The organism is Ferruginibacter sp. SUN106 (assembly GCF_050611765.1).
In the GTDB taxonomy this organism is placed as follows: domain Bacteria; phylum Bacteroidota; class Bacteroidia; order Chitinophagales; family Chitinophagaceae; genus Ferruginibacter.
Genome location: NZ_JBODJC010000001.1, coordinates 1,095,761 through 1,153,431 on the forward strand (window position 1 = coordinate 1,095,761; position 57,671 = coordinate 1,153,431).

The window sequence follows — 57,671 nt, forward strand, 5'->3', positions numbered from 1 at the left end:
TCTAACCAAATAAAAACAGATTATTTAAAAGCGGCTGCAAAAAATAAAAAAGCAGGTACAGTTTTATATGCAGGCATTTCTTCCAATGTATTGGAAGAATCGGTGGAGTTTACAAAATTATGTGCCAATAATGCAGTTGATGCGGTGGCAGCAACATTACCCTCTTACTATGCACTGAATAACGGGCAGATGCAAAAATATTTTGAAGACCTTGCTGATGCCATTCCATTGCCATTGATCATTTACAATATTCCGGCAACAACGCACATGAGTATTCCGCTGGAAGTGATCGATGAGTTAAGTATGCACCCCAATATTGTGGCGGTAAAAGATTCTGAACGCAGCGAGGAAAGATTGATGAAATCATTAGAGTTGTGGAAAGACAGGAGAGACTTCGGCCATTTTTTAGGATGGGCTGCAAAATCTGCATTAGCATTAATTGGTGGCAGTAATGGATTAATTCCAAGCACAGGAAACCTGGCACCAGAAATTTATTCTGCCATGTGGAATGCATTTACTGAAAATAATTTTAAAGAAGTATATGCCATGCAGCAACTGAGCGATAAATATGGCAATGTATACCAGGCAGATAAAACATTGGGCGAAAGTTTATGGGCATTAAAACTGTTGATGAAAGAAAAAGGTTTGTGCGAAGCAGTAGTAATGCCGCCATTGCAACCAATGAATTCAGCAGAAGAAAATAAATTAATTCAATCATTAAAAGATATTACTAATTAAGATGGCTTCATTACCAATCATCGGTATTACCATGGGCGACCCGGCCAGTATCGGCCCTGAGATTGCCGTTAAAGCATTGCTCGATAAAAAGATCTACGATATCTGCAGGCCATTAATTGTGGGTGATGCCGCAGTGTTTAATAATATCATCAGCAAATTAAAATTAAATGCTGCCATCAATACTATCCATACAGTTGCTGATGCAAAATTTGAATTTGGTGTGATTGATGTTTTTGACCTGGAAAATGTTGACATTGATCAATTGGTCTTCGGAGAAATTGCTGCCATGTGTGGCGAAGCGGCTTTTCAATCTGTAAAAAAAGTAATTGAACTGGCATTGGCAAAAGAAGTGGATGCCACCGTAACCGGGCCCATCAATAAAAAATCTATCAACTTAGCCGGCCATCATTTTGCAGGGCATACAGAAATTTATGCTCATTTCACCAACACTAAAAAATACGCCATGTTATTGGTGGAAGATAAAATGAAAGTGATCCATGTATCTACGCATGTATCATTAAGGCAAGCCTGCGACTTGGTAAAGAAAGACCGTATTTTACAGGTGACAGAATTATTATACAATGGCATGATTAGCCTGGGAGAAAAAAATTTAAAGATCGGTATTGCAGGATTAAATCCGCATGCAGGTGATAGTGGCTTGTTTGGTACAGAAGATGACGAGGAAATTTTACCGGCAGTAGAAGAGGCTAAGCGTTTGGGTTATGATGTGGAAGGCCCGGTACCAGCGGATACGATGTTTGCCAAAGCAGCAACAGGATATTACGGCGGCGTGGTGGCTATGTACCACGACCAGGGGCATATTCCTTTCAAGCTGACCGGCTTTAAATGGAACAGTGAAAAAAATCAGATGGATAGTGTGAAGGGGGTAAACATTACAATGGGCTTACCCATCATCCGCACATCAGTTGATCATGGAACTGCGTTTGAAATTGCAGGTAAAGGTATTGCCAGTGCAGATGCCATGGTGTTGGCTATTGAAAGTGCGGTGCAGTTAAGTAAATATAGAACGTCAGTCGTGAATAGTGAGTCGTGAATAACGATTGCTCCTAACTCACGACTCACCACTCACAACTCACGAATATGATCGCAGTTATTGCAGATGATTTTACCGGTGCCGCTGAATTGGCGGGCATAAGTTTGCGGTATGGGTTATCGGTAACCGTGTGCCTGGATAATGAAATTGATACTAATGCTGATGCTGATGTGGTGATTGTATGTACTGATAGCCGCTCCATGCAAAAAGCAGCAGCCATTTATTGTACTGCTGATGCTGTGGAAGCACTGTTAAAATACGAGCCTTCATTATGGTATAAAAAAATTGATTCTGTTTTGCGTGGCTATGTGATTGATGAAGCAAAAGTGCAGATGGAACTGAGTGAAAAAAATAAGGCCTTCATTTGTCCTGCTAATCCATCCTTACAAAGAACCATCAGCAAAGGCGAATATTTTATCAGCGGAAAAAAAATAACAGCAACTGATTTTATCAATGACCCGGAATTTCCAATAGGCAGTGCGAAAGTTACGGCAATGGTTAATGATGAAACAGTGCAGGTATTACAACATGATGACTGGTTGCCTGTTGAAGGAATAGTAATAGGTGAGGCTGAAAGTACAGAAGACATAAAAGCATGGGCTGCCGCAACCGACGATTCATGGATGTTGATTGGAGCAGGAGATTTTTATACCGCCTTGCTGGAAAAAAATTACCAGGCACAGCCGCAACAAAAATGTCAATTGCAATCACCACACTTGTATGTATGCGGTACCGCTTTTGAAGAAAGAAAAGCGTTCATAAAAAAAACAGGTTGCTGTGCATACCTGCCCGAAACAATTGACGAACATTGGTTACAACATACTTGCAGCGTTATTAAAGAAAAAGGCAAGGCAGTAATCGCCATTGATGAATCAAATCAATCTGCTTTGGCATTAAGAACAGCCATGGCAAAAGCGGTGAGGGAAATTGTGGTAAGAGAAAATGTAAAAGAAATTTTTATTGAAGGCGGTTCAACAGCCGCAGCTGTGCTGGAAGAACTGAACATTAAAAAGCTTACACCGGTAAATGAATTAAGCAGGGGCGTAGTGCGAATGAAAGCGGGTGATGTATTCATCACAGTGAAACCCGGTAGCTATAAACTACCTGGTGAAATAGTGAAATTATACCAATAAACTTAGTGCTGCTTTGCGCCCTGGTGCCTTAGTGGTTCAAAACAACGATTGCATGAACCATCTTCATTTTATAGATTACGCTATCATCATCTTTGTGCTTGGCATTACCCTATACCTGGGTTTTCGTTTTGCCAATAAACAAACCACTACCGAAAATTATTTTCTCTCCAAAGGAAATTTTCCTTCCTGGGCATTGGGCTTATCATTATTATCCACGTTAATAAGCAGCAATACTTTTTTAGGCTATCCCGAACAAGGTTTTCAATCCAACTGGATCTATTTGTTGCAAGGCTACATGGTACCCATAGTATTGTTGGGAACGATATGGTTTATTGTGCCACTGTTTCGTAAAGTGATCGGCTTAAGCACCTACGAATATTTTGAAAAACGTTTTGGAAAATTTGCCCGCTATTATTCCTCCTCCTCATTTATCATCAGGCAGTTTGCAGGCATGGGTTCTGTATTAACGTTGGTGGCATTGGCTATTTATAAATTAACCAATATTGACCCGGTGATTATTTTATTATGCGTGGGCCTGGTATTGATCGTGTTAAATTTAAAAGGTGGTATGCAGGCCGTAATATGGCTGGACGTATTCCAGGGATTTATGTTATTTGCCAGTGGATTTATTTGTTTAGGTATATTATTATTCTCCATCAAAGGCGGTGTGCCCGAAGCAATAAAAGTTGCTACAGAAAATAACCGCACCGGTTTTGGTCCCTACGATCTTAAATTTGATAGATTAACTTTTTGGGTACTGGTGATCAATGGAGCATTTTATGCCATTCAAAAATATGCCACCGATCAAACAGTAGTGCAACGTTATCTTACTGCCAAGTCAGATAAGTCGGCCATCAAAGCATCTTTAATGGGTATTTTTTTAACTGTTCCCATCTGGACGATCTTTATGTTTATCGGCACTGCCTTGTTTGTGTACTATAAGCAAAATGCGCTGCCCGCCGATGTTACCGCCAAAACAGTGTTCCCTTATTTTATGATGACCAATTTGCCAACAGGTGTCATTGGTTTTATTGTGGCTGCTTTAATCAGTGCGGCTATCTGCAGTTTAAGTGCCGATATCAATTCCAATGCTGCCGTGGGTATGGAAGATTATTATAAAAAATTCCGTCCCGGAAAAACAGATAAGGAAAATTTATACGCCAGTAAAATGATGGTATTGTTATCCTGCTTCTTCGCAATAGGCATGGGCTATTTTTATTTAAAGTTCAGTAGTGGCGGAATAATAGATTTAATTTTTACCGTGTATGCTATTTTTTCCGGCGGCATTGTAGGTATATTTTTATTAGGCGTATTTAGTGCCAGGGCAAACCGGCAAGGCATGAACATTGCCATTGTTGCCTGCATTTTATTTACCACCTGGGCTTTTTTAACCAGCACACCTATCGGATTAAAAAATCCCAGACTACTGCTGGATTTAGGTAATTTTAATTTTACACACCATAAATTAATGCTGGGTGTGTACAGTCATTTGGTGGTGATTGTAGTGGGCTATATCGCCAGCTTATTTTTTCCTAAACCTGTATTGCCCGATAATTTATTATACAGTAGCTGGAAAGCAAACAGAAATAAATAGAAATTATGAAGAAGGAAATATTCCACGGAGTTGCACAAAGAAGCACAGAGTTTCACAGAGGAGTAAAAAAAATCTTTGTGTATCTCTGTGCCTTCCTCTGCGTATCTCAGTGGCAGAGTTTTTTATTCCACAGAGATTCTCAAAGAAACACAGAGTTACACGGAGGCCTGAAAAAAATCTTTGTGTATCTCAGTGTTATCCTCTGCGTATCTCTGTGTCACAACTCTCTCAAAGCGCAACCCAATACCGATAACCAATATACCAAACCCCTCAAAGATGTTCTCAACGACGTACAAAAAAAATACGGTGTTACCATAAAATTTGCCGACAGTATGGTAGCCAATAAAAAAGTTACCTATGCCGATTGGAAATACCGTCCCGATCTGGAAGTAACTTTAGAAAGCATCTTAACACCACTGGAATTAAAAGTAAAAAAAGAAGGCGATAAAAAATACAAACTCAGTGTGTATGAATATTACCGCTGGGTACCCACAGAAGGCTGGGCCGAGTTAGACCGTATTGCAGCGCAATACAACACAGTAGCAGAATGGGAAAAGCGCAAAGCTGAATTGATCCCCTGCATGAAAGAAGCTTTGCAGTTAACGCATCTTCCTGCATTACCCAATAGTAAACCCATCATTACACCAAAAAGAAATTATGACGGCTACACCGTAGAAAATATCGCCATAGAAATTTTACCTGGTTTATGGATCAATGGTTCTTTATACAAACCTGCAAAATACAAAGGCAAAATTCCGGTGATATTAAACCCTGATGGCCATTGGGAAAAACAACGCTACCGTGCCGATTGCCAGTACCGTTGCGCTGCTTTTGCAAAAATGGGCGCCATGGCATTCAGTTATGATCTTTTTGCCTGGGGCGAATCTTTATTACAATTTAAGATAGAAGATCATCGCCGCAGTTTATCCATGACGATACAGGCCTTGGGCAGCATCCGCATCCTTGATTATTTGCTGGCACAAAAAGATGCCGACACTAATCGTGTAGCCATGACTGGTGGCAGTGGTGCCGGAAGCCATACCGTTTTAATGACAGCACTCGATAATCGAATAAAAGTTTCTGCACCTGTGGTGGCCATCAGTTCTTATTTCTACGGTGGTTGCCCCTGCGAAAGTGGCATGGATATACACAGCTGCGGTGGCAGGACAGATAACGTGGAAATAGCTGCCATGGCGGCTCCCAGGCCACAGCTATTGATCAGTGATGGCGGCGACTGGACAGATAAAATGCCCGAACATGATTTTCCTTACCTGCAAAAAATGTACAGCTGGTATGGCAAAAAAGACGATGTGCAGAATGAGCACCTGCCCAATGATAAACATGATTTTAGTATTACCAAACGTGTACCCTTGTATAATTTCATGGCAAAATACTTAAACTTAAATATCAAAGCCATACAAAATGATTCGGGCAAAATTGATGAATCTAAAATTACTATTGAACCGGAGCAGGCCATGTATGTGTTTGGCGACAAAGGAGAAAAACTACCGGCCCATGCCATACACGGGTTTGAAAATTTAGAAAAGGTATTTAGTGAAGAAATACAAAAAGCCAAAAACAATCAACGCTATAAAATCGGGTTGATAGACCTGATGTTATTAAAAAGACAAAAGCTGGGCGCCATTACTTTAACCGCACAATTAAAAGCGGATGGTGTAGAAGTGGATATGGGCGGCTTAGGCACAAGACCAACATTCGATAATCAGTTGCTTATTGATTCGGTACGCAATCAATTTATAAAAACCGCTAAAGAAAATAATGTAGAAATTTTTTCTTTAGCCATGACGGGTTATTATGCACAATCCTTTTGCGGAAGAGATGAATACAAACGCAGCATTGAAGACTGCATTACCACCATGAAGCTGATGAACGTAAAAACTGCTTTTCTTCCGCTGGGTGTGCAATGCGACCTGAAGAAAACACCTGCCGTAAGAGATTCCGTTGTAGCAAGATTAAAAGTAGCCGGTAAAATGGCGCAGGATGCAGGCGTAGTAATCGGTATCGAAACCGCTTTATCTGCAAAAGAAGAAGTGCAGCTATTAAAAGACATCAATTCTCCTGCAATAAAAATTTATTTCAATTTTTCCAACCCTTTAAAAGAAGGCAGGGACCTGATAAGTGAATTAAAGATTTTAGGCAAGGATCGTATCTGTATGATTCATGCCACTAACAAAGACAGTGTATGGTTGCAGAACGATCCGCAGATAGATATGCACAAAGTAAAAAAGTGTTTGGATGAAATGGGCTATACGGGATGGCTGGTTATTGAACGCAGCAGGGATGCTAAAAAGGCTTCTGATACAAAATATAATTATGGAGCAAATACGGCGTATTTAAAGAAAGTGTTTCAGTAACGCTATTTTGGTAATCCGGCTATGGCAAGAATTTTTTCTCCTTTTTCCATTTTCTTTTTAAAAAAAAGAGCCTCTTCCATCGCACTGGTTTTATCTAATTTGCGATTGATCTTAATTTTATTTACTTGTTTTGCAAGTTTGGATATTGCGGGTGTTTTTTTTGCCTGTTTCATATTTTTTCAAAATTACTATTTTTTTCAGAAATTAATTTTGCTAAGAAAGCCTCATAGTCTTTATTCTTTTCAAATTTTTCCCAATTTTGATTTATATACCCATAAAGCTCAAAAGATTTATTCATTTCCTGTAGGTTATTGGTAATTCCAATTCTGTATAATCTTGTCCTGCTTTTGGTACTGCCAGTTGCAAAAATATATGCATTAGGATATTTTTCAAAGAATTTAAAAACTGTTGCCACTACTGTTGCTAATACTTTTTTACTGTCTTTATTTCCTGTAATTATCAAATCGTTAACCTCACCATTTTTGCCTACATCGCCAAAGGCTAAATTAAATACCTCTGGATTTTCTTTAAATGCTTTGAAAATCACCTGTTTTTTTATTTTCCCTTTTGGACCGATACTGTAAAATTCAAATCGTAAGAATGATGAAGAAGTTCTTATTTCATATTTTTCAAATTGCATTTTTGCAATAAATTTTGCTGAACAGGTAATTGAATTCTGTGCTTTTCATTTTGTTTATGAGGTGAAGATGAGCTACCTGTTGTTTTGGTTGCATTTTATATTGGCCAAATAGTAATTTCTTATCCGTTCCGGTTAATAGTCGTTAGTCGAAATGCGCAAAGTAAAAAATGTTTGTATGAAATGGGCTATATGGGATGGCTGGTTATTGAACGCAGCAGGGATGCTAAAAAAGCTTCTGATACAAAATATAATTATGGGGCTAATACGGCGTATTTGAAGAAAGTGTTTCAGTAAGTGTAAACAACAGAACAGCCAGGGCCAATTAGTTGCTGTTTGTTTTTTTTGCTGCACCATGCTGCGGTTGAAAACCGCCAGGACTAATAGACACCAGTGACCAACCTTCGGTTGAACACTGGCGCCAGTAGGGGGGAGTAAGAATTTGTTTAAACAATGCCATAATCAAATATACTATTCTCCTGCCTATGGCAGAAGACTTGCCTGTAGAGGGGGTATTTGCCGGCTTCTACCGGCTTCAGTACAGCTTCTGTACGGAGTAACCACGGCTTCGCCCAGGCTTTATGGTGTTTTATACCAGTGCATATTAAGCAAACATTTTATCGGCCGGCATTTGCTGAGCTAGATCGTTTTCCTGTTTTCTTTAACGGCATCCTCATAAATTGCTGACTGAAACAATTGCAATTGTGCTGCCAGTGTTTTAATAAATGACCTGCCAAGAAGTAAAAAATTATTCTTTTGTTCGCTACTCAGTTTTATTTCTCTTGCCATTTCTGCAATGCCTCCTGCATATGCCCACAGGTAAAAGTCATCGTTTTCTTTTCTCAACACCCAATCCCATTCATTCCAGTACACCAATGCACCAGGGTTGCTTAAAAAGGCAAGGCTTGTATTTGTAATGGTTATTTGTTGGGGCGTATCGTTACTAAAACGTATTACAAAAGCGGTGGTGCTATCGTCGGCTATTTGCCGGTTGATGATCTGCAGGTCTTCAGCAGTTAGTTTGTAGTGGAGTGTAAGATAGTCAAGCAGTGCAATGGAGTTGTTAAAGTGCAAACATGTTTTGTAGTACAATAATTTGTTTTGCCAAACACTGCTATCTCTTGTTTCTTTTGAAAGCAATATAGCATCATCAAAAAATACAAGGTCAGGTTGCATCAGTATTTTTTAGTTTATAAAAATGGAAGCGATGGTACCGGTGCCGCCTTTCTACTATTCAAAATGGTACTCTTTATTTAATAGCGCTATTAAATTAGTACCCCTCCTTAGTAAAGAGCTTAAAAAATAGATCCGTGCTTTAGTCAGGCTTTTATAATCCCACAATTTGTTGTAATACTGAAACTGCAGATCGGCTTTATCATCTTTTATAAGAATAGATCCGGGGTTATCCAGTAGTAGAGAATCAAATTTTTCTTTATTATTGCCCACTTCAAAAAACTTGGAATTATACAACTGGTTTTCCACCTCACTCATTTGCGGAGAAAGAACATGGCCGTATATATTCTCAATATCGTTGATCGTTTTTTGTATCCAGGCATCATAATTAACAATAGAATCGGCTATTTCCTTATTACGTATCAACCTGAAATTGCCGGAGCTTTTAAGTTGCTGTATCGTTCTGTCGTGGTACAAAAAAGTGTTGTTCGCCTTTATTAACCGGATGCATTTGTATAGTAAAAACTGGTTCCTCATGGGCTGAGGTTTTTCTATTTCCCTGCGTATCGTGTCTGTACGGTTAGCTAAGGTATTCCAGAATTGGATGTCCTTATTTAAATCCAGCGAATCGCTTACCAGGTCTTCAATAAGGGTTTGCGCATATTTTTTTTCACGGTTGTGTTCTATGTAATGCTCTACCTGCAGCTCGGCAAGCGAACCACAAAACACGGCCAGGAATAACATAAAAAATTCCCAGAAATAATTTTTCCAATTTTTCTTTTCATGGCCATGATGGCCGTGATGATGTACTTCCATAGTATCTGATGCTTGATTAGTAATAACAGCTGCTGTATCGGTAGCAGCAATTGCTTCGTCAGCTGTACTTTGCGGTGGAATATTTTCCGGATCAATGGGTTGATCGTCGTCCAGGTTTGCTGCCATATATTGCTGCCGGGTTCAAAGGTTTAAGGTGTTCAACTGCGTGATGTACAAATGTAAGGGTTTTGCGCTTTTGTAGGTGACACTGTTGCAAGCGCAAAGGCCGTTGTTAGTATCGAAGCAAAGCTATTGAGCGCAGCCGTACCAACAACATGCGGAATAATTTGCGGCTGTATACTTTTTCGCTGCACTAAGCTGCGGTTAAAAACCGCCAGGACTACCAGACACCAGTGGCCAACCTTTGGTTGAACACTGGCGCCAGAGGTGCGCCAATGGGTGCCAGTGGGGTGTGATTTGCAGGCTTCTACCGACTTAACTACGACTGATGTACGGAGTAATGCCGACCGAGCTACGGCGCAGCCCCGGCGCTGCCACAACTTTGCCCCGGTTGTCTTATACTGAAAAAATTTCGCCCCGGTTCCTGTCTCCCCGGTTCGTGTCTCCACGGACCGGAATGCACGAAGTAAAAAGCGGTTGGCTAATTAGCCTGCAATAGCATTTCTTTTTCCTCCCCGGTTCCTGTCTTCACGTACCGGAATGCACGAAGTAAAAAGCTGTTGGCTAATTAACTTGCAATAGCATTTCTTTTTCTTCCCCGGTTCGTGTCTCCACGGACCGGAATGCAACAATTTAAAGGCTGTTAGCTAACTGGCTTACTGCAGCATTTCTTTTTCTTCCCTGCACAACTCATCGGCACGCTCTAAAAAGCTGAGGAGAAAATATACATCTTCTGCAATGGTACCAAAGTTGTTTTGCAAAGCCTCGGCCCTGATAATGTAATTATAAAACAGGTGATCGATACTCCGGCGCAAGGTATCGGGCGGGGCAGATTCGAAAAGTTGTTCGAGGTGGGGGATGATGTTGTTGTTCATGATGGCGTCATATTATTATACGACAAAGCTACAATAAGATTTTGAATTGTCAACTTTTTGTATGACATCTTTATCAGCAAATTATAGCACTTTTGACCGGTGACCCGGGATAAATTAAAAAAGACAATCGGCAAACGCATTATTCAATTGCGTGAGCAAAAAGGCTGGAGCCAATCTGACCTGGCCCGGGCATGCAATAAAGACCGACAGGCCATTGAAAAACTGGAAAACGGCCGGGTGAATCCCACACTGTACTCCTTGCTTGAAATTGCAGATGCTTTAGAAATTTCTTTATCTAAATTGGTGGAGTTGTAGTAAGTACATTTTATAAAATTAAAAGAAACCGGCTGAGAAGAATAAAATAATTTTTATGAAGGACTTAAAAAAACTTTGGGTCAGGATACTGGTAAGTTTATTAGGAGGAGGGGCGGCAAATGAAATATTTTTCCTTGCAACAGGCGACGCAACAAGATCAAGAGAAAAAGAAGGGAATGGAATAACTTTAATAGCAGCTGTTTTCATTTTTGGAATTATAACTTTATTGATAGGAATGCAGCCAAAGAATAAATCGGATAAACCGAAATAATTTTTTACTTCCATGGAATTACTGGTATATAGTTACCTTTCTTGTCTCCGCCTTTGTTAGCAACCCTGGTTCGTGCCTCCACGGACCGGAATGCAACAATTAAAAAGCTGCTGCCTAACCAGCTTACAGCATTATTTCTTTTTCTTCCCTGCACAACTCATCGGCACGCTCTAAAAAGCTGAGGAGAAAATAAACATCTTCTGCAATGGTACTAAAGTTGTTTTGCAAAGCCTCGGCCCTGATGATGTAATTATAAAACAGGTGGTCGATACTCCGGCGCAAGGTATCGGGCGGGGCAGATTCGAAAAGTTGTTCGAGGTGGGGGATGATGTTGTTGTTCATGCTATACTGATTTAAGACAAAGATAATAATAAAGCCAATCGGTTAGATATATTATACCGATATTTTTATAAAAATTGCTGAATATTGGTTTATGACAGAACAGGAGAAATTTGTAAAAGCAGTAGGGAAGAACATTGATAAAAAGAGAAAAGAAAAAGATCTTTCTTTCCAGGAGCTTGCATTATTATGCGATATTGAAAAATCCAGTTTGGTGACGATTACCAGCCAGGGTGGAAATATTACACTTACCAGTTTGTATAAAATTGCTAAGGGATTGGATGTTGCTGTTTGGGAACTTTTGAAAGTTTAAATAGATAAGAAAAGCAGGAGGTGGTAATTTGTTGCAGTTTGTTTTTTTGCTGCAACATGCTGCGGCCGCAGACCGCTAAGACTAGTAGACACAAGTCGCCTGCCTACAGCAGAAGACTTGCGCCAGTGAGGGTATTAGATTGCACGTTTATCCAAATAAACTTCTAGTGCCTTATGATAAATAAATTGTAAATCGAAATTTATAACTAAAGGATCTTCTCTGCGCTCTCTATGCTTAAAATAAATCTTTGCAGGATAAATATAATTTTCAAAATTACCTATTACACTATAATCGAAAAGTAGAATTAGTGCTAATTCAGGATCATATTCTAAGCCTAGGTCTTTTAATTCATTAGTTAATTGAGTTTTTGTAAGTGGTTGCCTTTGCTTTAGATTTTTTAAGCATAGAAAAATTTTTGAAATATCATTTTCGTTGAAGCTGGCAGACAATTCATTCTTCAATTCTAGCATTAGTTCTTCAACATATGCATTTAATAAAGTCTTAGAATTGTAAAAGGTTAAAGGAATTGGAAATGAATTTATTGGTAATGGCTTAAAAAGAAGAATTAAATCTCTAGGCCTAAAAAAGGTGTAATCAATTAAAAACTTAAAGCTACTACCATTATATTGCTGGTCTTCTTTAAATAAGGATGTCCAGGGGTCAAAAGCATTAAAATCAAGATCTTCTTTTTTAAAATTAATTTCTATTCTTTTATTAATAAGTTTTTTTAAGCCTACTTGATTTTCATTGTTTTTAAAATTTTCATGTTCATACCAAACGAGAGGAATTTCATAAGATGAAAATATTTTAGCCGTGTCCGCATTATGTTTAACTATAATTCTTTTCAAATCGTCTCTTAATAGAATTATAATTTTTGCTTCTAATCCATTTTTGCCAAATAAATCTATGTTGTAATCTTTTGCAACCCTAATAACATTCGTCAAACTTTCAATACTATTTTTGTCGCTTTCCTTAAATCCAATGTCCAAATCATCAAAAATTAAAAAATATTCGTTCTCGGAAGTGACATTTTCAAGGAGCAATTTTGTTACTACTTCTTTCAAAGGGGTGAGTAGTTTATAAAAAGGAGCTTTATGTTCTCGAATTCCTATGTCTTTTTTAAATAGAGAAGTAAATACTCTTTTAAAATATTCAATATTAACTTCTAAGGATTTATTCCTAACAATTTCCGAAACTTCATAATTTTTTATATCTACTAGTCCTGAATTTCTTTGAAGAAAAATATTTAAATCTTTAAATTCTTTTATGGATTGTACAGACTGATCTTCAGTTAATAGTTTAATTAACTTCGTTAATATTAACCACTCAAACAGAAGTTTCTCTTCAATTGGTAATCCTTCCTCTTTTCCAATTTGTACAATTTTATTGGTATCAAGGTCACGTGTTTTTATAAAATCACAGAATGTGTTTGCATCGTTTGTAGCAGAATAATGTATGAATTCTGCAATGGCTGATTTACCAGCTCCTTTTCTTCCAGTAATAATAAATTTTTCACTGTTTAATTCAGGAAAAACATTTAGATAATCCCCAAATATTTCCCCTAGTTTAATTTTTGAATTATAGGTAGTTTCTCCTTCCGCTTCTGGGGTTCCAATAAAGAAAGTCCTCGTTGTTCCTTTTGGATATTCATCCTCATTGCTTAGTCTTTTAAAAAAACTCATGATATTCTTTTTTGTTATTTTTAACTAATATTGTCTACCCCTTTGTTGGTAACCACTGTGAAAGCAGCAAACGTCGTTTTCTGGCATCGAAGCAAAGCTATTAAACGTTGCCATACCATCGGCATGCGGAACAAGGGTTGCAACAAATGTAAAGCTTTATCGGTTTGGCTGCATACCAACAATGACGAAGGTATTTTACAATAACGGTTTTGCACTTTCAACATCGAAATCTTCATCAGTTAATTCAGAATGAAGTCTTTTATTTTGTAAAAGGGTAAGGATATCATCCAGAGTTTCTTCGTCAAATACTATTTGACCATTATCAAAATTAATATTCCATCCTTTATCTGTACAAACTTGCTGAAGCCGTGTTATAAAACTAGGGTTTCTAAAATGTCCTAAATTTCTGATTGTAGCAATCTTTCGTAAATATCTTTGATTGTTCCCAACTCTACTGGTGAGAATTTCAATGTTTTTAAATAAATTAAGTTGTGTTACTTCCTGAAAAAGCTCATCTGCATTGTTTATCATTCCTTCCCGGAAATTCAGCCCTTTTTCAAAATCTTTTTTTGAAAGGATGAATAGTGTTTCATCAAAATAGAAAAGGTCTAAAAAACTTGATATGCTGAAAACATTATCTTCTTCTAAATCCTTAAAACTATTATCAGAAAATAAAAGAGGAATTAAACCTCGTGAATATTTCATTTTCCAATTTTCTGGAAGTGTTTTAAAGCCTACAACTTGGATGCCATCTCTATTTCGTAAAATTATTATATATGCTTTTGCCTTGACAAGCTCTTCAACATCTGCAATAACATCTTCTTCGGGATTAAGTCCCGCTAATATTTCTGTAATCCTATAAAAATCCGTTTCCTCATAGTTAATACCTCTTACTTGATCTTCTTCGGGCTCTGGGCAATCATAAGTATAATCTTCAACTGTATTCGCTCGTTCAATTTGGCTTGTAACTATATTCCTAAGTCTTCTTTCGAGTTTATCTTCAATGGGAACATATTTCAAGTCATAGTGAGATATTCGGTCAACCTTATATTCTTTTACAATTGCGAGAGAAACATTTGCTCTTGATAGGTTTAGCTGTTTTAGAGTTCTGAGTTTAGTTCTGTTTGACATATTTAAGTTACTTTTCTTTTTCCGTTACGAAATATAAAAACCTTGTGAGACTTCTGATGTAATAAACTTCTCCACAACGCATATCATGCTTGCTAATAACAATAGTACTATTAGTCTTGCCATCAAACTCGTATTCTAAATCGTATAAATTATAACCCGCTAATAGTAATATTGGGTTCATGAAAACCGACTTGCTTTTTATTGTCAACAATAGCATTAAGCAAAGAAATATGATAAGCGAAACAACGTCTTCTATTTTCGAAAGGTCAAACCCAAAGAATGAAACGATATACGGTATCGTGTAATTTATTAAGTCGACCGAGCGGCTTTTAATTGAACGGATTTTTACTGGCATATTACCTCGCTTTATGGAGGAAACTGAAAAGAAAAGTAAAGCAATGCTGATAACACAAAAACTAAGCAAAATATAAATCGGAATTGAATGCTTAAATCTATGTGTCAATGCAAAATCAAAATCTTTCACAGCAAGTATAATAAATAGAGGTGTATATGCGCTTACAAACAATAATATTGCTGTTAATAATTTAGGCTTCATTTTCTGTTTTGTAGAATGTGCCCGTTACATTTGCAACCAACACTGGCATTAATAAAATTTCTATTTCAACAAAACTCCAATACGCTTACTCATAAGGCAGGAGGTTCTATCAGGTCTCTAAAGATATTATTTAAATCCAATATTTTAAATTTATTTAATTGCTTTGCATAATGCAGTAACTCCACCACCCCAAACCCCTCCCTCCCCAATAGTAATATCTTCCATCTTTTTAGTAAATACATACCTTGTCTACCGGCGCTCTTATAGGTAAATTGTACATTCTTACAGCTATTGAAAAATAATTTTAGCGCACTAATTAGTAACGATGAAACGATTGCCCCAATGCCTGTTGGCGTTGTTATTGCTTTTACATTTTCCTGCAAGGGCGGTGGATATTTTTGTAGCGGCCAATGGCGCCGATACCAACGATGGATCGAAAGGAAAACCATTGGCCACCATTACGGCTGCCTTACGCAAAGCAAGGGAGCTGCGGCGTTTGAACGATGTGGGGGTAGCCGGTGGCATTCATATTATTGTACGGTATGGCGTGTACCATATTACCGAATCCATAACGATACGGCCTGAAGATGCAGGCACCAAAGAAAGCCCTACCTATATTGAAGCCGCACCCAACGAAACGCCGGTACTGGATGGTGGCTTTACCATCGGCAACTGGAAAAAAACGCTCACAAAAATTGCAGGGCTGCCTGCAGCCGCACAGGGCAACATATGGGAAGCGGCTGTACCACTTAGCGCAGGAAGATTGTGCGAATTCCGCCAGTTGTGGGTGAATGACAGCAAGGCCGTAAGGGCCAAAAGCATGAACGGCGATTTGATGGACCGTATACTAAGCTGGGATAAAAAAGAACAGACCTGCTGGATACCCACACCAAAAACTCCGGCGCTGCAACAGGTAGCCGGCGCAGAAATGTTTATTCACCAATGGTGGGCCATTGCCATTTTGCGCATTAAAAAAATGGAGCCGCATGGCGACAGTACAAAATTATTTTTTGAGCAACCCGAAAGTAAAATACAAAGCGAACATCCCTGGCCTGCGCCGTGGATAAGCAAGGAAACAGGCAACTCGGCTTTTTATTTAAGCAATGCCATTCAATTTTTAGATGAGCCGGGCGAATGGTTTTTGGATGTGGCGAAGCAAAAAATATATTACTGGCCAAGGGCCAATGAAAATATGGCCACAGCAACTGTTGTAGCGCCTTTATTAGAAACACTGGTAAAAATAGAAGGCACCATTGACCGCAGGGTAAGCTATGTGTATATCAGCAATATTTCTTTCGCACATACGGGTTGGTTGCGCCCCGGCCAGCAAGGGCATGTGCCGCACCAGCTAGGTTTGTATATGACGGAGGCGTACAAGTTGCGGCCGGCGGGTACTCCATTAAATGCGCATTTGGATAACCAGGCCTGGGTGGGCAGGCCGCCTGCGGCTGTTGCACTGCAATATGCCGCACAAATAAAAATTGAGCATTGCAAATTTGAACACCTGGCATCTACAGGGCTTGACCTGAAGGCCGGCACTGCAATGACAGCGATATCGGGTAACCTGTTACGTGATATTGGTGGTAATGGCATACTGGCGGGTAATTTTGGCGATGAAGGCCGGGAAATTCATTTGCCTTATTTTACCACTAACGAAAATGAGATTTGTGCTTTCAACTGGATACAGAATAACCTGGTCACCAATGTTGGCAATGAAGACTGGGGATGTGCAGGCATTGCGGTGGGCTTTGCAAAAAATATGTCGATACAACATAACGAAATAGAAAATGTACCCTACACCGGCATCAGCCTGGGCTGGGGCTGGACGGCTGAAGAAAATGTAATGCGCTATAACCTGGTGCAGGCCAATACAATTCATCACTTTGGTATGCACAATTATGATTGCGCCGGCATTTATACACAAAGCAATCAGCCGGGTACAAAAGTGCAGGGCAATTATATTGATAGTATTTACAAAGCGCCTTATGCTCACCTGCCCAGTCATTGGTTTTATTTATATGCCGATGAAGGCAGCAGCGGCATTGCATTTGCTGACAACTGGACCCCTTCTGCAAAATATTTACAAAACGCCAATGGCCCGGGCAATGAATGGCATAATAACGGGCCGGAAGTGAGTGATAGCATTAAACAAAATGCTGGTTTACAAAAGGCGTATCAATACCTGCTTGCCGGTAAAACAGCTAAGGCAAATCTTCCCATTAACAAGGAACACAACGAAGTCATTGAACTGGTAACGAAGGCGGGTGAAAAATTAGATGTACAAAAACTAAAAAATATACTGGCTGCCAATACAATGGATAGTACTGCTGTGTACCAATGGCAGAACCATTATGTAATTTTTGATAAGGTGGTGGATGTGGGTGTGATGCAGGGAAGGTTGCAGAATAATTTTCCCACTGCAACAGTAAAAGTGTACCCCGATATGTTTTATGAATTCAACAGAACAAGATGTGATGATAAAAATGTTGCAGCGGAGTGGGATCATATTTTACTTACCTGCAACCTGGTGGCGGATAAAAAAAAGCAGGCCGAATATTTGAATTATCATGCCACACAATTTGAACAATGGCCGGAGATATCGAAAGGGTTTTGTAATGCCAGCTTTCAGCAGTTGTTGATTTTTAAGCATGGAAGGCAGCTGGTGTTGGTGATATCCATTCCTAAAGGAGAAAGTTTGGATAAGCTGAATCCTAAAACAACAGAGAATAATCCGAGGGTAAATGACTGGAATAAAATAATGTCGAAATATCAAGAGGGGATTGAGGGAACAAAAAAAGGAGAAACCTGGGTGTTTTTAAAAAATGTAAAATAATCTCTGTGCAACTCTGTGCCTCTCTGCGAATCTCGGTGGAATAATTCCACAGAGATGCACGAAGGAAACACGGAGATACACTGAGAGAGGGAAAATAACCTCTGTGCAACTTTGTGCTACTCTGCGAATCTCCGTGGAATAATTCCACAGAGATGCACAAAGAAAACACGGAGATACACAAAGCGAGAAAATAAGAGCTATGCTAAATATTGGAATTTTAGGATTGGGCGAAGGCCGCAGCACAATGAGTGCCGCAATTAACAGCAGTAAAGTGCATTTAAAACTCATCTGCGATGCCAATAAAGAAGTGTGCATTCAACGTGCCGATGAATTTAAAATGTATGACTATACTACCGATTACGCAGACATGCTGAATGATGCCGAGATCGATATCATTGCCATTTACACCCCCGATCATTTGCATGCCGATCATGTGAAGCAGGCATTACTGGCAGGCAAGCATGTGATTTGTACCAAACCATTCATTGATGATTTATCAAAAGCAAAAGAATTAATTGACATTCAACAGCAAACCGGTAAAAAAGTTTTTGTAGGACAAAGCTCAAGATTTTTTGAACCCTACAAACGGCAACGCAAAGATTTTGAAGAAGGTGTAATTGGAGAACTGATTACTATTGAAAGCCATTACAATGCCGACCACCGCTGGTTTTTAGAGAAGAAATGGGCGCTGGAGAAATCTTTTAAATGGTTGTATGGAGGGTTAAGTCACCCGGTGGATTTTATAAGATATTATTTGCCCGATATTGAAGAAGTAATGGGGTATGGTATGATCAGCAGCAATGGCAAAACTGCGGGCTTAAAAAATGAGGACACCATGCATTTTATTTTTAAAGCAGCAGACGGCAGAATTGCCCGGGTAAGTGGCAGCTACACCGGCCCCACACAACCCACCAAAAGAGACAGTGGCATGAGCTGCGTGTTACGGGGAACGTTAGGTGCATCGCAGGCCGATTACCACGAACTGCGTTATGCCGTTACCACCAAAGAAGGGGAAGAAAAAATTATTCACTGGGGCGATGCGGCATTAAAATATTATTTCCGTTTTGAAGGGCAGAGCCACCATGCCGGCGAATACCAGAATTATTTAGAATATTTTGTGGATAGCATTGAGCTGGGTTTTACAGCGTACCCTGATTTAAAGGAAGGGATTGGTACCGTGGCCTTGTTGCAGGCGATGGATAAGAGTTTACAAACGGGGATGCCGGTAAGGGTAAAAGATGTTTTAAACGAATACGGATTGTAACCACTAAGACACAAAGAACACAAAGGGTCACTAAGGCTTACTTTTAAAAACTTTTTTCTTTGTGTTCCTTAGTGTTCCTGGTGTCTTTGTGGTTGATATTTTAAGAACAAACGAATGAATAAAATCTACGATAAATTAACGAGCCTCGATTTTGCGATCATTGCAATATACCTTGTTGCTTTGCTCATCATTGGTTATATCGCCAGTTTTAAAAATAAAAAGAAGAACGAAACACTTTTCCTGGCCAACAATTCATTAAGCTGGTATAGTATCGGTTTCAATATGTGGGGAACAAATGTGGGGCCATCTTCCTTGTTAGCATTTGCCAGCATTGGTTATACAGCGGGCATTGTGGGCGGCAATTTTGAGTGGTATGCATTTGTTTTTTTATTGTTACTGGCCATGGTATTTGCGCCAAGGTATATAGCCAGTAAGGTAAGTACCATGCCCGAGTATATGGGTAAACGCTATGGAAAAAGCACACAGGATATTTTAGCAGGCTATGCCCTGATAAAAATATTGATCAGCTGGTTGTCTTTAGGATTATTCAGCGGCGGTATTCTGGTAAGGCAGATATTAGGGATACCAATGTGGCAATCGACCATTGTGCTGGTAGCGTTCTCGGGCTTGTTCACTTATATGGGCGGCTTAAAAGCGATTGCAAAAGTGAATGTGTTCCAGATGATATTGCTGATCGTTGTCTCACTCACCTTAACTTATTTAGGCTTAGAAAAAATTGGTGGCCTGGCCGGACTGGCTGCTAAAACACCTGCGCACTTCTGGAATTTAACCAAACCGGCTACTGACCCCGGTTATCCGTGGCAGGCGATACTTTTAGGGTACCCGGTATCGGCAGTAGCCTTTTTTTGTACTGATCAGAGCATGGTGCAAAGTGTATTGGGTGCAAAAAACTTACGACAGGGGCAGCTGGGTATTAATTTTATTGGCTGGCTGAAGGTGCTGGCATTGCCCATGTTTATTTTGCCCGGTATTATCTGTTACGTGTTGTATCCCAATATCGGCGATGATAAACTGGCTTATATGACGATGGTGACCAACTTATTTCCTTCGGGCTTAAACGGGTTGGTTATTTGTGTGCTGATTGCAGTGCTGGTGGCAACCATCGGCTCTTCTTTAAATGCACTGAGCACCGTTTTTACAAAAGATATTTATGTGAACAATATTAATAAAAATGCTTCGGTAAAAGAACAGGTCTTTGTGGGCCGTGTGGTGGTAGTTGCTGGTTGTATGCTTGCAGTACTGATGGCGATCGCCCTGGATAATATCAAAGGCAAAACATTATTTGATATCTTTCAATCGATACTCGGCTATTTAGCGCCGCCGCTTGCAGTTACTTTTTTATTAAGTGTATTCTGGAAACGTACCACTAAGCTGGCGGTGAATTTAATATTGTCTGCCGGTTCTGCAGTCAGCCTTTTTGTAGGTGCATTAAACTTATGGATATTGCCGCCCAATAAAGTAACCGGCGCAAATACCTGGTGGCCGCATTATTTTTTAGTGTCGTTTTATTTGTTTGCCTTCCTGTTTGTATCGGCTGTTATTATTTCTTTGGCCGATAACAATAAAGTGAAAGCCAGTATTGAAGAAAACGAAATGCCAACAACCAGTAAACAGGTGAAAATATTATTTGCATTATTAGGATTAGTGATACTTGCTTTATACATCATTTTTAACGGACATTAATATGAAAAAGAATTTATTACACAGAGTGGCACGGAGGAATTTCACAAAGATGCACAGAGTTGTCTTTGTGTATCTCTGTATCTCTGTGTGTCTCTGTGTTACGGCCTCCGCACAAAAAGCCACCTGGATATGGTATCCCGGCGATTTTGAAATTAACCTCGCCAACAAAATGCAGAACCGCAGAACGGATAGAAATACTTTCTTTCCGCCCTTCTGGAAAATGGATGCACATTATGTGCTGATGGATTTTCATAAAGTGTTTGACTTAACGGCACCCGAAGAAATTACTGTTTATGCAGAAGGTACTTTTAATTTAAAATTAGACGGCAATGCAGTAGAAAGCGGTATCAATAAATTAATTGTTCCTGCAGGTAAACATAAGATCAATGTAAAAGTTTGGAACGAAGCCAGCGCCCCCGCCATTTTTGTACAGGGGAAAACAATTGTTAGTGATAATACCTGGCTGGTAACTTTTGAAGATAAAGAATGGATTGATGAAAGTGGTAAGACCTCTGATATATCTGCTACCAAATGGCTGAATGCCGGCAGCTGGAATTTTAATGATCCCACACAGTTGCCTTCTGCATTTAAACTGCCCACCAAAAAATTAACTGCCGTTACCACCACCAAAAAAAATAACGAGTGGCTGGTAGATTTTGGCAAAGAAACTTTTGGCTTTGTACAACTGCACGGCATTAAAGGCAGTGGAAAGATCAATTTGTATTATGGTGAGTCAAAAGAAGAAGCCTTATCTGTTACTGATGCGATGACACTGGACCGGTTGACATTTACAAAAAATGTACAAACAGATTCAACGATGATCTTATCCAAAGCATTCCGTTATGTAAATATTGTTTGCGATGGCAATATCAGTATTGATTCTGCCAGTATGTTGTATGAATATGCGGATGTAAAACAAAGAGGCTCTTTTACCTGTTCCGATACATTGATCAATAAAATTTATGACGTTTCTAAATACACTTTGGAGTTAAACACCAGGGAATTTTTTATTGATGGCATAAAACGTGATCGCTGGGTGTGGAGTGGTGATGCACTGCAAAGTTATTTGATGAACTATTATTCTTACTTCGATAATCCAACGGTAACTAGAACGATGATGGCTTTGCGGGGGAAAGATCCGGTAACAGCACATATCAATACAATCCTGGATTATACATTTTACTGGTTCATCAGTGTATATGATTATTATTTGTACACCGGTGATAAAAAATTTATTGAGCAATTCTATCCCCGTATGCAAAGCATGATGGACTATTGCTTAAGCCGCAGAAATAAAAACGGTTTAATGGAAGGTTTATCAGGCGACTGGACATTTATTGACTGGGCCGCAGGCCTCAGCAAAAAAGGAGAGATCAGCTTTGAGCAAATGTTGTTTGCAAGAAGTTTGGAAACAATGTCTTTATGTGCCGATATAGCTAATGATAAAACTAATGCCTCCGAGTATAAAAAATTAGCCGCCGATATAAAAGAAAAAGTTTTTTCTCTTTACTGGAATCAACAAAAAAATGCGTTGGTGCATAGTCGTGTTGATGGCAGGCAAACAGAGAATGTAACACGTTACGCCAATATGTTTGGCATCTTCTTTAATTATTTTACAGACGAACAAAAACTGGCAGTAAAGCAGCATGTGTTGTTAAATGATTCTATTCAGAAGATCACCACACCTTATATGCGCTTTTACGAGCTGGAAGCGTTGTGCGCCATGGGAGAACAATCTTATGTGTTGAAAGAAATGAAATCTTACTGGGGCGGCATGTTAAACCTGGGTGCTACCTCTTTTTGGGAAGAATATAATCCTGATAAAAAAGGTGCTGAGCATTTAGCGATGTACGGAAGAAAATTTGGTAAGAGTTTGTGTCATGCATGGGGTGCAAGCCCTATTTATTTGTTAGGAAAATATTATTTAGGTGTTAGTCCTACAAGGCCCGGTTACGAAGCTTATACTATACAACCGCAACTCGGCGGTTTGCAATGGATGCAGGGAAAAGTGCCCACACCCAATGGGGATATAGAAGTGTATTGCAGCACCAAACAAATAAAAATAAAATCGGCTACAGGAACAGGCACCTTAAAAATAAAAAGTAAAACCAAACCAACAGGAAAAGACATTATAGTAAACGCCACCGGTGGAGACAGTTATGAAATAACAATACTGCCGGGAGTGGAATATGTTGTAAATTATAAAGTGTTTTAGAATAACACGGAGATTCACAAAGAAGCACGGAGATACGCAAAGAAGCTCTGTGAAACTTTGTGTTACTCTGCGAAACTTAGTGTAATAATATGAAAAGGATCTTCATCACATATCTGTCCATTGTAATGATGCAAATAACATCTGCACAAAACGGATTAGTCAACACCATGCAAAGCCCCCATGCAAAGCTCAATAGCGTGGGCATGAGCGATGTACAATGGACAAAAGGTTTTTGGGCAGAACGCTTTGAAGTATGCAAAGATTCGATGGTGCCGCATTTATGGGCAACCTACACCAGCAAAGATTTTTGTTATTCCTTTCAGAACTTCAGAATAGCAGCAGGATTAGATACCGGAAAATTCCGTGGGCCCTCTTTTCATGACGGTGATTTTTATAAAACTTTAGAAGCAGTAGCGGCATTGTATGCATCAACAAAAGATAAAAAATTAGATGCGATGATGGATGAGGCGATTGCAGTAATTGCAAAAGCACAAAAAGAAGATGGCTACATTTATACCAAGTCGATCATTGAACAACAAAAAAGCGGCAGGAAAGAAATGTTTGATGACAAACTGAGTTTTGAAGCGTACAACTTTGGCCATTTAATGACAGCAGCCTGTGTACATTACAGGGCTACAGGAAAAACAAGTTTACTGGATGTAGCCAAAAAAGCCACCGATTTTTTAATTCATTTTTATAATAATGCTACGCCTGAACAGGCACGCAATGCCATTTGTCCTTCGCACTATATGGGCATTACGGAAATGTACCGCACTACAGGCAATACAAAATATTTAGCGCTGGTAAAAAAGCTGATTGATATAAGAGGCATGAGTGAGGGCAGTGATGATAACAGCGACCGCTTGCCATTTCGCCAGATGACAGCAGTAAACGGGCATGCGGTAAGGGCCAATTATTTATTTGCCGGAGTAGCGGATGTTTATGCAGAGACGGGTGATGCAACTTTACTGCACACATTGGACCTGATGTGGGATGATGTGGTGAACCATAAAATGTATGTGACCGGCGGTTGCGGTGCTTTGTATGATGGTTTATCGCAGGAAGGAATTTCCTACAAACCGGATTCGATACAAAAGATACAACAGGCTTACGGTAAGGATTACCAGCTACCGAATATGACGGCGCACAATGAAACCTGTGCCAATATTGGTAATGTATTATGGAACTGGCGCATGCTGCAATTAACCGGCGAAGCAAAATATGCCGACATTGTGGAGCTGGAATTATACAACAGTGTGTTAAGCGGGATCAGTATGGATGGTAATAAATTCTTTTACACCAATCCATTGGCAGCAGCAAGAGAGTATCCTTATGATCTGCGATGGAGCGGCGGCAGACAAAAGTACATTAGTAAGAGTAACTGTTGCCCGCCGAACGTGATACGCACCATTGCAGAAGTAAGTGATTACATGTACAGCATTGGTGAAAAAGGTTTGTATGTAAATATGTATGGCGGCAATGTTTTGAATACCGAATTACATGATGGCACAAAATTAAAAATGGAACAAACCACCAATTATCCCTGGGATGGAAAAATTGTTATCACCATAAAAGAAGCCACTCCGCAGGTAACCAATATTTTTTTACGAATACCAGGTTGGTGTAAAGGGTATACTTTAAAAATAAACAACGCATTTCCTAAAGTACGGGATATAGAAAACGGTTATGTAATAGCAGGAAGACAATGGAAAGCAGGCGATAAAATTGAATTGGTATTAAATATGCCGGTTACATTATTAGAAAGTAATCCATTAGTAGAGGCAACAAAGAACCAGGTAACGGTGAAGCGTGGGCCAATTGTATATTGTTTGGAGTCAGCCGACCTGCCCAATGAAAATGTATTTAATGTGATGATTCCAGCTTCTATAAAATTACAACCAATACCCATGAAAATTGATATGGGTAATGTAATGGCATTAACTGGTGAAGCAAAAGTTTTGGAAAATAAGAATTGGAAAAATACATTGTATAAGGAACTGAATACAACAAGTAAACCAATAAAAATAAAACTGATCCCTTATTATGCATGGGCTAATCGTGGACAAACTGATATGACGGTGTGGATGCCGTTGGTAAGGTAAGTGAACCACGAAGGCTCTAAGGCACGAAGGGACACAAGGGATTAAGTAATAATTAAAACAATTAACAAAACAGGGAGTAGCAAAGTTTTTCTTAGTGATACTTGGTGCCTTCCTGTCTTAGTGGTTCAAAAAAAATGGAAAGAATAACAGCAACCTATTTTATCGAAACACCTTTTGCACCTGAAGCAGCGGCACAGGTATTAGCAGGCGAACAATCATCCGGCACATTTGTAGCCGTGCCAGGAGAAACAGAAGAACTCAAACAACGCTTTGCTGCAAGAGTAGAAAGTGTTGAAACATTGGAAACAGTTACTGAACCTGCTATTCCCGGTGCAACAAGTAAGGACGGCAAATATCATCGTGCTATTGTAAAAGTAAGCTGGAGTATAGAAAACTTCGGTTACAACTTACCGGTGATGGTCTCAACATTGCAAGGCAACTTATACGAGATCACGCAATTCACAGGGTTAAAATTAATGGATATTGAATTGCCTGTTTCATTTGGTGAACATTATAGCGGTCCTGCATTTGGTATTGATGGCTGCAGAAAATTAACCGGCGTAAATGACCGGCCATTGATTGGCACCATCATCAAACCGTCAATAGGATTAACGATCAGTCAAACTGCTGACATTGTAAGAACTTTAGCCGAAGCCGGTATTGATTTTATAAAAGATGATGAATTATTGTCTTCTTCTGCCAATTCAAATTTTAATGATCGTGTTGATGCAGTGATGCAAGTGATCAATGATCATGCAGATAAAACAGGTAAGAAAGTGATGTTTGCATTTAATATTAGTGGCGAAGCAGATGAAATGTTACAACGATATGAGAAGATTGTAAACAGTGGGGGCACTTGTGCCATGATCAGTATCAACAGCATTGGGTTGTCTGCTGCAAAAAAAATAGGCGATCAAAAACAATTGGCTATTCATGGCCATCGAAATGGATGGGGCATGTTGACAAGACATCCATTATTGGGCATTGATTTTAAAGCCTACCAGAAATTATGGCGGTTAGCAGGAGTTGATCAATTACATGTAAACGGTATTCAAAATAAATTCTGGGAGAGTGATGATAGTGTGGTGCATTCTATTGAAGCCTGCTTAACACCTATGTATGATCATAAAACAGTGATGCCTGTAGTTTCTTCCGGGCAGTGGGGTGGACAGGCTTTTGAAACATACAGAAGAACAAAAACGGTAGACTTATTATACATGGCTGGCGGTGGTATCATGGCACACCCTATGGGAGCGGCTGCAGGTGTATTGGCTTTACAACAGGCATGGAAGGCTGCAGTGGAGGGAATGAGTTTGGAGGAGGCTGCGAAAGAATTTCCGGAATTTAACAAATCAGTAGAGAAGTTCGGGAAGTGAACCACGAAGGCACTAAGGGCACGGAGCAACACGAAGAAATAAGAAGTAAAAAAGAGAAAAATTAAAATTTATTAATGAAAACAGAAAGCGTATAAATTTTTCTTTGTGATACTTTGTGCCCTTAGTGCCTTAGTGTTTCAAAAAGACACGAAGGAGCACTACAAAAAAAATTAAACCTAATCCGAAGAATATTCAATTACACTATTGAAAAAACTTTGATTATGTATAATAATTTATCAGAACAGGAAGAGTATATCGCAAAACAAATTGTCGACATTGCGATTAAGATACACCAACAGTTGGGGCCGGGACTTTTGGAAAGTGTATATGAAAAGTGCTTTTGTTACGAATTAAAAAAGAGGGGAATCAGTTTTAGAAAGCAGGTGCAGGTGCCTATTTATTTTGATGAACTGAAAATTGATGATGGATTACGATTGGATATTTTAATTGAAGGGCTGGTAATTGTTGAATTAAAAGCTCAGGAAAATTATCATCCGGTTTGGGAGGCACAATTGTTAAGTTATTTAAAATTAACTCAAAAGCGGCTTGGATTCCTGGTTAATTTTCATGTGCCATTGATGAAACAGGGAATTAAAAGAATGATACTTTAAAACTTTGTGAGGTAAACCACAAAGACACTAAGAACGCTAAGTGCACGAAGGAAAAACTTTGTGAAGTAAACCACGAAGGCACTAAGAACACTAAGTTCACGAAGGGAAAACTTTGTGTTCCTTTGTGCACTTAGAGACTTAGTGGTTCAAAGAAAGGTTAGAATATGAAAAAACTATTGTTAGCATTTTACGGCGATGATTTTACCGGCAGCACTGATGCCCTGGAATTTATTTGCCGTGCCGGTGCTAAAGCAATTTTATTTATTGCACCACCAACTGCAGCACAATTAAATGATTACCCTGACCTGGATGCTTATGGTGTGGCAGGCAAAACAAGATCTTTATCTCCTGATGAAATGGAAAAAATATTGTTGCCTGCATTTGAAACAATGAAAGCAACAGGCGCAAAGCATATACATTATAAAGTCTGCTCCACGTTTGATTCATCAGCCACTATTGGCAGCATTGGTAAAGCAATTGATTGCGGTGCCACAGTTTTTGCCAATACAACAATTCCTGTGTTAGGTGGTATGCCTGCATTGGGACGTTTTTGTGTATTTGGAAATTTGTTTGCTAAAATGGGTATCGGCAGCGAAGGAAAAATTTACCGGTTGGACCGTCATCCTTCCATGAGTAAACATCCCGTAACTCCAGCTGATGAAAGTGACTTGCGTTTGCATTTGGGTAAACAAACAGCAAAGAAAATTGGATTGATAGATATCATACAATTAAAACAACCGGTGGAGGAAATAAATTGTGATGAGGCAATTGTTTTAATAGATGCTTTAAATGAAACACATTTATTGAAAATAGGTGAATGGATGAATCTTCAGGCGAACGAAAAACAATTATTTTCTGTTGGTTCATCAGGCATTGAACTGGCGCTGGGAAAATATTGGAATGAAAAGAAAGTATTAGCATCCATTTCAGAATGGCAACATCCCGGAAAGGCAAATCCTTTGCTGGTAATATCGGGAAGTTGTTCACCTGTTACCGCCATGCAAATTGCTTATGCAAAAGCAAACGGTTTTGAAGAAGTGATCATTGATGCTATAAAAATTTGTACTGATGGAGTAATGGAGTCATCAGTTTTTGATGCAGTCAATACATTGTTGCAGCAGCAAAAAAATGTTATCGTTCATACCGGCCCAAAACAAACGGATAATTTGTCTTCTGAAAAACTGGGCACTGCATTGGGACAAATTGCAAAAGCAGCAGCGGAACGCTCATTGGTAAAAAGAGTGGTGATTGCAGGCGGAGATACCAGTAGTTACGCAGCAAGGGCAATGGAAATTGAAGCGGTGGAAATGATTGCGCCGATAGTAATTGGAGCCCCATTATGTAAAGCATTATCGAAAAATATAAGCATTAATGGATTGGAAGTAAATTTTAAAGGCGGGCAAGTGGGTAGTGAAAATTATTTTGAAATAATAAAACAAGGGAAATTACACGGAGATACACAGAGTTAACACAAAGATACACAGAGGCGCTCCGTGTACCTCTGTGAAAAATCTCTGCGTAACTCTGTGGCATAAAAACATAAACATGAAACAAAAAACTTTAGGACTCATTCACACATCAGCAACGCTCGTTCCTGTATTTGCAGATTTGTGCAGCAAGTATTTACCCAATGTAAAAGTATTCAACATTGTAGATGATAGTTTAATAAAGAACACTATTGCCTGCGGTGAGTTAACAAAATCCACATCCAGGAGAGTGGTGAATTATGCAGCTTCTGCAGAAGAAGCCGGTGCCGATTTTATTTTATACACTTGCTCCTCCATTGGTGCAGCCGTAGAAGCAGCAGCTGCATTGACTGGTGTGCCGGTATTACGTGTAGATCAGCCGATGGCAGATAAAGCCGTACAATCGGGAAAAAGAATTGGCGTGATCGCAACTTTGTCAACCACACTTGAACCAACAAGTGATTTAGTAAGAAGAAGAGCCGTGGTTGCCAATAAAGAGATTGAATTGAAAGCTGTTTTATGCGAAGGTGCATTTGATGCACTCATGAGTGGCGATGCCGCAACGCATGATAAAAAAGTAGGCGACGCATTAAAGCAATTATCAAAAGAAGTAGATGTAATTGTATTGGCACAGGCATCCATGGGAAGAGTGGTGGATACATTGGATGAAGCGGATAAAAAAATTCTCATCCTGGCAAGTCCAACGATTGCTATCGAATACCTGGCATCCATCTTAAATTAAAAAGTGGCCACGAATTACACCAATGAGCACTAATAAAAACATTCGTGAAGTTTAGTGTGATTAGTGGCAAAAAAATAAATGAATAGCGTCAAAAAAATATTTTTAGTGTTGAGTGCGCTCTCAGGCATTGTATTGTTGGTTGGTATCATCATGCAACAGGAAAATATTTATAAACCTTTTGCTTTGGTAACAGCAATCAGTTTTGCTATTGGCTTAGGTGCAGTGCCCTCATTAAAAGGTTATCAATACACGGCATGGATCATCAGTGCAGTGGTGGCAGGAATGATATTTCCGGAAGCATTTAAAAGCTGGGGCGGCGTAAACCTCAGAGATAAAACTTTAATTCTTGTTATTATTCAACTGGTGATGTTTGGCATGGGCACACATATGAGCCTGAAAGATTTCAGTGGACTGGCATCAACAGGTAAAGGGGTGCTGGTAGGTTTATTCTGTCATTTTTCTATTATGCCATTAATGGGTTTATTGCTCACTAAAATTTTTCATTTTGAACCGGAAATTGCTGCAGGGATTATTTTAATCGGCAGTTGCAGCAGCGGACTGGCCAGTAATGTTATGGTGTATTTAGCAAAAGCAAATTTAGTGTTGAGTGTAATTGTAACTGCTATGGCAACATTGGTAGCACCACTATTAACGCCATTATTGATGAAAACATTTGCAAGCACATTGATCAACATCAATTTTATTGATATGATGATGGAGATTGTAAAAATAGTATTGGTACCAATTGGCGCAGCATTACTGCATGATTTTTTAAAGAGAGCAACAGCACCACAAAAAAAGATAGTGCATTTTCTTTTTGGTGCAGCAATAATTTTTGTTGGTATGGTACTATTCCTGGTGTCAAAAGAAACGGAAGCTGCTCCGGTAGCAAAGTCGATTGTATTAACAGGCTTTTTCGCAGGCGCCATAATTGCAGGCGTGTTGTATAATTATTTGCATCAGCAATTTCCAAAGTTGGATACAATAATGCCGTTGATATCAATGGTGGGTATCATTTATTTTACCACTGTTACTACTGCCGCCGGCAGAGAAAATTTAATGAAAGTGGGTGTGTTATTATTTATTGCATCTGTTATTCATAATGCCGCCGGGTATTTTTTTGGTTACTGGCTCAGCCGTTTGTTTGGCATGGATATTAATTCCAGCAGAACCATTGCGTTTGAAGTAGGTTTGCAAAATGGGGGCATGGCAAGTGGTATTGCAGGCAGTATGGGAAAATTGGGAACAGTTGGGTTAGCACCGGCGGTGTTTAGTCCATGGATGAATATCAGTGGAAGTATTTTAGCAAATTACTGGAGAAGAAAACCAGTGGAAACACAAAGTCACGAAGACATAAAGGAGCACTAAGAAAATGCTTTAAAAAAGATGAAGAAAAATAAAATAGCAACCACAAAGACGCAAGGTCACGAAGGGGCACTAAGAAAATCCTTTGTGTTACTTTGTGTTCTTAGTGCCTTTGTGGTTCAAGTAAAAGCGCAGCTCGTTGATAAAACTCCTGCTGCTATACCTAATGCGCCAGTTATTTACAACACGGAGCCATATGAAGATCCATTGATCAGTGGTATCAACAGAGATGCAGCAAGAGCAACAGCATATTCTTATGCAACAGTAAATGACGCTTTAAAAAATGATAGGGATAAAAGTGGCCGTTACATTTCATTAAACGGCGAATGGGATTTTTCTTTTGGATTAAAGCCCGGCGATGAACCGCAGGATTTTTATAAAGCGAAAGTGAATGGCTGGAAAAAAATAACTGTGCCTTCCAATTGGGAAATGCAGGGTTACGATAAACCGATCTATAAAAGTGCGGTATACCCATTTCGCCCGGTAAATCCACCACATGTACCAAAAGATTATAATGGTGTAGGTTGTTATCAAAGATCATTTACTGTTCCTGTTGACTGGAAGAATAAAAATATTACACTACATTTTGGTGGCGTAGGTTCTGCGTATAAAGTGTGGGTGAATGGAAAATTCCTGGGTTATTCAGAAGATAGTTTTATGTCCAGCGAATTTAATGTTACTCCTTATTTACAGGATGGCGAAAATATAATTTCAGTTTGGGTGATCCGTTGGTGCGATGGTAGTTTTTTAGAAGACCAGGATGGCTGGCGTTTAAGTGGTATTCACAGGGAGGTATATTTGATGGCCGAACCGAAACTGAGAATTGCGGATTTCTTTTATCAAACTAAATTGGATAAGGATTATAAGGATGCAGTACTAAGCATTCGTCCACGAATAGAAAATTTAACAGGTGGCGAAGTGCCGGGGTATAAATTGAAAGCACAATTGTATGATGCTAATGATCAGCCCGTTTTACCTGCACCATTAGAAAGGTCCACTGATGAGATCATCAATGAAATTCATCCCCGTTTAGACCAGGTGAAATTTGGTTTACTCGAAACAAAAATTTCCAATCCCAAAAAATGGAGTACAGAAGAACCAAACCTTTATAAGTTGGTATTAAGTTTAGAAGATAGTGTTGGAAATATTCTTGAAGTGAAAACTTGTAAACTCGGTTTTCGTTCTATTGAATTTAGAAAAGATAACAGTAAATTATTGATCAATGGAAGACTTACTTATTTATATGGCGTTAATCGCCCTGATCATGACCCGGTATTAGGCAAAGCATTAACCAGGGAAATTATTTTAAGAGATGTAACCACTATTAAACAATATAATTTTAATTGCATCCGCTTAAGCCATTACCCCAGCGATCCTTATTTGTTAGACTTATGTGATGAGTTTGGCATTATGGTAATTGATGAAGCTAATTTAGAAACGCATGGGCTTGGAGGAAAGTTAGATCATGAATCCAACTGGACAGGTGCTTATGTTGACAGGATAAGCCGCATGGCATTGCGTGACAAAAATCATCCGTCAATTATTTTCTGGAGTTTAGGAAACGAAGCCGGCAGCGGACCTAATCATGCAGCGATGGCTGGATGGATCCATGACTTTGATATCACACGTCCGCTGCATTACGAACCTGCAATGGGCAGTCCGAAAGAAGAAGGCTATATCGATCCATCTGATCCTGCTTATTTAAAAAGCAATGACCATAGCCACCGCATACAAAATCCGTTCGATCAATATTATGTTGATATGATCAGCCGAATGTATCCTGCAATGTATACAGCACCATTATTAGCTAATCAATCCAATGGCGATCATCGTCCTGTTTTCTTTTGTGAGTATGCACATACCATGGGCAACAGCGGCGGTAACATCAAAGACTTCTGGGATCAATGGAGAAATACAAAACGTATCATCGGCGGTTGTATCTGGGAATTTAAAGACCAGGCATTATTAAAAACAGATTCTGCCGGGGTAAAATATTATGCCTATGGTGGTGATTTTGGTGAAAAATATTTCGACAATTTTACTATTAAAGGAATTGTAAATGCCGATGGTACACCAAAGGGCGTGATGAATGAATGTAAAAGAGTTTTTCAATCTATAGAGACCGAATTGGTTGATGCAAAAAAAGGATTGGTAAAAATAACTAACCGCAGTGCCGTAAAAAATACTACTGCGTATAATGCCGTTTTGATAATTACAAAAGACGGCAATCCCATTCTTGTAAAAGACCTTCCTGCTATTGACATTGAACCGGGGAAAGATGCGGTTATTGCTATTAATGAAGACCTGCCAGTAATGAAACCTGGAGCGGAGTACCATGCCAATATTAGTTTTCATTTAAAGAAGAATGAAAGCTGGGCTGGAGAAAATTTCATCGTTGCATCAAACCAGTTTGTGATGCAGGCTGCTGTTAAACAAAAAAATATACCTGAAGGTAATGGGTTTATTGTGCGGTACGGGCCGGCCAGTATAGATATCAATAATAAAATTTTTTCTGTGTCAATAGCTACATCAGGTAAGGGAGGATTGAATTCCTATAAATACAAAGGGGTGCAGCAAATCAGGCAGGCTTTAGTACCGCACTTTACAAGGCCATTAACAGATAATGATAAGCGGGGCTGGAAACCGCAGCGTAAATTAAAACAGTGGTATGAAAGCAACCCGGAACTGGTAAATACAACTTATGAAAATGAAAAGGGTGGTATGATTGTAACTAATCAGTATAAACTTATTCATGATAGTGCTTCAGTAAATGTTGTTTATCATGTTTATTTCAACGGCGTGGTAAAAGTTGATTACCATCTCCAGGTAAAACCAGGTTTGCCCAATATACCCAAAGTGGGTATGCAAATGGGCATTGAAAGAAGTTATGATAATATTGAATGGTTTGGCAAAGGCGAAAAAGAAAATTATATCGATAAAAATTATGGTGCAGATGATGGTATATACAAATTACCTCTCAACCAGTTTATGGAAAATTATGTAGTGCCACAGGAGAATGGTAACCGCACCGATGTACGCTGGATGTTTTTATCTGACCAACAAAAAAATGGATTGCTGATTGTTGCAGATAGTTTATTAAGCATGAGTGCATGGCCATATACAGAGGAGAATATTCAAAATGCAAAACATACCAACAAATTAAAAGATGCTGGTTTCATCACTTTAAATATTGACTTGATACAAATGGGTGTTGGTGGTAATGATAGCTGGAGCGATGTGGCCGCACCATTAGAAAAATACCAGGTTCCTGCAAAGGATTATCAGTATTCATTTTATTTGCTGCCTTATACTGCGAAAACAAAAACAGCATCTGATAAAGCAAAAGAAATAAAATTCTAAAATGAAACAATATTTTTTAAAAATAATTATAATACTCCTTTGTGTGCTTTGTGCCTTTGTGGGTCAATTAAAAGCCCAACAAAAAGAAGTGCCGCAAAATATAATGCAGCAAATTTATGAGCAGGTAAAAACACCTTTTAAATATGGTCTTGTAGTAGCGCCATCAGATGCATCAAAAAAAATAGATTGCCCTTCTGTTTTTCGTAAAGGGAAAAACTGGTACATGACGTATATACTTTTTGATGGCAGGGGATATGAAACCTGGCTGGCTAAAAGTAGTAACCTGTTACAATGGAAAACATTGGGGAAAATATTAAGCTTTGGTGATACTTCAACCGTAGATGGAACTAATTGGGATGCTAATCAAAAAGCAGGGTACATTGCGTTGCAAGATGAAAAATTTGGTGGTAGTTATGAACTCCAAAAATATAACAATAAATATTGGCTGAGTTTTATTGGTGGAAAAGAAAAAGGGTATGAGAGTGGTAAGTTAAGCATTGGTGTGGCCAGTACGGATAAAGATATTACCAAAGCTCATTTGTGGAAACCATTAGGCGATCCTGTTTTATCAATGAGTGATATTGATGTGCGCTGGTGGGAGAATAAAAAATTATTTAAGAGTACAATCATCTGGGACAAACAAAAAACATTGGGGCATCCGTTTGTAATGTACTACAATGCCAATGGCGATACCAGTAACAATACACCTAAATGGCGCTGGTTCGAAAGAATAGGCATGGCAGTGAGTGATGATATGATCAACTGGCAAAGGTATCAGACTGATCCTGTAGTGCACCATAAAATTGGTATTACCGGCGATGGTGTAATTCAGAAAATAGGCGATGTGTGGGTAATGTTTTATTTTGGTGCTTTTTGGGAAGGCAGAAAAAATGAAACCTTTAATCGTTTTGCCTGCAGCTATGATTTAGTGCATTGGACAGATTGGAACGGAGATGATCTTGTTAAATCTTCAGCACCATACGACGCAAAATATGCACATAAAAGTTTTGTAGTAAAGTATAAAGGCGTGGTGTATCATTTTTATTGTGCGGTAGATGCAAAAGATCACAGGGGTATTGCGGTAGCTACTTCGGTTGATAAAGGGAAAAGTAAAGTTGAGTTTGTAAAGTAAATAAAGTTTATAAAGCATTGAGTATTGTAAATGAGTAGAAGGATAAAAATATTATTGCTGATTTGCTGTACTGTATTTGTATTGCAGTATAGTAATGCACAACAAAAAAATACTGTTTCAATTGAACAGAGTTTTCTTCACCCGCCTGCAGCAGCAAAGCCCTGGGTATTCTGGTACTGGATGCATGCCGCAGTTTCTAAAGCAGGCATTACAGCAGATTTAGAAGCGATGAAACAAGTGGGCATCGGCGGTGCTTATTTGATGCCAATACAGGATACTGTATCATCAATTCCATTTCAATCAACGGTAAGACAGTTAACACCTGAATGGTGGGCCATGGTAAAATTTGCAATGCAGGAAGCCAAACGTTTGAATCTTAAATTAGCCATGCATGTAAGCGATGGTTTTGCATTGGCTGGCGGGCCATGGATAACACCCGAATTGTCAATGCAAAAATTAACCTGGAGTAAAATATATATTTCATCAGCCACACAAAAAATAAAATTAGCACAACCGGAAAGCAATGCAGGATATTATAAAGATGTAGCGGTGTTTGCTTATCCTGCAAATTCTTCCAATGCTTTTGCTGAAAAGCAAATTGTTCCTGTTGTAACAACAAGCAACGGAACTGCAGCGCAATTTTTATTTGCAGCGGATAAAAATAATAAGCAAAGTTTTAAATCAGATACCGCTTGCTGGATACAATACCAGTACGCACAATCATTCACCTGTCGTTCAATAACTATTCATACCGGTGGTAATAATTATGAAGCACAAAGATTAATGGTACAATCTTCTGAAGATGGAATAAATTTTACAACCATTACACAACTGCAACCACCACGCCATGGCTGGCAGGATACTGATGAAGATGTTACGAGTGCAATTCCTGCAACCACCGCAAAATATTTTCGCTTTGTATATAATAAAGCAGGCAGCGAGCCTGGTGCTGAAGACCTTGATGCAGCCAAATGGAAACCTTCGTTTAAAGTGATGGGCATTTATTTGTCGGATGAACCTGTCATCAATCAATTTGAAAGCAAGAACGGATCGGTATGGAGAGTGAGTGAAAATACCACTGAAGAAGAAGTGCCGGTTAGCGAGGCTATTCCTTTAAAAAATATTATTGACCTGTCTTCTAAAATGGATAGCTATGGAAACCTTACGTGGACGCCACCTTCAGGAAATTGGGTGATTGTGAGGATCGGTCATACATCAACAGGACATACCAATGCAACAGGTGGTGCAGGTGCAGGATTGGAGTGCGATAAATTTAATGCAGCTGCCATCAAATTGCAATTTGATAACTGGTTTGCAAAAGCATTCAGCAATACTGATGCAAAGCTTGCCAAAGAAGTACTGAAAGTTTTTCATGTGGATAGCTGGGAATGCGGCAGCCAGAACTGGAGCGATAATTTTAAAGCTGAATTTAAAAAAAGAAGAAGTTATGATCTTGCGCCTTATCTTTTGGTAATGACGGGTGTTCCTGTTAGTGATGTAAATACTTCTGAAAAAGTTTTGCATGATGTAAGAACAACTATTGCTGAATTAGTGAATGATATTTTTTATGCTACAGTAAAAAAACTGGCACATGAAAAAGGTTGCAGCTTTAGTGCAGAGTCTGTTGCTCCAACAATGGTGAGTGATGGTTTACTGCATTATAAAAATGTTGATCTGCCCATGGGAGAATTTTGGTTGAATAGTCCCACGCATGATAAACCGAATGATATGCTGGATGCAATAAGCGGCGCACATATCTATGGCAAAAATATTATTGGTGCCGAATCATTTACTTCGGTAAGAATGAACTGGGGCGAACATCCCGGTAATTTAAAAGCTGTTGGTGATAGAAATTTTGCATTGGGAATAAATAAAATGGTATTGCATGTTTTTGCACATAATCCCTGGATGGACAAAAAGCCCGGGATGACATTAGATGGAGTGGGATTATATTTTCAAAGAGACCAGACCTGGTTTAAACAAAGTAAAGCATGGATCGATTATTTAACCAGGTGCAGTGCAGTATTACAAATGGGAAAACCTGTTGTGGATATTGCTGTGTTTACAGGAGAAGAAGTACCAAGGCGTTCTGTATTACCCGACAGACTAGTGAATACATTACCCGGAATTTTTGGTGCAGAAAAAGCGGCCGCAGAAAAAAAACGTTTGGAAAATATGGGACAACCCATGCGCCAGATCCCTGATGGTGTTTCTCATTCCGCAAATATGGCTGATCCTGAAAACTGGATCGACCCGTTAAATGGTTATGCGTATGATTCTTTTAATCCTGATGCATTGATGATGATGAAGGTAAAAGAGGGGAGAGTGGTGTTGCCGGGTGGAGCAAGTTATGGAGTTTTGGTTTTTCCCGGCAAACATCCGTTGCAACCGAATAATACTTTAATCTCTTTACCTGTTGCAAAAAAAATATTGCAGCTGGTAACGGACGGTGCTAAAATAATAATGAGTAAAGATTACCTGAGTGGTATCGGGTTAAAGGACAATGATGACAGCGTTATGATGATCATGGCTACGTTACAATTAATAGATGAAGCAAGTATAAAAGGCAAAATTATTTTTACTCCATTTGAAGAGGCTTCATTTGCAGCTTTGGGAGTTGAAAAAGATCTGGAGATTTTGAATAACAATCATTCTATTGCGTGGACACATAGAAAAGTTGGTAATGAGGACGTGTATTTTATTACTAACCAAAAAGAAAGTAAAGAAGATGTCGGATTGGTTTTTAGACATACCAATAAAATTGTAGAAATATGGAATCCGGTTAATGGAGAAATATTGCGGCGTACTGAAACGTCAAAAGATGGTAAAATATTTCTAAGCATGGCACCTTCAGCATCGTATTTTTTGGCATTTAAAAAAAATACAACAAAGTATCCTGAAAAATTAAGGACTTCTTTGGTTCAGGAACATATTTCTTTTCCGTATAAATGGGCGGTTGTTTTTGATAAAAAATTTGGAGGAGTTGAGGAGCCAGTAATATTTGATCAATTGAACAGTTGGACACAAAATAGCAATGATCAAATAAAATATTATTCAGGTACCGGAATATATCTAAATGTCTTTTTCATAAAAAATTTAGCGCAGGCAAAACGAGCATATATTCAATTTGACACTGTCTTTAATATTGCAACAATAAAAATTAACGGTATTGATTGTGGTACTTTATGGACCCGGCCCTATCAGCTTGATATCACTAAAGCATTAAAGCAAGGCGAAAATAAAATTGAAATAGCTGTTACCAATACCTGGCATAACCGTTTGATCGGTGATAATTTATTACCGGTTGAAAAAAGGATAACCTTTACAACAGCGCCCTTTCGTTTAAAAGATAAACCTTTATTGCCTGCAGGAATAATCGGGGATGTGAAAATTATTATAAGATGATTTTTTTATGCATTGCCCTGCTCTTTCATGCATTGCCCTGTTCTGTATTGCCCCGTCCTGCATTGCTCTGCCCTTCATGCATTGCCCTGCCCTTCAAGGCAGGGATTAAAAATAAAAACACCCCCGGCCTTTAGCCCAACAACTTAATGGGCTAAAGCCCTCACTAAAACATCATATATCGCCGCCCTAAAGGACGGCGCAAGTCAAGAGCAAAATAATTCAACAAGAGTACAACACCTCACCAATCATCTGTTCTAAAAGAAGACACGGGATACCCTTCTACACTAAACAATTCACCCACCACAAAATCTTTAAAAGCATACCGCACTGCAACAGGCGTTGCTACCTGTGGTGATGATACCTGTATCATACCTTTTGCAATCACTGCCTGTGCAGGATAAAAAGTTTTATCAGCACCGGCAATTTCAAATTGTGTAATGGGTTTTGTAAAACTGGTTAAACCATTCGGCGCATTTTTAAATTTTACTGTAGCAATATTCCCGGTTACTAATAAAGAATCATACAAGGGGCTTTGAAAACCAAAACCTTTAAAAGCATAGGTATCGCCTAAAGCTAAATAGGCAAAACGTTTGCCTGCAATTTCTTTATTAAAAGGATGAATAGTTTTTTCATCGCCGGCATCTAACAATACTACCATGCCGCTATTGGGTATTGTTGCTACAGATTTTCTTTGTGCATCACGTAAGTAAGCTGAATTTAATTTTTCATTTCTGTTACCAGCAGGCAAACTGCTGTAAGCAAATGGCGCTATCTGTGCAAAGTAAAAAGGAAAATTACCTTGTGCCCATTCGTTACGCCACAATTGCACCATCGCCGGAAATAATTTTTCATACTGATCAGGACGATCATAATTGCTTTCGCCCTGGTACCAGATACAGCCTTTAATAGTATAACCTGCCAAAGGATGTATCATGCCATTGTATAAAGTAGTGGCATTTTTATTATTTAATTTTTCGGTACCGGTTGCAGAGGGGATAACAATTTCCGGAAAAGCCTTTAATGATTCTGCACTCATGAATGCTTCGGCAGGGGAGCCGCTGTAACTATCATTAATTAATGCAACAGGTATTTTTAATTGCTGCTGCAATAACCTTCCAAAATAATAGGCTACGGCAGAAAAATTGCTGATGTTTTCAGGGGTAGCATTTTTCCATGCAGCATTTTTGCTGGTATCTTTTGTAAACCGTTCCACTGCACGGGGCACCGTATAAATTCTTATTTGTTCATTGGTGGAATTGAATACCGCATCATTACTACCAATGATCGGCTGGTCTTTAAAACCTTTCATTGGCATTTCCATATTGCTTTGTCCGCTGCAGAGCCACACTTCACCAATTAATATATTTTTTATAGTAAGTGGGTCTCCGTCAGAAACAATAATGGAATAAGGCCCACCTGCAACAGGCGTGGCAACTTTTACATTCCATTTGCCTTCTTCATCCGCAACGTCGATATAAGTTTTTTTATTCCACGACGTAGTCACTTTAACCTGGGCTCTTGCTTTTGCCCGCCCCCAGATTGCAGCATTAGTTTGTTGCTGTAACACCATCCCGTCACTGAAAAATGAAGGTAATTGTACCGTGGCCAAAAGAAAACCGGGAAGCAATAAAAGGAATACAGCAATGCCTGTTTTGAAGATTTTTTTGATAGCAATCATTAGTATTTTTTTATAAAGACGAATATAGAGCAAAAGCTTTTTATTACTGTCTGGTACTGTTATTTTGCCATTGTACAGATTGCTGGTGCAGGTGACGAAATATTTATGTAAATTTCATGTTCAAACAGGTTGTTTTGAGTTTATGAAAGACGTTAAAGACAATAAAGAAGGCTCACATAAAAATATATGGTACGGCCTGGGCCGCCAGCGGATAGAAATTCCTAAGACCATTTTAAAATCGAGGGTGCAGAATAACCTGCTGCTGAAACACCTGCATATTTGCTCTATTGGCCATTACCCCAAGGCAAAAGAACATTACACTTACCGTAAAAAAGGATTGCCCGAAAATTTTATTTTTTATTGCGTGGATGGACATGGCTGGTACCAGATAGAAGACCAGCGCTATGAAGTAGGGCCGAACGAATTTTTTATTTTGCCACAAAATAAAGAGCATGCTTACGGGAATGATCCCGATCATCCCTGGAGTATTTACTGGATACATTTTGGTGGTGATGCATTGCCGGCATTGAATGAAACTTTTGCCGTGCAAAAGCATTTCAAGCCTTTTCATATCAAGAACAATGCAGAAACCATTTCCATCTTCACCAAAATATATAAGGCTTTACAATTAGGATACAGTATTGATAATTTACTGTTTGCCAATATGTGCCTGACGCATTTTCTTACGCTTTTCATTTACAATGCAAGGCATAATGAAAGTATTGAAGCAGAAAAACCGGATTGTGTGGACAGTGCCATACTTTTTATGCAGCAACACCTGGATGAAAATATTTCTTTAAATGAGCTGAGTAAACAATATAACTATTCAGTGTCGAGGTTTTCTAATTTATTTAAACAGAAAACAGGTTATGCACCAATTGATTATTTTTTACAAATGAAAATGCAGAAGGCCTGCCAGCAACTGGATTTTACAAATGATTCCATAAAAATAATTGCATTCGGAATGGGCTTTGATGATCCTTATTATTTTTCAAAAAGATTTAAGACCATCATTGGCGTATCACCCAAAAAATACAGGGCCATGAAGAAGAGCGAATAAGGGGAGCCACTAATTACACTAATTTTCACTAATAATTTTACCGAGTGATTTTACTTTCAACTAAAATAATTAAGAAGCAGATTTTATTTTTATTATTTGTTTTTATTGGTGTTCAGCTACATGCACAAACCAGGAACAGTAATTACAATATTGTCTGGAATACACAAAGTAAAAACTCCTCCGAATCGATGCCTTGCGGCGGCGGCGATATTGGTATGAATGTATGGATGGAGAATGGTGATGTATTGATCTACGTAGCAAAGAGCGGCAATTTTGATGAGAACAATGCCTTGATGAAAACCGGCAGGTTAAGAATAAAATTATCGCCCAATGTTTTTGAAGGGCAACTATTTAAACAGGAATTGCATTTGCAGGAAGGGTATGTAACGGTACAAGGAGAAAACAAGGGCGTAAAAGCAACGATTAAAATATGGGCCGATGTTTTTAGCTCTGTTGCGCATGTTGACATTTCTGCTAACAAAAAAATAAATGTGGAAGCGGCTTATGAAAACTGGCGCTACCAGGACAGGATTGTAAAATCAAGAGAAAATTTTGCCAATTCATGGAAATGGGCAGCACCTAAAAATAATGTGTACAAAAAAGATGTGATTGATTTTAATGGCAACGAAGTACTGTTCTATCACCATAATATTGCGGAAACAATTTTTGATGCCACAGTAAAACAGCAGGGAATGGATGCTGTGAAAGATCAATTGTACAATCCATTGGCAAGGCTGGCATTTGGAGGTTCTTTCAGCGGTAGAAATTTTGTGCCGGCAGGAACTTACCAGGGAGAATATGTAAATACAGATTACAAAGGCTGGAAATTAAAAAGCAATACCGCTGCAAAAGAACATGCACTCAGCTTGTACCTGTATAACGAACAGGTAAACGATATTGGTAACTGGAAACGATCTTTAGATTCTTTACAAAGTGTAGTAAACACAAATTCAAAATTAGCCGCTGCTAAAACACAACAATGGTGGCAACAATTCTGGAACAGAAGTTTTATTGAAATTAATAACGCCGATACCACAAGTAAAGCATGGCAGGTGGGAAGAAATTTTCAATTGTTCCGCTACATGCTGGCCATAAATGCACATGGCGGATGGCCTACAAAATTTAATGGCGGCTTGCTCACTGTTGATCCTGTGTTTACTGATACTTCCAATAAATTAACCCCTGATTATCGCAATTGGGGCGGCGGATTGCATACGGCACAAAATCAAAGGCTGGTATATTTTCCGACGATAAAAAATGGTGACTGGGATCTGCTGCAACCACAATTAAATTTTTATTTACGCCTTTTAAAAAATGCCGAATTACGTAGCAAAGTTTACTGGAACCATGGCGGAGCCTGCTTTACAGAGCAGATGGAAAATTATGGCTTACCCGATTTTGCAGAGTACGGACAAAAACGTCCGGATGGTTATGATAAAGGAATGGAGTACAATGCCTGGCTGGAATATGAATGGGATACCGTGTTTGAATTTTGTTTGATGATGCTGGAAGAAAATGAATACACCGGTAAAGATATCAGCGATAAAATTCCATTTATAGAAAGTTGTTTGCAATTTTTTGACGAGCATTATCAATACCTAGCCAAACAAAGAGGCAGTAAAGTATTGGATGGGGAAGGAAAGTTAGTGTTGTATCCGGGCAGCGGAGGGGAGACTTTTAAGATGGCGAATAATTCAACCTCTACTATTGCAGCATTGCAAACAATTACAAAATGGTTATTAGCATTGCCTGCACAATACCTTACTGAAGAAAAAATAAAACACTGGCAAAGTTTTTTGCAAAAAATTCCACCGGTAACTCTCTCCCGGTATTCGGGAAAAATGATTATTGCACCTGCAAAAACATGGGAGCGGATTAATAACACCGAACCAACGCAGCTGTATACCGTATTTCCCTGGGGTACTTATGGTATCAGTAAACCAGATTATGATGTTGCCTTAAACACATTTTTAATGGACACTAATGTAATAAAATTTAAAAGCCATATCGGCTGGAAACAGGATAATATTTTTGCAGCAAGATTGGGCTTAACAAATGATGCATGGGATCTTACTTCTAAGAAATTGCAAAATTCAGGGCGGCGTTTTCCTGCCTTCTGGGGTCCTGGTTTTGATTGGGTGCCCGATCATAACTGGGGCGGAAGTGGTATGATTGGTTTGCAGGAAATGTTGCTGCAGGTTGATGATAAAAAAATAATGCTATTTGCGGCATGGCCAAAAAATATCGATGTGCATTTTAAATTGAATGCGCCATACAATACTACTGTAGAAGCTGAAGTGAAAAATGGAAAACTAGTTACTATAAAAGTATTACCTGTTGAAAGAATGAAAGATGTTACGGTGCTATTGCAGTAACTGAAGCAGAACTTAAAAGGGCAATTGGTATTTATTGATATAGTTAAGAGCTGACTCGTCCTGAAATTAGTTTGTTCTGCCACACTTGCACAAAACCTTTTTGTTGGCAGCAGTTATTTCTCTGTTAATAGTTGTTCTGCTAATTCATTTATGTAGTCAAAGCCCCATCCTCCTTGCGTTTTATAAATTTTATGATCTTCAGGTGTTGATTTCCTTACTGTCTTATATCCTTGTAATAGAACAGCGCTTTCGCTATATCCAAAGCAACTGACCTCAAACGGAATGACTATTTTCAATAAGTCTAAATCAATTTTACCAATTATCCCTTCGCCATCAAAAGTTATTGTCTTGATATGCGCTTTACCCTGATCGATTAATTTATGATTTATTTTCTCCAATATTATTTGTGTAGGGATAGTGTCTCCAATCCAGTTTAAGAGCCCGGCAAAAAAATGTTTTGTATTTTGGTGTTTGTCTGGTAAATCCAGAACTATTCCAATTGCAAATTGTCCATTAGAAAGTTTAATTGGCCAAAATTGTCCAACTTCAAGTTTGGAATTTGATTTAGGAAATAGTTTATACATACTGGTTAATTGCAGCTACCGTCGAGGGCTTTAAGCAGGTTGGGAATTATTATTCCGTCTACCCATAACCGCTGCTGATTGAAAATATAAAGTTGAATTTAAGAACTAAAGTTGAAATTTATTCGTCTGCTTGAATTGAAGCTTGGATTTGCAAATAGCTGATGTTACAAGGTCATGCCCAATTTGCATAAAACCCAACGTTGGCAGCAGTTATTTTGGCAATTTAAAATATTGCTTTATTTCAAACTCCTCAAAAACTAACTTTTCAATGGAAGCATATTGGTCATTTATTTTTCCTTTGTATGGATAATATGAGTCAAATTGAAAAGTGTTAAACTGATTATGATTTTTGAATTCTATCACGTAAGTTGAAAAGGGTTGATGTAATGGAGTAGGAAGTAGTTCTGACTGTGTCGACAAACCTAATAAATTGATACTGTCTACTCTATTTCTGAACACCTCAAATCCGCTCTTCGGCGTGATTTTAATTTGTCGATAATATTGTGTCGACTTTTTGCCATTAATTAGTACACCAATTTCTGTCAAATAGCCCGTGTAATCTTCTAAACTGTCTTTTGAAATTGAAATTACTCTGTCAATTGAAGTACTGTTGTTAACCCAGATACGGAGTGAATATTCGGCAGTGCTAGTTTTAACGGGTAAAATTCTTTCGCCTGAATAACCAAGATTTTTGAAAGGCATTACAGCTTCTCGTCCTGGAGAACAACCTGCAACTATAAATAAAAAGAGTACAGTCCATTTCATATTTTCTCTTTCAAACGTGAAGTTGTTTATTATTGCTGCCAACGAGCAGGGCTTTATGCAGGTTAGGAATTAGCAATCCGTCTGCTGATAACCGCTGCTGATTGAAAATATAAAGTTGAATTTAAGAACAAAAGTTGATAGTTGTTTATCCAGCCCAAACCACAACTTGGATTTGCAATTGGCTGATGTTTGCTGGTCATGCCCGACTTGCATAACCCCCAATGTTACCTGCCGTTTTTGTTTGTTACCCCCAAAACATCTGGTCTAACTTTAGCTCTCCATTCTTTACCATATTTTTTGTCCAAATACTCAGCTACAACTTTATTGTAAGCTGTCATTTGTTCAATTGATGAAGGAAGGAAGTCGCCAACAATATAATAGCTTGTATGATATTCCTTTTCAAAATCTTTGTCGGAAGGCATTGGAGCTAATGGAGCAAATGCTACTCCACAAAATAAGCGGAATTTGTTTTGTCGAATGTCAAAGTCAGCAAGTGTAGAATCGTAATTCTGAATTGTATATAATTTCAGATTGTCGCCGTTGCTATTTTTTAATGTTGTGTCAAATCCATAAATACCAAAGATTGTTGAAAGTCGTACTTTGTTTTTTTCGGTCGTAATAGAAAAGAACCCTAATGAATCTGTCTTGTCCAATTTCTTTTTGTCAACCCGAAAATGAAAATTTGTTAGTGGAGAGCCGTCAACGATAGAAAGTATTTGTCCTTTGAAAGTATTTTGTCCAAATGAGCTTACTGAAGCAAAAAAGGTCATTAAAAAGAATAATTGTCGCATAAGTTTTTTGTCAAGATGCAGTAATTGGAGTGCTTGCATAAGTTGGCAGCCAACTCATAAATATACGCAAGTGATATTTAAGTAAATTTATTGCGCAAATGCAATGTATTAATTTTTGTCATAGAAAGAAGGATCATTTAAGATTTAGCCTTTTATTTATAGTCAGGTAAGCAAAGCGGCATATTTGCTTAAATGCATTCTTTGCCCGGTTTATTTATGGAGAATTTACAAAATTACCAGCGCATTAATTTTTTCAGATAAGCAGTAAGCTCTGCAGCAATAAGCTGGTGCTCTTCTAAAGACGGATGATAATCGCAACCACCATTATACGACCTGCTGAAAAAAAACTTACTGATCTTTTTATCGCCTTCCTTATTTAAAAAACTCAGTACCCCGTTGATCTGGTTTTTTAAAAAAGCTTTTAACTTTTCATCTGCCATGGGGCTGGTGAGTAAAACAATTTTTGCTGCAGGGTAGTGCTCTCTTAAATGGTGAACGAAATCGATATAGGCTTTACAAAAAGTGGTGGAGTCTTGTATGCCATCATTTTGCCCTAAACAAACAGTAACTACATCCGGCTGGTATTTTTTAAAATTCCATGGCACAGAATCTCCTCTCATATCAATTTTGTCAAACACGGGCGGCATTATAATATTCATGTTGCAGCAGCTGTGTATTAAGCCAATGCCCGAAACTGAACTTAAATGCCATTGTGCATCCAATGTTCTTGCAGTAACAGGGCCGTACGCCAAGTACGCATTATGCTGATCCTGCCAAACGCCTTTGCCACAAGGTATTTCACTCATATCGCTGCTGGCACCGCAGGTAATAGAGTTGCCGATGAATTCAATTTTCCTTTTCGGTTTTGGCTGAGGCTTTACTAAATAATCGCAATACACCCCGCCAAATTCTATATAACCAATATTTGATTCAGTGTTCTTGCAAATAGTAAGGGTATGAGAACCTTCGCTTAAATTAGAAATGGTGATATAATTGTTTTTACTTTTCGTTTGTATTCTTTTCTTTTCCTCATCAACAATTATTTCCAGGTAATTGTGATTTTTACCCCATAGCTCCTGGTCTTTAATAATTGCAGTAATGGCATTGCCTTTAAATTTCATACTGATGTACACACCTGGCGACCACATTCGTGGTAGTTCCGCATTGCTGAAATCAATTCTTCCGGTGTATTGTATCATCGGGTGATCGGTAACAAAAAGAATCTTATCGGTTTTATTGATGCTGTCGATATGTACCTCAAAACCCTGTGCAAAATTCTGCAGGAGAAAAAAAATATTGCAGACTGTAACTAAGAATAATTTTCTACGCATGTTTTCCATTGAACATTGATTATTGAAAATTGAACATTGATCATTTTCCTTCTCTTATAATTACTAAAATAAAATACCACCCCATTGACGATTCACCACTCACCACTCACCACTCACCACTCACCCTCTCACCTAAATAAACGACCGTATCCCTTCCGCATTATACTCCTGCCGGAATTCCTTCGGCGTACAATCTTTTTTCTTTTTAAATATCCTGTTGAAATTAGAAATATTATTGAAGCCGCATTTAAAAGCAATTTCATTGATGCCGTGAGTGCTGTCAATCAGCATTCTTGATGCATTACCCAAACGGATCTCATTTAATGTATCAATAAATGTTTTACCGGTACGGGTTTTAAAAAAACGACTGAATGCGACTTCACTCATCGATACTATTCCTGCAGCTTCCGCCAGTGTAATATTCCTGTCGAAGTTGACATTTAAATACTGCATTATTTTTTCTACCCTGCGGCTGTTGTAAGTAATGGTCTCTGCATTTTTAAAAGAAATATCCGAAAGGGTTTTCATATTCCTCGATGAAGAAAGATCATGCAGGATAGAGATCAGTTCCAGCACCGAATCAAAACCATGTTTTTTGGTAAGGTTCAGTAACCTGGGTTTTAATGTTTTAATAGTTTCCTTAGAAAATAAAATGCCCCGTAAAGATTTTTCAAACATGGTGCGTATCAGTTTCATCTGGTTACGTTGTAAGAATTTTTCATCAAAAAGATCACGGTGAAATTGTATGGTGATCTCTGTAAATTCTTTACTCTTACATTTATGATTGAACCAGCCGTGTTGCAGGTTGGGGCCTATCAATACCAGTTCCAGGTCATCAATCTCGTCAATATGATCGCCTACCATACGTTTTACGCCTTTGGCATTGTCAATAAAATTCAATTCAAACTCTTCGTGGTAGTGCAAAGGAAAATTAAATTCAGACTTTACCCTGTAAAACATAGTGAAGCAATCGCTTTGGGTTAAAGGGGTTATCTCCCTTAATAATTTAGGTTGCATGTAACAATCGTTTGATAAAATAAGGTATTGCAGTTTTTAGCAGAGACCGTAATTTTTTGTAAATGTATAAAAAAGGATAGTAAAAGATTAAAATAATATCAGTGGTTTAAAAATCATGAAATGCAGTGTGGACAGTAGTTTTACGGTTTTATTTAAATTGTATTTACCGGGGTTGGTAAAATAGTATACTATAATGATAAAATAGTATACCAACGGTATTGGCTTAAAATTTACTTTTGGTGAAATAAACTTGCTTATATGAAATGTAAACTCCTCGTGTGCATGATCCTGTCCTGCATACTTTTTTCCTCCGCGTTTTCACAAACAAAAAAAATTACCGGTACCGTTTCTGATGAAAAAGGAACTACGCTTCCCGGGGCTACTGTTACCGCAAAAGGAGCTACCCTTGCTGTAAAAACAGATATCAACGGAAAGTTTTCTATTGAAGTACCAGAAAAAACAAAAGTACTGCTCATCACTTTTATTGGTATGCAGCAGGAAGAAGTGGGTATTGGCAAAGCAACCAACGTAACAGTAACTATGAAATCAGTTGCTGCTGTATTGCAGGATGTAGTGGTTATTGGTTATGGTACTACAAGAAGAGCCAATGTGTCTTCTGCCATATCATCTGTTAAAGCAAAAGACCTGAAAGACCTGCCTGTTGCCGGTATTGACCAGGCTATACAAGGTAAGGTGGCAGGTGTAACTGTAGATAACAATGGCGGACAACCGGGCGGTGGGGTTTCTATTAAAGTACGTGGTATCACTACTATTAATGGTAACGATCCGTTGATAGTGATTGACGGTGTTCCGTTTTACGAAAATACAAGGCAGAGTTCGGGCTATGCAGGTTTAGGTGGTTCTAACGGACAAACCGGTAACAGTGTAATGGCCACTTTAAATCCTAATGATATTGAATCGGTAGATATATTAAAAGACGCTTCAGCCCAGGCCATTTACGGATCAAGGGCTGCTAACGGTGTTATATTGATTACTACTAAAAAAGGAAAATCAGGTGATGGTAAGATCAACTACGATTTTTACATGGGGCAGTCACAGATCTATAAAAAATTAGACCTGATGGACCTGCAACAGTTTGCTATTTATCAAAACCAGATTGCCACCACGCCTACTGCAGAATTTGCAGATCCTTCTAAATTAGGTAAGGGTACCGATTGGCAGGATGCGATGTTTCAGAATGGACAAGTGCAAAACCACCAGTTAAGTTTTTCGGGTGGTACTGATAAAACAGTCTACTACCTTTCTATGAATTATTTTAAACAGGAAGGTACTTTAATAGGTTCTGATTTTAACAGGTATTCTACCCGTTTTAATTTAGACCACCAGATTAAACCCTGGATGAAAGTGGGTGTAAGTTCTAATGCCACTAAGGGTATACAACATGTGGCTTTATCAGATGCTGCTCCCGGTGCAATATGGGATATGGCTATTTTGAATCCATTGGTGCCGGTTAAAAATTTAGATGGCAGCTGGGGTGGCGGAGCCAATAACTTTATACCAGGTGTGCAATCTGAAAATATTGATAACCCTGTTGCCAATACTAACCTTAGAAAAAGCAGGGTTAACACGATGAGCTTTTTTGGCAACGTATATGCGGAAATAAAATTCCTGAAAAATTTCTCTCTTAAAAATGAAGTGAATTATTACTACGGCCCTTATGATAATGTAGCTTACCAGCTGGCAGGTAATGTAGGCCCAAGGCAATTGAATTCCCAATATTCCGATTACAGGAGTACTTACGGCCAATGGACTTTACGTAATTATTTAAACTACAACTGGTATAAAGGCAAGCATGGTGTAAGTGCCACTGCAGGCCACGAAGCACAGTATAATTACAGCCAGTCGATACGTGGTAAAAAAATAAATTTAGCTAATAATTTGTTAGACTTAAATGCCGGCAGCAGTGATCAGACTACCTGGGAGTTAGGTGGCGGAAAAGGAGATGGTGCACTGGAGTCTTATTTTGCAAGAGCTAGTTATACTTACGATAACCGTTATTCGATTACCGGTAGTATAAGAAGTGACCGTTCTTCTAACTTTGGATTAAATAACCCGGTAGGTTATTTCCCTGGTGCTTCTTTTGCATGGACTGTAACCAATGAAAAATTTGCACAACCGTATAAAAATATTGTAAGTAACCTGAAATTAAGATTTGGTTATGGTGCTGTAGGTAACTTCAGTATTCCTTACAGGGCAGGTGTTGGTTTCTGGCCTGGCCCCGTGGGCTTTGGTACTTCCAGCTACCTGAATGGTATCTTAAATCCTGACCTCACCTGGGAAAAAGTAATTACTACCAATGGTGGTTTAGATGCAACTTTCTTAAATGGTAAAATTGACCTGTCGTTAGATATTTATGAAAAATCTACTGCCTCAATGATATTCATCGGTACTGGCCCACGTTTATTAGGTGTGGGTGATAACTGGGATGATCTTAAAGGCCCGGTTATTAATACTGGTAAAATGACGAATAAAGGTATTGATGTAAGCATTACATCTAATAATATCAGAACAAAAGATCTTACATGGAAAACCACCTTGATATTTTCGAAGTATAAAAACCTGCTGGATAAATTAGCCGGCGCAGGTTCTGCTATTTATGGCAAAGTATTTTACGACCAGTACCTGTTAACTAAAACTATTCCCGGTGCGCCTATCGGTTCTTTCTTTGGTTATGTAACAGATGGTTTGTTCCGTACACAAAAAGACCTCGCTAACAGCTTACCGCAGTTTGGTTATCCTGTAGACCAGGATCATACCTGGCTGGGTGATGTGAGATTTAAAGACCTTAACGGCGATGGTAAAATTACAGAAGCCGATCAAACCAGTATTGGCAGCCCGCTACCTAAGTTTACTTATGGGTTAACCAATACCGTTAGTTACAAAAATTTCGACCTTACTGTATTTGTACAAGGCAGCTATGGCGCAAAAATTTATAATTTCTTAAGGTGGAGACTGGAGAAAATGGACAACACTTATTCTAACCAGTTAACTTCTGTACTGGACAGGTATACTGCTACCAATACCGAAGCAACATTGCCACGCTACAAAGTAGGGCAGGTAAATAACGTTGCTGTATCCGACAGGTATATAGAAGATGGTTCTTACTTAAGAATAAAAAATATAGCAGTAGGGTATCGTCTTCCTGCAAATATTTTAAAGAGAGCTAAGATCAGCAATGCAAGATTGTATATTTCCGTTCAAAACCTGGCCACATTTACCAAATACACAGGAATGGATCCGGAGATCGGAGCTTACAATAATGATATCCGCCTGATGAATGTTGACCAGGGGCATTATCCTAACCCACGTTCATTTACAGCCGGTATTAATATTGAACTTTAAACTAAAATTTTAAATTTATTACAATGAAAAATAAATATTTATATGCAGCTTTAATTGCTTCTTCACTGGCAATTACATCATGCAAAAAATCATTTACCGATAAGCCTGCTTTAGATGCTACCACTATTGATAATTATTACAATACTGCTGAAGAAGTAAGGAGCCTTACCAGTACTTTGTATGGTTTACCTTGGTCTGGTTTTGAAAACAGGGCCATGGATTGCATTGGTGATGAACTGGCAGGTAATGAATTTACCGGCAGTGGTAACTCCGATGATTATCCATTTCAGAGTTTTACCATTTCTTCTAACTCAGTAAGATTGGCTGATGCCTGGAAAATGTTTTATAAAATTGGCGGCTGGACCAGTGAATACATGAATGCACTGACCATTAAAAAATCAAAAGGAGGTAATCCAACTTTTATTGATCCTGCAATTGCAGAGTGTCATTTCTTCAGGGGTGTGGTATATTTTTATGTAGCACGTATCTGGGGTGATGCACCTATTGTAACAGAACCCGGAAGAACTATACTGTCAGGTGATTTTAATATTCCACGTTATATTAAAACTGATGTATTCCGTTTTGCTTTAGAAGAGTTGAAATTAGCAGAAGCAGGCTTGCCCGAAACAGATCCTCAAAAAGGAAGGCTGACCAAATACTCAGCAAAAGGAATGATGGCAAAACTGTATTTGTACACCAAAGATTTTGCGAATGCAAAAGCAAAAGCCCTGGAAGTAATTAACTCCGGTAAATATAAACTGGTTACTGATTATGCAGGGATGTTCAACAGCAGTAAGAATAATAATAATGACGAGTGTTTATTTTCTATACAACATCAGTTAGCAGGTAACCCATGGGGCACCGCAAGCCAGAAACAACCCGACAGGGGCCCGGGTAATTTACAAACCACAGAAGCTAATATGTGGGAATTATATATTCCTACTGTTGATATCCTGAGTGCCTACGAATCTGGTGATACCCGTAGAAAGGGTTCGGTAATGGAACACGGCTGGTCTTATCCAAGCTGGAAGCCAACTAATGCAAGCAATGCTGCGTACAATACTTTTATGGCAGGTGGGTATAAATATGATACTTTACAACCTACTGGTTCCGGCGGACAAAAGAATGAGACCAGGTCGAACATTGCCAAATATGTTGTAGGCCCGGGTTCCGGCTTTGGTGGCGAAACTGTTATAGGTATGAACACCGGTTTAAATACTCCATTACTTCGTTATGCAGATATTCTGTTAATCTATGCAGAAGCGGTTTTAGGTACAGCAGCCAATACTACAGATGCAACAGCTTTAAATGCATTTAACCTGGTACGTGCAAGAGCTGGTTTATTTCCTAAAACTGTTTTAACTGCCGATGATATTTTACATGAGCGCAGGGTGGAATTTGCTTTTGAAGGAGATTACTGGTTTGATGTACAACGCCAGGGTTTTGCAAAAGCAAAAGCAATCATCATGGCGCAAAACAGGGGCACCACACAATTTCCAAAGTATATCACCATTACAGAAGATATGCTCACTTTACCTATACCTGCTGCTGAAGTGGCACAGGATCCTGAATTGGCTAAACCTCCTGTAAAATATTATTAAAAAAAATAAAAACTAAAATATGAAAAAGATATTTTTTAATATACCCATGCTATCTGTTTTTTGCTTTGCAATAATATTCAGTGCTTGTAAAAAAGATGGCGATGGTAGCCCGGATTATAAATCCGGCACTCCTGCAACTACAATCGGTATTAAGCCGGATTCAGGTTCGGGAGGTGTAATGCTAACGCTTACGGGTACAGGACTTGGCCAGATGCGGAGCATCGTGTTTGATAATAAAAATGTTCCTGCGCCATTTCAATCTACCCTTAATACAGAGGAAAATATAATTTTCAGGGTACCTGATACCGCATATGGCGGTCCACAGAATATCATCTTTACTAATGTTGATGGTAAAACACTGAAAGTTCCGTTCAGGGTATTGGCTTATCCTGTAGTGTCTACCATATTCCCTACTGATTTCATAAGCGGTACAACCGTTACTATTACAGGAAGTAACCTGGATGATGTAACTGCCGTGGTGTTGAATGGTACTACTGATGCGGCCACCATTGTGTCTAAAACAAGAGGTACGCTGGTAATTACTATGCCGGCAACCTCACTCAACAGGGGCTTCTTAAAATTAACCAATGCAACAGGTTCGGTAGTGGCAACACAGGAAATGGTAAACGTTGCAAAAGCCTCCATTGTATTTGATGAAGCATTGCAAAATGGTTTCCAGGATTGGGGATGGGGTGGTACTTATACAGCATCTACAGATGATAAGATCACAGGTTTGAAATCATTTAAAGGTGCTTACGATCCTGCAGGGTCTTGGGGTGGCATTCAACTGGGTGGCGGTAACATCACTTTAACCACGGAAAAATATTTTACCTTCTGGGCTAAAGGTGCTGATGTAGATAAGAATGTAGATGTGAACCTGAACTGGAACAATGCCAAAAAAATAACTATTCCTGCAAACAAATGGACGTATTTCAAATATACCCTTGCCACAGATTTTCCGGGAACAACTTCTGTAAATACAGTCGTATTCCAGATAAATGATGCCGGCAAAACTATTTACTTCGATAATATCATGTTTGTGAAATAATAGTTAGAGCTGCATGGTCTGACGTCCACGTCTGACCATGCAGTTGGATCTGCATGATCTGACGTCCACGTCTGAGCATGTAGTTGAGGGGTTCTTTGTAAACGGCTTTGAAAGTAAAAATTTTCTCAGTAGTTAGTTTAGTTTTATACGTATGAACGTCGTTCCGGAACACAGCTCTTGGTTATTGTTTCGGGGCGACGTTTTATATAAAAACCACACCGTGTATAAGCCTTTTAAATTATATCTTTTTCTTTTTGCAATACTGTGCAATAGCTTGCTGATGGCACAAAATAATTTTGTACAGCAACAACATACCCGCCTGGTGATAAATAAAAAACCTTACCACTTTATCGGCACCAATATGTGGTATGCTAACTTACTGGCAATGCCGGATAATAATGGCGGCGATAGAAAACGGTTGTTGAAAGAGCTGGACTTTTTAAAACAACAAGGCATTACCAATATACGGGTATTGGTTGGTGCACAAGGGCAGGGCAAAATAGTAAAGGGAATACAGCCCGTACACCCGGCACTACAAATTGCTCCCGGAAAATATAATAACGACCTGATGGATGGGATGGATTTTTTATTGCAGCAATTACAGAAAAGAAAGATGTACGGCGTTTTCTTTTTTAGTAATAACTGGGAATGGAGCGGAGGTTTTTTGCAATACATGAACTGGCATAATAAAATTGATGATACAACCATGGCCAGGAATTTTTCCTGGGATGAAAACCGGGATATAGTAAGCCGGTTTTACAGTTGTGACAATTGTATAGAAGATTACAGGGGTTTTGTAAAAATGATCTTGAACCATACCAATAAATTAACAGGAAAGAAATACATTGATGAACCCGGCATCATGGCATGGGAAATAGCCAATGAACCAAGGCCCATGCGGCCCTTTGCCATTGAAGCCTATAAAGATTTTTTAGTGAAGACAAGTGCCCTCGTAAAAAGTATGGATCCCAATCATTTGCTTACTATTGGTGTGGAAGGGTATTTAGGCACAGAAACAATGCAGGTGTTTGAGGATATTCACAAAGATAAAAATGTGGACTATGCCACTATTCATATCTGGCCAAAAAACTGGGGCTGGTATAAAGACAGCAGTTTTAAAGATGACTTTAGTACTGTGGTGCAAAAAACAACTGCTTATATTAATGAGCATGCCATAGTGATGCAAAAAATTGATAAACCTTTGGTGGTGGAAGAATTTGGATTGCCAAGGGATAATTTTTCTTTTGCATTAAATTCACCTGCTACCTTCAGAAATAAATATTACGGATCGGTTTTTTCTATATTGAATAAAAGCAAAAAAGAAAATGCAGTTATTGCAGGTGTCAATTTCTGGGCATTTGGAGGTTACGCAAAACCTCCCAAAAATAAAGACCCGTTCTGGAAAGAAGGAGATGACCTTACAGGCGATCCGCCTATGGAAGAACAGGGATTGAATTCCGTGTTTGCAGGCGATAGCGCTACCTGGAAACTAATATTTAAATATGCTCAGCTTTTAAAATGATCAGGCCAATGAAGAGACGGTACAATAAATTTTTTTGGATCACAATTTTTCTCTGGCATCATCATACTCTTGCCGCACAGGATCTTTTTTTGCCTTGCGATAAGGATGCGACTAAGGAAACAAAAGCATTGTACAGCAATTTACAAAAGCTCCAGGCAAAAGGATTTCTCTTCGGCCACCAGGACGATTTGGCTTACGGTGTAAACTGGCGTTACGAAAAAGACAGAAGCGATGTAAAAGAAGTTTGTGGTGATTATCCTGCAGTATATGGCTGGGATTTAGGAGGCCTGGAAAGAGCTAACAATGACAATAATATTGATGGCGTACCTTTTAAAAAAATGAAACAATTTATAAAGGAAGGTTATCAACGTGGAGGAGTGATCACATTAAGCTGGCATTTGGATAATCCGTTAACCGGCAGTGGTGCATGGGACACTACACATGGTACTGTGGCTTCTGTTTTACCCGGAGGCGCCAATCATGAATTGTATAAAAGCTGGCTGGATAAAGTGGCTGGCTTTATATTGTCTTTAAAAGCGGATAATAAAGAACTGATCCCGGTGCTCTTCAGGCCCTTTCATGAATTAACGGGCACCTGGTTTTGGTGGGGCACTAATAATTGTGTAGCCGATCAGTTTAAAATATTATGGCGTTTTACCAATTATTACCTGAAAGAGGTAAAAAAATGCCATAACCTGCTCTATGTATACAATACCGGCGGCGATTTTAAAACAAAGGAAGAATACCTTGATCGTTATCCCGGAAACGATGTAGTGGATATTATTAGTTTTGATGCCTATCAGTATGGTGATCCTTCAAAAGAAGACTGGTTTCTGAAAAATACCAGTCGTGCATTGGATGTTCTTGATAGTGCTGCAGCAGAAACCAATAAGTTAACCGCTATTGCCGAAACAGGTTTTGAAGCAATACCTTATGCAACCTGGTGGACAGGCGTATTGCAAAAGGCCATTGGAACCCATAACCTGTCTTATGTTTTGGTATGGCGCAATCATGGCTATAATGAATACATGAAAAAGATGCACTACTATGCGCCTTACAAAGGGCAGGTGTCGGAAAATGATTTTATACAATTTTTTGAAGCCGATAAAACCTTATTTGAAAAAGATGCAGCTAAAGAAAACCTGTACCAGGCGCATTAAGAAAAATAAAAGAAGCACCAACCATAAATGAAATTACAATTTTTAGATATCGCTATCATATTTACTTACCTGCTGGGTATGTTAATGCTGGGTTGGTTCATGCGAAAAAAAGCAAGGCTGAGCAAGGAGAATTATTTAATGGGTGGAAAGAAATTGCCCTGGTATTTATTGGGTTTAAGTGATGCATCAGATATGTTTGATATCAGTGGTACCATGTGGATGGTGGCTTTATGTTTTGTATACGGCGTAAAAAGTTTGTGGATACCATGGTTGTGGCCGGTGTTTAACCAGGTATTCAACATGATGTATTTATCAAAATGGTTAAGGCGCAGCAATGCTACCACAGGTGCGGAATGGTTAGGTACAAGATTTGGTTTAACCGGCAAAGGCGTACAGGGGTCGCACACTGTGGTGGTTGCATTTGCATTGATAGGTTGCCTTGGTTTTTTAGCGTATGGATTTGTAGGCCTGGGAAAATTTATTGAAATATTTGTACCCTGGGAAGCCGTAAAAAATTACGTGCCTTTTAATGTAGCACCACAATACGTAGCCCATTTTTATGGCATCATATTTACATTGTTTGCTGTTTTTTATTCTGTATTGGGCGGCATGCACAGTATTGTAATTGGTGATGTGGTAAAGTATATCATAATGACGGTGGGCTGTATTGCCATCGCCG

At 38.8% G+C, this 57,671-nt stretch carries 44 protein-coding genes (2 of these 44 running past the window's edge); 29 read left to right on the top strand and 15 right to left on the bottom strand.

From position 1 onward, the window contains the following. From ACQ334_RS04475 to ACQ334_RS04495, 5 genes are all read left to right on the top strand, one after another. Window positions 1–738 carry the 3' portion of a dihydrodipicolinate synthase family protein gene (locus ACQ334_RS04475; RefSeq protein ID WP_430986966.1) on the top strand. It extends 165 nt beyond the left edge of the window, so the window shows 738 of its 903 coding nt (coding positions 166–903); its start codon lies off the left edge, out of view; it ends in the stop codon at window positions 736–738. Between the two features lies 1 nt (window position 739). Next, window positions 740–1,792 carry a 4-hydroxythreonine-4-phosphate dehydrogenase PdxA gene (gene pdxA, locus ACQ334_RS04480; RefSeq protein WP_430986967.1) on the top strand — a complete coding sequence of 351 codons (1,053 nt, stop codon included), beginning with the start codon at window positions 740–742 and terminating at the stop codon, window positions 1,790–1,792. 47 nt (window positions 1,793–1,839) lie between these two features. Further along, window positions 1,840–2,925, top strand: coding sequence for a four-carbon acid sugar kinase family protein (locus ACQ334_RS04485; protein WP_430986968.1), 1,086 nt, complete (start codon window positions 1,840–1,842; stop codon window positions 2,923–2,925). A 52-nt stretch (window positions 2,926–2,977) separates the two neighbouring features. Continuing rightward, window positions 2,978–4,519, top strand: coding sequence for a sodium:solute symporter (locus tag ACQ334_RS04490; protein ID WP_430986969.1), 1,542 nt, complete (start codon window positions 2,978–2,980; stop codon window positions 4,517–4,519). A 332-nt stretch (window positions 4,520–4,851) separates the two neighbouring features. Continuing rightward, complete coding sequence (locus tag ACQ334_RS04495) at window positions 4,852–6,894, top strand: TIM barrel protein (RefSeq protein WP_430986970.1); 2,043 nt, start codon at window positions 4,852–4,854, stop codon at window positions 6,892–6,894. Between the two features lie 2 nt (window positions 6,895–6,896). Here the strand turns inward: ACQ334_RS04495 and ACQ334_RS04500 are convergent, their stop codons facing one another. The 5 genes from ACQ334_RS04500 to ACQ334_RS04520 form a co-directional block, all read right to left on the bottom strand. Further along, window positions 6,897–7,067 (bottom strand): hypothetical protein, encoded by a 171-nt coding sequence (locus tag ACQ334_RS04500; protein ID WP_430986971.1) that lies wholly within the window; start codon window positions 7,065–7,067, stop codon window positions 6,897–6,899. Then, window positions 7,064–7,534 carry a DUF6934 family protein gene (locus tag ACQ334_RS04505; RefSeq protein WP_430986972.1) on the bottom strand — a complete coding sequence of 157 codons (471 nt, stop codon included), beginning with the start codon at window positions 7,532–7,534 and terminating at the stop codon, window positions 7,064–7,066. Before ACQ334_RS04505 ends, ACQ334_RS04500 begins: the two co-directional genes overlap by 4 nt. A gap of 636 nt (window positions 7,535–8,170) precedes the next feature. After that, window positions 8,171–8,707: a hypothetical protein gene (locus ACQ334_RS04510; RefSeq protein ID WP_430986973.1), complete on the bottom strand. Its 537-nt coding sequence runs from the start codon at window positions 8,705–8,707 to the stop codon at window positions 8,171–8,173. Between the two features lie 54 nt (window positions 8,708–8,761). Beyond that, window positions 8,762–9,646, bottom strand: a complete 885-nt coding sequence (locus tag ACQ334_RS04515; protein WP_430986974.1) for a hypothetical protein — start codon at window positions 9,644–9,646, stop codon at window positions 8,762–8,764. Window positions 9,647–10,296: 650 nt separating this feature from the next. Then, window positions 10,297–10,515, bottom strand: a complete 219-nt coding sequence (locus ACQ334_RS04520) for a hypothetical protein (RefSeq protein ID WP_430986975.1) — start codon at window positions 10,513–10,515, stop codon at window positions 10,297–10,299. A gap of 99 nt (window positions 10,516–10,614) precedes the next feature. Here ACQ334_RS04520 and ACQ334_RS04525 point away from each other — a divergent pair, with 99 nt between their 5' ends. Together ACQ334_RS04525 and ACQ334_RS04530 are read left to right on the top strand one after the other, a co-directional pair. Next, window positions 10,615–10,830 (top strand): helix-turn-helix domain-containing protein, encoded by a 216-nt coding sequence (locus ACQ334_RS04525; protein WP_430986976.1) that lies wholly within the window; start codon window positions 10,615–10,617, stop codon window positions 10,828–10,830. Between the two features lie 55 nt (window positions 10,831–10,885). Then, window positions 10,886–11,101: a hypothetical protein gene (locus tag ACQ334_RS04530; protein ID WP_430986977.1), complete on the top strand. Its 216-nt coding sequence runs from the start codon at window positions 10,886–10,888 to the stop codon at window positions 11,099–11,101. 123 nt (window positions 11,102–11,224) lie between these two features. On the opposite strand, the gene ACQ334_RS04535 is transcribed toward ACQ334_RS04530, so the two are convergent. Further along, window positions 11,225–11,443: a hypothetical protein gene (locus ACQ334_RS04535; RefSeq protein WP_430986978.1), complete on the bottom strand. Its 219-nt coding sequence runs from the start codon at window positions 11,441–11,443 to the stop codon at window positions 11,225–11,227. 91 nt (window positions 11,444–11,534) lie between these two features. Here ACQ334_RS04535 and ACQ334_RS04540 point away from each other — a divergent pair, with 91 nt between their 5' ends. Beyond that, window positions 11,535–11,753: a helix-turn-helix domain-containing protein gene (locus tag ACQ334_RS04540; RefSeq protein ID WP_430986979.1), complete on the top strand. Its 219-nt coding sequence runs from the start codon at window positions 11,535–11,537 to the stop codon at window positions 11,751–11,753. Between the two features lie 134 nt (window positions 11,754–11,887). On the opposite strand, the gene ACQ334_RS04545 is transcribed toward ACQ334_RS04540, so the two are convergent. The 3 genes from ACQ334_RS04545 to ACQ334_RS04555 all read right to left on the bottom strand — a co-directional run bounded on the left by ACQ334_RS04545 (window position 11,888) and on the right by ACQ334_RS04555 (window position 15,122). Then, window positions 11,888–13,435 (bottom strand): P-loop ATPase, Sll1717 family, encoded by a 1,548-nt coding sequence (locus ACQ334_RS04545; RefSeq protein ID WP_430986980.1) that lies wholly within the window; start codon window positions 13,433–13,435, stop codon window positions 11,888–11,890. Between the two features lie 195 nt (window positions 13,436–13,630). Continuing rightward, on the bottom strand, window positions 13,631–14,566 hold the full coding sequence (locus tag ACQ334_RS04550; protein ID WP_430986981.1) for a Kiwa anti-phage protein KwaB-like domain-containing protein: 936 nt from the start codon (window positions 14,564–14,566) through the stop codon (window positions 13,631–13,633). A gap of 7 nt (window positions 14,567–14,573) precedes the next feature. Continuing rightward, window positions 14,574–15,122 (bottom strand): hypothetical protein, encoded by a 549-nt coding sequence (locus ACQ334_RS04555; protein WP_430986982.1) that lies wholly within the window; start codon window positions 15,120–15,122, stop codon window positions 14,574–14,576. A 325-nt stretch (window positions 15,123–15,447) separates the two neighbouring features. Here ACQ334_RS04555 and ACQ334_RS04560 point away from each other — a divergent pair, with 325 nt between their 5' ends. The 13 genes from ACQ334_RS04560 to ACQ334_RS04620 all read left to right on the top strand — a co-directional run bounded on the left by ACQ334_RS04560 (window position 15,448) and on the right by ACQ334_RS04620 (window position 38,697). Continuing rightward, complete coding sequence (locus ACQ334_RS04560) at window positions 15,448–17,955, top strand: L-rhamnose mutarotase (protein ID WP_430986983.1); 2,508 nt, start codon at window positions 15,448–15,450, stop codon at window positions 17,953–17,955. A 199-nt stretch (window positions 17,956–18,154) separates the two neighbouring features. Continuing rightward, window positions 18,155–19,219, top strand: a complete 1,065-nt coding sequence (locus tag ACQ334_RS04565) for a Gfo/Idh/MocA family protein (RefSeq protein ID WP_430986984.1) — start codon at window positions 18,155–18,157, stop codon at window positions 19,217–19,219. A 114-nt stretch (window positions 19,220–19,333) separates the two neighbouring features. Then, window positions 19,334–20,923 carry a sodium:solute symporter family transporter gene (locus tag ACQ334_RS04570; RefSeq protein ID WP_430986985.1) on the top strand — a complete coding sequence of 530 codons (1,590 nt, stop codon included), beginning with the start codon at window positions 19,334–19,336 and terminating at the stop codon, window positions 20,921–20,923. A gap of 49 nt (window positions 20,924–20,972) precedes the next feature. After that, the gene (locus tag ACQ334_RS04575) at window positions 20,973–23,138 is read left to right on the top strand and encodes an alpha-L-rhamnosidase C-terminal domain-containing protein (RefSeq protein WP_430986986.1); all 2,166 of its coding nucleotides are present in this window, start codon (window positions 20,973–20,975) and stop codon (window positions 23,136–23,138) included. 89 nt (window positions 23,139–23,227) lie between these two features. Then, window positions 23,228–25,240 carry an aceric acid hydrolase gene (locus ACQ334_RS04580; RefSeq protein WP_430986987.1) on the top strand — a complete coding sequence of 671 codons (2,013 nt, stop codon included), beginning with the start codon at window positions 23,228–23,230 and terminating at the stop codon, window positions 25,238–25,240. Window positions 25,241–25,374: 134 nt separating this feature from the next. Further along, window positions 25,375–26,616 (top strand): ribulose-bisphosphate carboxylase large subunit family protein, encoded by a 1,242-nt coding sequence (locus ACQ334_RS04585; RefSeq protein ID WP_430986988.1) that lies wholly within the window; start codon window positions 25,375–25,377, stop codon window positions 26,614–26,616. Between the two features lie 221 nt (window positions 26,617–26,837). Next, complete coding sequence (locus ACQ334_RS04590) at window positions 26,838–27,227, top strand: GxxExxY protein (protein WP_430986989.1); 390 nt, start codon at window positions 26,838–26,840, stop codon at window positions 27,225–27,227. A gap of 164 nt (window positions 27,228–27,391) precedes the next feature. Beyond that, window positions 27,392–28,696, top strand: a complete 1,305-nt coding sequence (locus ACQ334_RS04595) for a four-carbon acid sugar kinase family protein (protein ID WP_430986990.1) — start codon at window positions 27,392–27,394, stop codon at window positions 28,694–28,696. A 76-nt stretch (window positions 28,697–28,772) separates the two neighbouring features. After that, on the top strand, window positions 28,773–29,435 hold the full coding sequence (locus tag ACQ334_RS04600) for an aspartate/glutamate racemase family protein (RefSeq protein WP_430986991.1): 663 nt from the start codon (window positions 28,773–28,775) through the stop codon (window positions 29,433–29,435). Window positions 29,436–29,513: 78 nt separating this feature from the next. Next, window positions 29,514–30,803 carry a bile acid:sodium symporter family protein gene (locus tag ACQ334_RS04605; protein WP_430986992.1) on the top strand — a complete coding sequence of 430 codons (1,290 nt, stop codon included), beginning with the start codon at window positions 29,514–29,516 and terminating at the stop codon, window positions 30,801–30,803. 18 nt (window positions 30,804–30,821) lie between these two features. Next, complete coding sequence (locus ACQ334_RS04610; RefSeq protein WP_430986993.1) at window positions 30,822–34,160, top strand: glycoside hydrolase family 2 TIM barrel-domain containing protein; 3,339 nt, start codon at window positions 30,822–30,824, stop codon at window positions 34,158–34,160. Window position 34,161: 1 nt separating this feature from the next. Further along, window positions 34,162–35,292, top strand: a complete 1,131-nt coding sequence (locus tag ACQ334_RS04615) for a glycosylase (protein ID WP_430986994.1) — start codon at window positions 34,162–34,164, stop codon at window positions 35,290–35,292. A gap of 30 nt (window positions 35,293–35,322) precedes the next feature. Beyond that, window positions 35,323–38,697: a glycosyl hydrolase gene (locus tag ACQ334_RS04620; RefSeq protein WP_430986995.1), complete on the top strand. Its 3,375-nt coding sequence runs from the start codon at window positions 35,323–35,325 to the stop codon at window positions 38,695–38,697. Window positions 38,698–38,935: 238 nt separating this feature from the next. On the opposite strand, the gene ACQ334_RS04625 is transcribed toward ACQ334_RS04620, so the two are convergent. Then, window positions 38,936–40,375, bottom strand: coding sequence for a sialate O-acetylesterase (locus ACQ334_RS04625; protein ID WP_430986996.1), 1,440 nt, complete (start codon window positions 40,373–40,375; stop codon window positions 38,936–38,938). A gap of 142 nt (window positions 40,376–40,517) precedes the next feature. Between ACQ334_RS04625 and ACQ334_RS04630 the strand changes: the two genes are divergently transcribed. Together ACQ334_RS04630 and ACQ334_RS04635 are read left to right on the top strand one after the other, a co-directional pair. Further along, a complete protein-coding gene (locus ACQ334_RS04630; RefSeq protein ID WP_430986997.1) occupies window positions 40,518–41,435 on the top strand; it encodes an AraC family transcriptional regulator in 918 nt (305 codons plus the stop codon). A 44-nt stretch (window positions 41,436–41,479) separates the two neighbouring features. Further along, window positions 41,480–43,810: a DUF5703 domain-containing protein gene (locus ACQ334_RS04635; protein WP_430986998.1), complete on the top strand. Its 2,331-nt coding sequence runs from the start codon at window positions 41,480–41,482 to the stop codon at window positions 43,808–43,810. A gap of 113 nt (window positions 43,811–43,923) precedes the next feature. Here ACQ334_RS04635 and ACQ334_RS04640 read toward each other — a convergent pair whose 3' ends face one another. From ACQ334_RS04640 to ACQ334_RS04660, 5 genes are all read right to left on the bottom strand, one after another. Then, a complete protein-coding gene (locus ACQ334_RS04640) occupies window positions 43,924–44,394 on the bottom strand; it encodes an Imm26 family immunity protein (RefSeq protein WP_430986999.1) in 471 nt (156 codons plus the stop codon). A gap of 210 nt (window positions 44,395–44,604) precedes the next feature. After that, window positions 44,605–45,201, bottom strand: a complete 597-nt coding sequence (locus ACQ334_RS04645; RefSeq protein ID WP_430987000.1) for a hypothetical protein — start codon at window positions 45,199–45,201, stop codon at window positions 44,605–44,607. A gap of 182 nt (window positions 45,202–45,383) precedes the next feature. After that, on the bottom strand, window positions 45,384–45,989 hold the full coding sequence (locus tag ACQ334_RS04650) for a hypothetical protein (protein ID WP_430987001.1): 606 nt from the start codon (window positions 45,987–45,989) through the stop codon (window positions 45,384–45,386). 194 nt (window positions 45,990–46,183) lie between these two features. After that, window positions 46,184–47,290 (bottom strand): SGNH/GDSL hydrolase family protein, encoded by a 1,107-nt coding sequence (locus tag ACQ334_RS04655; RefSeq protein ID WP_430987002.1) that lies wholly within the window; start codon window positions 47,288–47,290, stop codon window positions 46,184–46,186. A 123-nt stretch (window positions 47,291–47,413) separates the two neighbouring features. After that, entirely contained in the window at window positions 47,414–48,298 is an 885-nt protein-coding gene (locus tag ACQ334_RS04660) for an AraC family transcriptional regulator (protein WP_430987003.1), read from the bottom strand. Window positions 48,299–48,556: 258 nt separating this feature from the next. On the opposite strand from ACQ334_RS04660, the gene ACQ334_RS04665 reads away from it, so the two are divergent. The 6 genes from ACQ334_RS04665 to ACQ334_RS04690 form a co-directional block, all read left to right on the top strand. Then, entirely contained in the window at window positions 48,557–51,661 is a 3,105-nt protein-coding gene (locus ACQ334_RS04665) for a SusC/RagA family TonB-linked outer membrane protein (RefSeq protein WP_430987004.1), read from the top strand. 23 nt (window positions 51,662–51,684) lie between these two features. Next, window positions 51,685–53,262 (top strand): RagB/SusD family nutrient uptake outer membrane protein, encoded by a 1,578-nt coding sequence (locus ACQ334_RS04670; RefSeq protein ID WP_430987005.1) that lies wholly within the window; start codon window positions 51,685–51,687, stop codon window positions 53,260–53,262. Window positions 53,263–53,281: 19 nt separating this feature from the next. Beyond that, window positions 53,282–54,310 carry an IPT/TIG domain-containing protein gene (locus ACQ334_RS04675; RefSeq protein WP_430987006.1) on the top strand — a complete coding sequence of 343 codons (1,029 nt, stop codon included), beginning with the start codon at window positions 53,282–53,284 and terminating at the stop codon, window positions 54,308–54,310. 280 nt (window positions 54,311–54,590) lie between these two features. Further along, window positions 54,591–55,832: a glycoside hydrolase 5 family protein gene (locus ACQ334_RS04680; protein WP_430987007.1), complete on the top strand. Its 1,242-nt coding sequence runs from the start codon at window positions 54,591–54,593 to the stop codon at window positions 55,830–55,832. An 8-nt stretch (window positions 55,833–55,840) separates the two neighbouring features. Further along, the gene (locus tag ACQ334_RS04685) at window positions 55,841–56,992 is read left to right on the top strand and encodes a glycoside hydrolase family 26 protein (protein ID WP_430987008.1); all 1,152 of its coding nucleotides are present in this window, start codon (window positions 55,841–55,843) and stop codon (window positions 56,990–56,992) included. Window positions 56,993–57,019: 27 nt separating this feature from the next. After that, window positions 57,020–57,671, top strand: the 5' portion of a protein-coding gene (locus ACQ334_RS04690) for a sodium:solute symporter family protein (RefSeq protein WP_430987009.1). 1,178 nt of this gene lie beyond the right edge of the window; only the first 652 of its 1,830 coding nucleotides appear in the window; its start codon is at window positions 57,020–57,022; its stop codon lies beyond the right edge, outside the window.

What these genes read in the sequence shown, in the direction of transcription:
- pdxA (WP_430986967.1), top strand. Translation starts at nt 740, where the DNA reads ATGGCTTCATTACCAATCATCGGTATTACCATGGGCGACCCGGCCAGT.
- ACQ334_RS04485 (WP_430986968.1), top strand. Translation starts at nt 1,840, where the DNA reads ATGATCGCAGTTATTGCAGATGATTTTACCGGTGCCGCTGAATTGGCG.
- ACQ334_RS04490 (WP_430986969.1), top strand. Translation starts at nt 2,978, where the DNA reads ATGAACCATCTTCATTTTATAGATTACGCTATCATCATCTTTGTGCTT.
- ACQ334_RS04495 (WP_430986970.1), top strand. Translation starts at nt 4,852, where the DNA reads ATGGTAGCCAATAAAAAAGTTACCTATGCCGATTGGAAATACCGTCCC.
- ACQ334_RS04500 (WP_430986971.1), bottom strand. Translation starts at nt 7,067, where the DNA reads ATGAAACAGGCAAAAAAAACACCCGCAATATCCAAACTTGCAAAACAA.
- ACQ334_RS04505 (WP_430986972.1), bottom strand. Translation starts at nt 7,534, where the DNA reads ATGCAATTTGAAAAATATGAAATAAGAACTTCTTCATCATTCTTACGA.
- ACQ334_RS04510 (WP_430986973.1), bottom strand. Translation starts at nt 8,707, where the DNA reads ATGCAACCTGACCTTGTATTTTTTGATGATGCTATATTGCTTTCAAAA.
- ACQ334_RS04515 (WP_430986974.1), bottom strand. Translation starts at nt 9,646, where the DNA reads ATGGCAGCAAACCTGGACGACGATCAACCCATTGATCCGGAAAATATT.
- ACQ334_RS04520 (WP_430986975.1), bottom strand. Translation starts at nt 10,515, where the DNA reads ATGAACAACAACATCATCCCCCACCTCGAACAACTTTTCGAATCTGCC.
- ACQ334_RS04530 (WP_430986977.1), top strand. Translation starts at nt 10,886, where the DNA reads ATGAAGGACTTAAAAAAACTTTGGGTCAGGATACTGGTAAGTTTATTA.
- ACQ334_RS04535 (WP_430986978.1), bottom strand. Translation starts at nt 11,443, where the DNA reads ATGAACAACAACATCATCCCCCACCTCGAACAACTTTTCGAATCTGCC.
- ACQ334_RS04540 (WP_430986979.1), top strand. Translation starts at nt 11,535, where the DNA reads ATGACAGAACAGGAGAAATTTGTAAAAGCAGTAGGGAAGAACATTGAT.
- ACQ334_RS04545 (WP_430986980.1), bottom strand. Translation starts at nt 13,435, where the DNA reads ATGAGTTTTTTTAAAAGACTAAGCAATGAGGATGAATATCCAAAAGGA.
- ACQ334_RS04550 (WP_430986981.1), bottom strand. Translation starts at nt 14,566, where the DNA reads ATGTCAAACAGAACTAAACTCAGAACTCTAAAACAGCTAAACCTATCA.
- ACQ334_RS04555 (WP_430986982.1), bottom strand. Translation starts at nt 15,122, where the DNA reads ATGAAGCCTAAATTATTAACAGCAATATTATTGTTTGTAAGCGCATAT.
- ACQ334_RS04560 (WP_430986983.1), top strand. Translation starts at nt 15,448, where the DNA reads ATGAAACGATTGCCCCAATGCCTGTTGGCGTTGTTATTGCTTTTACAT.
- ACQ334_RS04565 (WP_430986984.1), top strand. Translation starts at nt 18,155, where the DNA reads ATGCTAAATATTGGAATTTTAGGATTGGGCGAAGGCCGCAGCACAATG.
- ACQ334_RS04570 (WP_430986985.1), top strand. Translation starts at nt 19,334, where the DNA reads ATGAATAAAATCTACGATAAATTAACGAGCCTCGATTTTGCGATCATT.
- ACQ334_RS04575 (WP_430986986.1), top strand. Translation starts at nt 20,973, where the DNA reads ATGCACAGAGTTGTCTTTGTGTATCTCTGTATCTCTGTGTGTCTCTGT.
- ACQ334_RS04580 (WP_430986987.1), top strand. Translation starts at nt 23,228, where the DNA reads ATGAAAAGGATCTTCATCACATATCTGTCCATTGTAATGATGCAAATA.
- ACQ334_RS04585 (WP_430986988.1), top strand. Translation starts at nt 25,375, where the DNA reads ATGGAAAGAATAACAGCAACCTATTTTATCGAAACACCTTTTGCACCT.
- ACQ334_RS04590 (WP_430986989.1), top strand. Translation starts at nt 26,838, where the DNA reads ATGTATAATAATTTATCAGAACAGGAAGAGTATATCGCAAAACAAATT.
- ACQ334_RS04595 (WP_430986990.1), top strand. Translation starts at nt 27,392, where the DNA reads ATGAAAAAACTATTGTTAGCATTTTACGGCGATGATTTTACCGGCAGC.
- ACQ334_RS04600 (WP_430986991.1), top strand. Translation starts at nt 28,773, where the DNA reads ATGAAACAAAAAACTTTAGGACTCATTCACACATCAGCAACGCTCGTT.
- ACQ334_RS04605 (WP_430986992.1), top strand. Translation starts at nt 29,514, where the DNA reads ATGAATAGCGTCAAAAAAATATTTTTAGTGTTGAGTGCGCTCTCAGGC.
- ACQ334_RS04610 (WP_430986993.1), top strand. Translation starts at nt 30,822, where the DNA reads ATGAAGAAAAATAAAATAGCAACCACAAAGACGCAAGGTCACGAAGGG.
- ACQ334_RS04615 (WP_430986994.1), top strand. Translation starts at nt 34,162, where the DNA reads ATGAAACAATATTTTTTAAAAATAATTATAATACTCCTTTGTGTGCTT.
- ACQ334_RS04620 (WP_430986995.1), top strand. Translation starts at nt 35,323, where the DNA reads ATGAGTAGAAGGATAAAAATATTATTGCTGATTTGCTGTACTGTATTT.
- ACQ334_RS04625 (WP_430986996.1), bottom strand. Translation starts at nt 40,375, where the DNA reads ATGATTGCTATCAAAAAAATCTTCAAAACAGGCATTGCTGTATTCCTT.
- ACQ334_RS04630 (WP_430986997.1), top strand. Translation starts at nt 40,518, where the DNA reads ATGAAAGACGTTAAAGACAATAAAGAAGGCTCACATAAAAATATATGG.
- ACQ334_RS04640 (WP_430986999.1), bottom strand. Translation starts at nt 44,394, where the DNA reads ATGTATAAACTATTTCCTAAATCAAATTCCAAACTTGAAGTTGGACAA.
- ACQ334_RS04650 (WP_430987001.1), bottom strand. Translation starts at nt 45,989, where the DNA reads ATGCAAGCACTCCAATTACTGCATCTTGACAAAAAACTTATGCGACAA.
- ACQ334_RS04655 (WP_430987002.1), bottom strand. Translation starts at nt 47,290, where the DNA reads ATGGAAAACATGCGTAGAAAATTATTCTTAGTTACAGTCTGCAATATT.
- ACQ334_RS04660 (WP_430987003.1), bottom strand. Translation starts at nt 48,298, where the DNA reads ATGCAACCTAAATTATTAAGGGAGATAACCCCTTTAACCCAAAGCGAT.
- ACQ334_RS04665 (WP_430987004.1), top strand. Translation starts at nt 48,557, where the DNA reads ATGAAATGTAAACTCCTCGTGTGCATGATCCTGTCCTGCATACTTTTT.
- ACQ334_RS04670 (WP_430987005.1), top strand. Translation starts at nt 51,685, where the DNA reads ATGAAAAATAAATATTTATATGCAGCTTTAATTGCTTCTTCACTGGCA.
- ACQ334_RS04675 (WP_430987006.1), top strand. Translation starts at nt 53,282, where the DNA reads ATGAAAAAGATATTTTTTAATATACCCATGCTATCTGTTTTTTGCTTT.
- ACQ334_RS04680 (WP_430987007.1), top strand. Translation starts at nt 54,591, where the DNA reads ATGGCACAAAATAATTTTGTACAGCAACAACATACCCGCCTGGTGATA.
- ACQ334_RS04685 (WP_430987008.1), top strand. Translation starts at nt 55,841, where the DNA reads ATGAAGAGACGGTACAATAAATTTTTTTGGATCACAATTTTTCTCTGG.